Annotated in this window: 55 protein-coding genes, 5 tRNA genes and 1 riboswitch (2 of these 61 running past the window's edge); of the genes, 33 read left to right on the top strand and 27 right to left on the bottom strand. The window is 66.3% G+C overall.

The genetic code is table 11. The annotated features are described in order from the left end of the window. Positions 1–15: transfer RNA gene (locus ACIP90_RS13775), tRNA-Ser, on the bottom strand; it reaches 75 nt to the left of the window's first position. A 149-nt stretch (positions 16–164) separates the two neighbouring features. On the opposite strand from ACIP90_RS13775, the gene ACIP90_RS13780 reads away from it, so the two are divergent. Genes ACIP90_RS13780 through ACIP90_RS13795 form a run of 4 tightly spaced genes read left to right on the top strand, consistent with a single transcriptional unit; the run spans position 165 to position 3,979 of the window. Next, complete coding sequence (locus tag ACIP90_RS13780; RefSeq protein WP_400579930.1) at positions 165–1,190, top strand: zinc-binding alcohol dehydrogenase; 1,026 nt, start codon at positions 165–167, stop codon at positions 1,188–1,190. A gap of 3 nt (positions 1,191–1,193) precedes the next feature. Next, the gene (locus ACIP90_RS13785) at positions 1,194–1,586 is read left to right on the top strand and encodes a 6-pyruvoyl trahydropterin synthase family protein (RefSeq protein WP_400579932.1); all 393 of its coding nucleotides are present in this window, start codon (positions 1,194–1,196) and stop codon (positions 1,584–1,586) included. A 7-nt stretch (positions 1,587–1,593) separates the two neighbouring features. Further along, on the top strand, positions 1,594–2,691 hold the full coding sequence (locus tag ACIP90_RS13790) for a glycosyltransferase family 4 protein (protein ID WP_400579934.1): 1,098 nt from the start codon (positions 1,594–1,596) through the stop codon (positions 2,689–2,691). Between the two features lie 28 nt (positions 2,692–2,719). Continuing rightward, the gene (locus ACIP90_RS13795) at positions 2,720–3,979 is read left to right on the top strand and encodes a DNA glycosylase AlkZ-like family protein (protein WP_400579936.1); all 1,260 of its coding nucleotides are present in this window, start codon (positions 2,720–2,722) and stop codon (positions 3,977–3,979) included. A gap of 6 nt (positions 3,980–3,985) precedes the next feature. Here the strand turns inward: ACIP90_RS13795 and ACIP90_RS13800 are convergent, their stop codons facing one another. Next, on the bottom strand, positions 3,986–4,498 hold the full coding sequence (locus ACIP90_RS13800; protein WP_400579938.1) for a nucleoside deaminase: 513 nt from the start codon (positions 4,496–4,498) through the stop codon (positions 3,986–3,988). A 59-nt stretch (positions 4,499–4,557) separates the two neighbouring features. On the opposite strand from ACIP90_RS13800, the gene ACIP90_RS13805 reads away from it, so the two are divergent. Genes ACIP90_RS13805 through ACIP90_RS13820 form a run of 4 tightly spaced genes read left to right on the top strand, consistent with a single transcriptional unit; the run spans position 4,558 to position 7,203 of the window. After that, entirely contained in the window at positions 4,558–5,400 is an 843-nt protein-coding gene (locus tag ACIP90_RS13805) for a phosphatase PAP2 family protein (RefSeq protein WP_400579940.1), read from the top strand. A 12-nt stretch (positions 5,401–5,412) separates the two neighbouring features. Next, complete coding sequence (gene upp, locus ACIP90_RS13810) at positions 5,413–6,048, top strand: uracil phosphoribosyltransferase (RefSeq protein ID WP_400579941.1); 636 nt, start codon at positions 5,413–5,415, stop codon at positions 6,046–6,048. A 60-nt stretch (positions 6,049–6,108) separates the two neighbouring features. Then, complete coding sequence (locus ACIP90_RS13815; RefSeq protein WP_400579942.1) at positions 6,109–6,486, top strand: VOC family protein; 378 nt, start codon at positions 6,109–6,111, stop codon at positions 6,484–6,486. 36 nt (positions 6,487–6,522) lie between these two features. After that, on the top strand, positions 6,523–7,203 hold the full coding sequence (locus tag ACIP90_RS13820) for an HAD-IA family hydrolase (protein WP_400579944.1): 681 nt from the start codon (positions 6,523–6,525) through the stop codon (positions 7,201–7,203). Positions 7,204–7,338: 135 nt separating this feature from the next. On the opposite strand, the gene ACIP90_RS13825 is transcribed toward ACIP90_RS13820, so the two are convergent. Further along, on the bottom strand, positions 7,339–8,163 hold the full coding sequence (locus tag ACIP90_RS13825; protein ID WP_400579946.1) for a hypothetical protein: 825 nt from the start codon (positions 8,161–8,163) through the stop codon (positions 7,339–7,341). Positions 8,164–8,168: 5 nt separating this feature from the next. Next, positions 8,169–8,331: riboswitch (cyclic di-AMP (ydaO/yuaA leader) on the bottom strand. Between the two features lie 771 nt (positions 8,332–9,102). On the opposite strand from ACIP90_RS13825, the gene ACIP90_RS13830 reads away from it, so the two are divergent. The 4 genes from ACIP90_RS13830 (at position 9,103) to ACIP90_RS13845 (ending at position 12,458) form a co-directional block, all read left to right on the top strand. After that, positions 9,103–9,972: a winged helix-turn-helix domain-containing protein gene (locus ACIP90_RS13830; RefSeq protein ID WP_400579947.1), complete on the top strand. Its 870-nt coding sequence runs from the start codon at positions 9,103–9,105 to the stop codon at positions 9,970–9,972. 151 nt (positions 9,973–10,123) lie between these two features. Next, entirely contained in the window at positions 10,124–10,327 is a 204-nt protein-coding gene (locus ACIP90_RS13835; RefSeq protein WP_400579948.1) for a dodecin family protein, read from the top strand. A 47-nt stretch (positions 10,328–10,374) separates the two neighbouring features. Further along, positions 10,375–10,902 (top strand): SixA phosphatase family protein, encoded by a 528-nt coding sequence (locus tag ACIP90_RS13840; protein WP_400579950.1) that lies wholly within the window; start codon positions 10,375–10,377, stop codon positions 10,900–10,902. Positions 10,903–11,045: 143 nt separating this feature from the next. Further along, the gene (locus ACIP90_RS13845) at positions 11,046–12,458 is read left to right on the top strand and encodes a D-alanyl-D-alanine carboxypeptidase family protein (RefSeq protein WP_400579951.1); all 1,413 of its coding nucleotides are present in this window, start codon (positions 11,046–11,048) and stop codon (positions 12,456–12,458) included. An 83-nt stretch (positions 12,459–12,541) separates the two neighbouring features. Here ACIP90_RS13845 and ACIP90_RS13850 read toward each other — a convergent pair whose 3' ends face one another. After that, the gene (locus ACIP90_RS13850) at positions 12,542–13,117 is read right to left on the bottom strand and encodes a hypothetical protein (RefSeq protein WP_400579952.1); all 576 of its coding nucleotides are present in this window, start codon (positions 13,115–13,117) and stop codon (positions 12,542–12,544) included. A gap of 125 nt (positions 13,118–13,242) precedes the next feature. Then, complete coding sequence (locus tag ACIP90_RS13855; protein ID WP_400579953.1) at positions 13,243–14,703, bottom strand: dihydrolipoyl dehydrogenase family protein; 1,461 nt, start codon at positions 14,701–14,703, stop codon at positions 13,243–13,245. A gap of 207 nt (positions 14,704–14,910) precedes the next feature. On the opposite strand from ACIP90_RS13855, the gene ACIP90_RS13860 reads away from it, so the two are divergent. After that, positions 14,911–15,642, top strand: coding sequence for a FadR/GntR family transcriptional regulator (locus ACIP90_RS13860; RefSeq protein ID WP_400579955.1), 732 nt, complete (start codon positions 14,911–14,913; stop codon positions 15,640–15,642). A gap of 63 nt (positions 15,643–15,705) precedes the next feature. On the opposite strand, the gene ACIP90_RS13865 is transcribed toward ACIP90_RS13860, so the two are convergent. After that, a tRNA-Arg gene (locus tag ACIP90_RS13865) sits at positions 15,706–15,779 on the bottom strand. A 279-nt stretch (positions 15,780–16,058) separates the two neighbouring features. Here ACIP90_RS13865 and ACIP90_RS13870 point away from each other — a divergent pair. After that, entirely contained in the window at positions 16,059–17,885 is a 1,827-nt protein-coding gene (locus ACIP90_RS13870; protein WP_400579957.1) for a phosphoenolpyruvate carboxykinase (GTP), read from the top strand. A 144-nt stretch (positions 17,886–18,029) separates the two neighbouring features. Here the strand turns inward: ACIP90_RS13870 and ACIP90_RS13875 are convergent, their stop codons facing one another. From ACIP90_RS13875 to ACIP90_RS13885, 3 genes are read right to left on the bottom strand one after another with little or no spacing between them, the layout of a single operon-like run. Next, positions 18,030–18,479 (bottom strand): RrF2 family transcriptional regulator, encoded by a 450-nt coding sequence (locus ACIP90_RS13875; protein ID WP_400579958.1) that lies wholly within the window; start codon positions 18,477–18,479, stop codon positions 18,030–18,032. A 48-nt stretch (positions 18,480–18,527) separates the two neighbouring features. Further along, on the bottom strand, positions 18,528–19,007 hold the full coding sequence (locus ACIP90_RS13880; protein WP_400579959.1) for a hypothetical protein: 480 nt from the start codon (positions 19,005–19,007) through the stop codon (positions 18,528–18,530). Positions 19,008–19,015: 8 nt separating this feature from the next. Then, positions 19,016–20,434: a phosphomannomutase/phosphoglucomutase gene (locus ACIP90_RS13885; protein WP_400579960.1), complete on the bottom strand. Its 1,419-nt coding sequence runs from the start codon at positions 20,432–20,434 to the stop codon at positions 19,016–19,018. 160 nt (positions 20,435–20,594) lie between these two features. Here ACIP90_RS13885 and ACIP90_RS13890 point away from each other — a divergent pair, with 160 nt between their 5' ends. Continuing rightward, positions 20,595–22,808 carry a RecQ family ATP-dependent DNA helicase gene (locus ACIP90_RS13890; protein WP_400579962.1) on the top strand — a complete coding sequence of 738 codons (2,214 nt, stop codon included), beginning with the start codon at positions 20,595–20,597 and terminating at the stop codon, positions 22,806–22,808. Here the strand turns inward: ACIP90_RS13890 and ACIP90_RS13895 are convergent. The 4 genes from ACIP90_RS13895 to ACIP90_RS13910 form a co-directional block, all read right to left on the bottom strand. Beyond that, positions 22,753–24,156 carry an MFS transporter gene (locus ACIP90_RS13895; protein WP_400580047.1) on the bottom strand — a complete coding sequence of 468 codons (1,404 nt, stop codon included), beginning with the start codon at positions 24,154–24,156 and terminating at the stop codon, positions 22,753–22,755. The two genes, ACIP90_RS13890 and ACIP90_RS13895, sit on opposite strands and share 56 nt — an antisense overlap. 128 nt (positions 24,157–24,284) lie before the next feature. Beyond that, a complete protein-coding gene (locus ACIP90_RS13900; protein WP_400579964.1) occupies positions 24,285–25,907 on the bottom strand; it encodes a phytoene desaturase family protein in 1,623 nt (540 codons plus the stop codon). A 177-nt stretch (positions 25,908–26,084) separates the two neighbouring features. Continuing rightward, positions 26,085–26,172 (bottom strand) — tRNA-Ser (locus ACIP90_RS13905). A 100-nt stretch (positions 26,173–26,272) separates the two neighbouring features. Next, on the bottom strand, positions 26,273–28,507 hold the full coding sequence (locus ACIP90_RS13910; RefSeq protein WP_400579966.1) for a prolyl oligopeptidase family protein: 2,235 nt from the start codon (positions 28,505–28,507) through the stop codon (positions 26,273–26,275). 61 nt (positions 28,508–28,568) lie between these two features. Between ACIP90_RS13910 and ACIP90_RS13915 the strand changes: the two genes are divergently transcribed. Continuing rightward, positions 28,569–30,506: an FAD/NAD(P)-binding protein gene (locus ACIP90_RS13915; protein WP_400579967.1), complete on the top strand. Its 1,938-nt coding sequence runs from the start codon at positions 28,569–28,571 to the stop codon at positions 30,504–30,506. 47 nt (positions 30,507–30,553) lie between these two features. Here the strand turns inward: ACIP90_RS13915 and ACIP90_RS13920 are convergent, their stop codons facing one another. From ACIP90_RS13920 to ACIP90_RS13930, 3 genes are all read right to left on the bottom strand, one after another. After that, on the bottom strand, positions 30,554–31,345 hold the full coding sequence (locus ACIP90_RS13920; protein ID WP_400579969.1) for a VOC family protein: 792 nt from the start codon (positions 31,343–31,345) through the stop codon (positions 30,554–30,556). A gap of 108 nt (positions 31,346–31,453) precedes the next feature. Continuing rightward, positions 31,454–31,585, bottom strand: coding sequence for a hypothetical protein (locus ACIP90_RS13925; RefSeq protein ID WP_400579971.1), 132 nt, complete (start codon positions 31,583–31,585; stop codon positions 31,454–31,456). 271 nt (positions 31,586–31,856) lie between these two features. Then, positions 31,857–31,944 (bottom strand) — tRNA-Ser (locus tag ACIP90_RS13930). 113 nt (positions 31,945–32,057) lie between these two features. On the opposite strand from ACIP90_RS13930, the gene ACIP90_RS13935 reads away from it, so the two are divergent. From ACIP90_RS13935 to ACIP90_RS13970, 8 genes are all read left to right on the top strand, one after another. After that, entirely contained in the window at positions 32,058–33,041 is a 984-nt protein-coding gene (locus ACIP90_RS13935) for an NAD(P)H-quinone oxidoreductase (RefSeq protein ID WP_400579973.1), read from the top strand. Then, positions 33,041–33,589: a PadR family transcriptional regulator gene (locus tag ACIP90_RS13940; protein ID WP_400579975.1), complete on the top strand. Its 549-nt coding sequence runs from the start codon at positions 33,041–33,043 to the stop codon at positions 33,587–33,589. Before ACIP90_RS13935 ends, ACIP90_RS13940 begins: the two co-directional genes overlap by 1 nt. Positions 33,590–33,709: 120 nt before the next feature. Beyond that, a complete protein-coding gene (locus ACIP90_RS13945; protein ID WP_400579977.1) occupies positions 33,710–36,010 on the top strand; it encodes a carbon starvation CstA family protein in 2,301 nt (766 codons plus the stop codon). Positions 36,011–36,023: 13 nt separating this feature from the next. Beyond that, positions 36,024–36,215 carry a YbdD/YjiX family protein gene (locus ACIP90_RS13950; RefSeq protein WP_400579978.1) on the top strand — a complete coding sequence of 64 codons (192 nt, stop codon included), beginning with the start codon at positions 36,024–36,026 and terminating at the stop codon, positions 36,213–36,215. Positions 36,216–36,217: 2 nt separating this feature from the next. Continuing rightward, entirely contained in the window at positions 36,218–36,682 is a 465-nt protein-coding gene (locus ACIP90_RS13955; RefSeq protein WP_400579979.1) for a GNAT family N-acetyltransferase, read from the top strand. Positions 36,683–36,720: 38 nt separating this feature from the next. Further along, positions 36,721–37,398 (top strand): bacterial proteasome activator family protein, encoded by a 678-nt coding sequence (locus tag ACIP90_RS13960; RefSeq protein ID WP_400579981.1) that lies wholly within the window; start codon positions 36,721–36,723, stop codon positions 37,396–37,398. A 7-nt stretch (positions 37,399–37,405) separates the two neighbouring features. Next, on the top strand, positions 37,406–37,849 hold the full coding sequence (locus tag ACIP90_RS13965) for a hypothetical protein (RefSeq protein WP_400579982.1): 444 nt from the start codon (positions 37,406–37,408) through the stop codon (positions 37,847–37,849). A gap of 96 nt (positions 37,850–37,945) precedes the next feature. Next, on the top strand, positions 37,946–38,791 hold the full coding sequence (locus ACIP90_RS13970) for an aldo/keto reductase (RefSeq protein ID WP_400579984.1): 846 nt from the start codon (positions 37,946–37,948) through the stop codon (positions 38,789–38,791). A gap of 120 nt (positions 38,792–38,911) precedes the next feature. Here the strand turns inward: ACIP90_RS13970 and ACIP90_RS13975 are convergent, their stop codons facing one another. The 6 genes from ACIP90_RS13975 to ACIP90_RS14000 all read right to left on the bottom strand — a co-directional run bounded on the left by ACIP90_RS13975 (position 38,912) and on the right by ACIP90_RS14000 (position 44,264). Continuing rightward, positions 38,912–39,091, bottom strand: a complete 180-nt coding sequence (locus tag ACIP90_RS13975; protein WP_400579986.1) for a hypothetical protein — start codon at positions 39,089–39,091, stop codon at positions 38,912–38,914. Between the two features lie 39 nt (positions 39,092–39,130). Further along, complete coding sequence (locus ACIP90_RS13980) at positions 39,131–40,138, bottom strand: hypothetical protein (protein ID WP_400579988.1); 1,008 nt, start codon at positions 40,136–40,138, stop codon at positions 39,131–39,133. Between the two features lie 278 nt (positions 40,139–40,416). Then, positions 40,417–41,049, bottom strand: a complete 633-nt coding sequence (locus ACIP90_RS13985) for a DUF305 domain-containing protein (RefSeq protein WP_400579989.1) — start codon at positions 41,047–41,049, stop codon at positions 40,417–40,419. A gap of 138 nt (positions 41,050–41,187) precedes the next feature. Next, positions 41,188–41,673 carry a hypothetical protein gene (locus ACIP90_RS13990; RefSeq protein WP_400579990.1) on the bottom strand — a complete coding sequence of 162 codons (486 nt, stop codon included), beginning with the start codon at positions 41,671–41,673 and terminating at the stop codon, positions 41,188–41,190. Positions 41,674–41,750: 77 nt separating this feature from the next. Then, positions 41,751–43,892: a heavy metal translocating P-type ATPase gene (locus ACIP90_RS13995; protein ID WP_400579992.1), complete on the bottom strand. Its 2,142-nt coding sequence runs from the start codon at positions 43,890–43,892 to the stop codon at positions 41,751–41,753. Between the two features lie 63 nt (positions 43,893–43,955). Beyond that, positions 43,956–44,264, bottom strand: coding sequence for a heavy-metal-associated domain-containing protein (locus ACIP90_RS14000; RefSeq protein WP_400579993.1), 309 nt, complete (start codon positions 44,262–44,264; stop codon positions 43,956–43,958). A 135-nt stretch (positions 44,265–44,399) separates the two neighbouring features. Here ACIP90_RS14000 and ACIP90_RS14005 point away from each other — a divergent pair, with 135 nt between their 5' ends. Both ACIP90_RS14005 and ACIP90_RS14010 read left to right on the top strand, forming a co-directional pair. Further along, positions 44,400–44,576, top strand: a complete 177-nt coding sequence (locus tag ACIP90_RS14005; protein WP_400579995.1) for a hypothetical protein — start codon at positions 44,400–44,402, stop codon at positions 44,574–44,576. A gap of 65 nt (positions 44,577–44,641) precedes the next feature. Then, positions 44,642–45,091, top strand: coding sequence for a hypothetical protein (locus ACIP90_RS14010; protein ID WP_400579996.1), 450 nt, complete (start codon positions 44,642–44,644; stop codon positions 45,089–45,091). Positions 45,092–45,370: 279 nt separating this feature from the next. On the opposite strand, the gene ACIP90_RS14015 is transcribed toward ACIP90_RS14010, so the two are convergent. Further along, the gene (locus tag ACIP90_RS14015) at positions 45,371–46,024 is read right to left on the bottom strand and encodes a maleylpyruvate isomerase N-terminal domain-containing protein (protein ID WP_400579998.1); all 654 of its coding nucleotides are present in this window, start codon (positions 46,022–46,024) and stop codon (positions 45,371–45,373) included. A gap of 149 nt (positions 46,025–46,173) precedes the next feature. Here ACIP90_RS14015 and ACIP90_RS14020 point away from each other — a divergent pair, with 149 nt between their 5' ends. From ACIP90_RS14020 to ACIP90_RS14040, 5 genes are all read left to right on the top strand, one after another. Continuing rightward, positions 46,174–47,004 (top strand): ribose-phosphate pyrophosphokinase-like domain-containing protein, encoded by an 831-nt coding sequence (locus ACIP90_RS14020; RefSeq protein WP_400580000.1) that lies wholly within the window; start codon positions 46,174–46,176, stop codon positions 47,002–47,004. Positions 47,005–47,006: 2 nt separating this feature from the next. Continuing rightward, entirely contained in the window at positions 47,007–48,551 is a 1,545-nt protein-coding gene (locus tag ACIP90_RS14025; RefSeq protein ID WP_400580001.1) for a nicotinate phosphoribosyltransferase, read from the top strand. Positions 48,552–48,582: 31 nt separating this feature from the next. Next, positions 48,583–48,747, top strand: coding sequence for a hypothetical protein (locus ACIP90_RS14030; RefSeq protein WP_400580003.1), 165 nt, complete (start codon positions 48,583–48,585; stop codon positions 48,745–48,747). After that, positions 48,734–49,417: a hypothetical protein gene (locus ACIP90_RS14035; protein WP_400580004.1), complete on the top strand. Its 684-nt coding sequence runs from the start codon at positions 48,734–48,736 to the stop codon at positions 49,415–49,417. The genes ACIP90_RS14030 and ACIP90_RS14035 overlap by 14 nt, the downstream gene beginning before the upstream one ends. 203 nt (positions 49,418–49,620) lie before the next feature. Next, positions 49,621–50,676 carry a DNA polymerase IV gene (locus tag ACIP90_RS14040; RefSeq protein WP_400580048.1) on the top strand — a complete coding sequence of 352 codons (1,056 nt, stop codon included), beginning with the start codon at positions 49,621–49,623 and terminating at the stop codon, positions 50,674–50,676. Positions 50,677–50,879: 203 nt separating this feature from the next. On the opposite strand, the gene ACIP90_RS14045 is transcribed toward ACIP90_RS14040, so the two are convergent. The 4 genes from ACIP90_RS14045 to tmk all read right to left on the bottom strand — a co-directional run bounded on the left by ACIP90_RS14045 (position 50,880) and on the right by tmk (position 54,517). Then, positions 50,880–50,952, bottom strand: a tRNA-Thr gene (locus tag ACIP90_RS14045). Positions 50,953–51,083: 131 nt separating this feature from the next. After that, complete coding sequence (locus ACIP90_RS14050) at positions 51,084–52,658, bottom strand: alpha/beta hydrolase (RefSeq protein WP_400580049.1); 1,575 nt, start codon at positions 52,656–52,658, stop codon at positions 51,084–51,086. Between the two features lie 63 nt (positions 52,659–52,721). Then, the gene (locus tag ACIP90_RS14055; protein ID WP_400580005.1) at positions 52,722–53,864 is read right to left on the bottom strand and encodes a DNA polymerase III subunit delta'; all 1,143 of its coding nucleotides are present in this window, start codon (positions 53,862–53,864) and stop codon (positions 52,722–52,724) included. Then, the gene (gene tmk / locus ACIP90_RS14060; RefSeq protein ID WP_400580007.1) at positions 53,861–54,517 is read right to left on the bottom strand and encodes a dTMP kinase; all 657 of its coding nucleotides are present in this window, start codon (positions 54,515–54,517) and stop codon (positions 53,861–53,863) included. Before tmk ends, ACIP90_RS14055 begins: the two co-directional genes overlap by 4 nt. A gap of 90 nt (positions 54,518–54,607) precedes the next feature. Here tmk and ACIP90_RS14065 point away from each other — a divergent pair, with 90 nt between their 5' ends. After that, positions 54,608–55,792, top strand: coding sequence for a trans-sulfuration enzyme family protein (locus ACIP90_RS14065; RefSeq protein WP_400580008.1), 1,185 nt, complete (start codon positions 54,608–54,610; stop codon positions 55,790–55,792). 9 nt (positions 55,793–55,801) lie between these two features. Beyond that, positions 55,802–55,807 carry the start of a DUF2516 family protein gene (locus tag ACIP90_RS14070; protein ID WP_400580009.1) on the top strand. Its footprint extends 351 nt past the window's final position, so only the first 6 of its 357 coding nucleotides appear in the window; the start codon lies at positions 55,802–55,804; its stop codon lies off the right edge, out of view.

The raw sequence follows: 55,807 nt of genomic DNA on the forward strand, positions 1-55,807 counted from the left end.
CTCGGACACGTCACCAACCTGACTAGGGTACCGGAGCAAGGCCCCCAACCCCAAAACGGCCGCCGCGAACCTGCCGCCCGCGTATACGCGCGCGCAGCCAGAAGGGGCCACGCCGGACCTCCTCTTTCGCCTGAAGACGGCTTGGCACTAGATTCATAAGCAAGATGACTACCTCTCCACGGCACGCAGAAGCAACCGCATACTGGACCATCGGCCCTGAGCAGGGCGAACTCCGAACCGAGGAGCTCCGCCGTCCCGGACCGGACGAGGCGCTGGTCCGCGCGCTGTATTCGGGGATCAGCAAAGGCACCGAACTCGTGGTGCATCATGGCGCCGTTCCGCCGTGTATCGCGGAGCAGATGCGGGCCCCGCACCAGGAGGGCTCTTTTCCCTCGCCGGTGAAGTTCGGATACCTCTCCGTCGGAGTCGTGGAGGAGGGGCCGGAAGGCTGGCCCGGCCGGACGGTCTTCTGCCTCCATCCGCACCAGGACCGGTACGTTGTTCCGGTCTCCGCGCTGACCCGCGTTCCCGACGGCGTCCCTCCCCGCCGGGCGGTGCTCACCGGCACGGTGGAGACGGCCGTCAACGCGCTGTGGGAGGCAGGACCGAGGCTGGGCGACCGCATCGCGGTAATCGGCGCAGGACTGGTGGGCGGCATGGTGGCAACGCTGCTCCGCACCTTCCCGCTCGCGCGGCTCCAGCTGGTGGACATTGACCCCGGGCGCAAGGACCTCGCCGACGCCCTGGGCGTGGAGTTTGCCCACCCGGATGACGCCCTGACTGACTGCGACATCGTCTTCCACTGCTCCGCTTCGGAGGGCGGCCTGGAGCGCAGCCTGAAGCTCGTGGGCGACGAAGGCGAAATTATCGAGATGTCCTGGTATGCGGACCGGAAGGTTGCCCTGGCACTCGGTGAGGACTTCCACGCCCGCAGGCTGTCCCTCCGTGCAAGCCAGGTTGGTGCCGTTGCCCGGGCGCGCCGTCACCGCCGCACCAACGCCGACCGCCTCGAGACCGCGATATCCCTGCTGAAAGACCCCGTCTTCGACGCATTTCTCACGGGCACATCCGCGTTCAAGGAACTGCCCGACGTCGTCGAGCGGCTATCAGACGGCGCGCTGGCAGCGCTCTGCCATGTCATCGAATACCCCACAGCCATCGAATACCGCACAACAGAAACCACGAGGTAACCAGTGTTCAGCCTGACCGTCCGCCGCCACTTCATGATCGCCCACAGCCTGCCCCGGGAGGCGTTCGGGCCGGCGCAGGCCCTGCACGGGGCGACCTTCGTGGCAGAGGTGAGCTTCCGCCGTCGTGCGCTAAACGACGACGCGATCGTCCTGGACATCGGCGCCGCGGGCGGGATCATCGAAAAAGTGCTCGCCGATCTCAACTACCGGAACCTGGATGAACACCCTGACTTCGCGGGCAAACTGAGCACCACCGAAGCCCTGGCGCAGCACATCGCCGGGGCGGTGGCGGCGCAGTTGCGCGACGACGAGGACGGCCGCGAGCTGACCGGCCTGGACGTCACGCTGCGGGAAAATCCGGATGCCTGGGCCACCTACACCCTCGAATTCGAATAGCAGCATCATGCAGCCCCGCCCATCCGCCATCCGCCTGCTCGTTCCCGGCAACATCCGCCACAACTCCGGCGGCAACGTCTATAACGCGTCCCTCGTGCGCGGACTCGCCCAGCTGGGCGTCAGCACCACAGTGGAACGGGTGGACGGCGACTGGCCGGTAGGCAGCAGTGAAGACCGACGGCGGTTCGCCCGCCTCTTGGGGGAGGGTTCCACTGCCCCGGACCAGGGATCCGCGAGGGGCGGAACGGTCACGATAGTGGACGGACTCATCGCCTCCGGAGCCCCGGAGGCCATGGAAGCAGCAGCCGCGGGCGGGCAGCAGCCGTGGATCCTGCTGCACATGGTCCTGGCCGATCATCCGGAGCTGGAGATCCGCGCCCTCCGCGCGGCGGCCGGCGTGATCTGTACCAGCGGCTCCGTGGCCGCCGAGATCACCCGCCGCCACGGCACCGGAAACGTGCACGTGGCGCTCCCCGGAACGGAAATGGGGGAGCCCGCCAAGGGATCGCAGCCGCCGCATCTGGTCTCCGTGGCGGCCTTGCTGCCAAACAAGGACCAGCTGATCCTCCTGGGTGCCCTGGCACAGTTGCAGGACCTGCCGTGGACGGCGGCCCTGGTCGGTTCCGATGAGGCAGACCCTGACTACGCGGGTGAGGTCAGGGCGGCGCTGCAGGAGTCCGGCCTGGAGGGCCGGGTGCGCCTTCCCGGCGAGCTGAAGGGGCAGGCGCTGGAGAACGAATGGCGCGCGGCAGACCTGAGCCTGCTCGTCTCCAAAGTGGAGGCCTTCGGCATGGCGGTCACCGAGTCGTTGGCGCGTGGCGTCCCGGTGGTCGTCCGCGCCGGCACCGGCGCCGTGGAGGCCCTAAGCCTGGGTGCGCCGCGCGGGGCCACGCTGGACTCACTGCCAGGGGCCGTCGTCGTCCTTGACTCGGACCCGGCCCCGCTCGCGGCAGCGCTGCGGGGCTGGCTTACCTCGCCGGAGCGGCAGGCCGCGTGGCGCCATGCGGCGCTCGCGGGCAGGGAGCGGCTGCCGGGCTGGGATACGACCGCCCGGTGCGTGCTGGACGTCATCAGCGAAGCGACACCGCAGCCCGGGCATTCCTAGCCCCGGGATGCTGGTGGACAATGAGCCCATGACTACCCGCGTCTCGGTCCCTGACAGCGTCGGCGCCGACGGTCTCCGCGCTGAACGGCTCACACCCGCACTGCTTCGGGCATGGTCCTGGCACAGGCAGGGACTGGACGGCACACTCGCCGGTGCCACGCCAGAAGAGGTTTTCGCCCGCGCCGGCTGGGCACGGTCGCTGGGCGGGGCCAATCCCTACCTCACGCTCTTTGCGCGGGCCGGGATCCGCCGCGAACAAGTCGACCAGGACGTCCTGGACCTGAAAATCCAGGAGCTTCCCACGGCGCGGGGCTGCACCTACGTCCTGGGGCGGGCGGACTTCGCATGGGCCCTGAGCCTGGGCAAGAACTTCGAAGAGGCCTTCAGGGTCCTGGCCCGGCTGGGCGTGGACCGCGGCGAGATCACCCTGCTCGAAGAACAGGTCCTGCACGTGCTCTCTGAAGCCGAAGGTCCCCTGGACCCCAAACAGCTCAAGGAGGAACTGGGCGAATCCGTCCGAAGCCTCGGCGACGAGGGCAAGAAAAAGGGTGTGTCCACCACCCTGCCGACGGCACTGGGGCTGCTGCAGGCGGACGGCCGGATCCGCCGGATTCCCATCAACGGGCGGCTCGACCAGCAGCGCTACGCCTACACCCTCTGGGGGTTGCCGCGCACCACCCTCGGCCCCGAGGAGGCCCGCGCCGAGCTGATCCGCCGCTACCTGGGCTGGACCGGCGGCGCCACCCTCAGGCAGTCCCAGTGGTTCACCGGGTTCACCGTCACCCAGAGCAAAGCGGCGCTGGCCGCCGCCGGCGCGGTCGAGGTTCCCACCGCCGAGATTCCTACCGCCGGAGGCGGGGCTTTGTGGATGATGCCTGACGACGTCGACCGCCTCAGCGCGTTTACGGCACCAGGGAAGGAACAGATCCAGCTGCTGGCAGGAACTGACTCGCTGGTGCTGCAGCGGCGCAACTCTGCTGACCTGTTCGCCGAGGCGGACAAGGGAAGGAAGCTGCTGAATTCCACCCTGGCCCTGCAGGCGGACCTCCCGGACCACCCCATCCTGGACCGCGGACGCATCATCGGACTCTGGCAGTACGACCCCGGCAAGGCGCGGATCGCGCACTGGGTCTTCGATGGTGCCACCCCTGCCGTTACACGACGCATCGCCGAGGTGGAAGCCTGGATCCAGGAGGACCTCGGCGATTTCCGGTCCTACAGCCTGGATTCGCCGGTGTCCCGGCAGGAGCGGATCGACGCACTGAATGCTGCCGGGAGCCAGGGGTAGGGAGCCCTACAAGCGCGGGGCCCCCCGGTGCGCGGCGAAGAATTCCCGCAGCACGGCACCGCACTCCTCCTCCTGGACGCCCGCATAAACCTCCACCCAGTGGTTGAGGCGGCGCTCGCGGAGGATGTCGAAGACAGACCCGGCCGCTCCGGCCTTCTCATCCCAGGCGCCGAACACCACACGGTGGATTCTCGCCAGCACGATGGCCCCGGCGCACATCGCGCATGGTTCCAGTGTCACCACGAGGGTGCAGTCCTCGAGCCGCCAGCCGTCTCCACGGCCGCCCTGACGCACAGACTGTTCGCGGAGCCGGGCAGCCGCTTCCCGGATGGCGACGACTTCGGCGTGGGCGGTGGGGTCGCCCAGTGCCTCGCGTTCGTTCCGTCCGGATCCCAGCACAGTGCCGTCGGGCCCGATGACGACGGCGCCGATGGGCACGTCCTCGGTGGCCAGCGCCCGCCGGGCTTCTTCGAGGGCAAGGCCCATCCATTCGAGGTGTTGCGGATCTGCCGGTGCCATGGCTCAATGATAGTTTCGAAGGGTACTTAGCTTCGGACAGCGCGTGACCGGGAGAGATGATGAAATCCCTGAATGATCGGTTCGGCCGGTGGCTCGGCCCGTACGCGGCGCTGTGGATCACACTCATATTGGGCGGCTTCCTGGTCATCTCCCTGGCGCTGCTTGGGGCCGAGGTCTACCAGAGTGTTGTGGCCAAGGACGGCGTTGCCGGCCTGGACCAGCCGGCCCTTGAGATGGCCAAGCAGTACCGAAATCCTGGGCTGGATGCTGCCGTGACGGCGTTCACCAACATCGGCGGCGGCATCGGCATGCCCATTCTGGCGAGCATCCTCGTTGCCTGGCTGACCTATGTCAGCCGCAGCTGGCGGCCGCTCATCCTTGTGGGCGGGGCGGCGGCAGTATCAATCACCGCCACCACTGTGAGCAAGACGCTCATGGGCCGGGTCCGCCCGGAGCATATCGATGCCGTTCCGCCGTTCGAGTTTTCGCCCTCGTTCCCCAGCGGACACACCCTCAACACCACGGTGGTGATCGGGGTGGTTGTGTACCTGATGTGCCTGCAGACGTACAGGAACCTGGTCCGGGTGGCCGTCATCACGGTGGGTCTGTTGTTCATCATCGCCATGGGCCTGAGCCGGGTCTTCCTGGGGCACCACTGGTTGACCGATGTGATGGCGGCGTGGCTGCTCGGCTTCGCGTGGGTCGGCATGGTGATCCTGGCACACCGGCTGTTCCACGTCATCCGGCGCCGTGAGCATGCAGGTCCCGCCCCGACCTTCGAGCACCCGGCCCGCATGCCGGATAAGGAGTCCTCCGACCTAGGGGGATCCCAAGCGGAGAAAGGCTCCGGCGGCACTGCCGCAGGCGGCGGAAGCCGCGGCGGGAGGCCACCTTCCGGGTGATAGTTTTGACCCATGCGAACTCTCGTCGTGGACCACCCGCTGGTCGCCCACAAACTCACCGTCCTGCGGGATAAGAACACATCGTCCCCAGTTTTCCGCCAGCTGACCGAGGAGCTCGTCACCCTCCTCGCCTATGAGGCAACCCGAGACGTCCGCACCGAGCCTGTCACCATCGAGACCCCGATTGCCACCACCGTCGGCACCGCATTCACCAAGCCCACGCCGCTGGTTGTACCGATTCTCCGGGCGGGCCTGGGCATGCTCGAAGGGATGACCAAACTGGTCCCCACGGCCGAGGTCGGTTTCCTCGGCATGGCCCGCGACGAGGAAACCCTCGATATCATCACCTACGCCGAACGGCTGCCGGAAAACCTCACGGACCGGCAGATCTTCGTTCTGGACCCGATGCTCGCCACCGGGGGCACGCTGCGCGAGGCCATCAAGTTCCTCTTCAAGCGCGGAGCCTCCGACGTGACGTGCATCTGCCTGCTGGCCGCCCCTGAGGGCCTGGCCAAACTCGAGGAAGAGCTCTCCGACGCCAACGTCACCATCGTGCTGGCTTCGATTGATGAGAAACTCAACGAGAAGTCCTACATCGTGCCCGGGCTGGGCGACGCCGGTGACCGCCTGTACGGCATCGCCCACTGACTTCGGCTACCCTGCCCGCACCCTTCCGGATGGTTCTGCCTCCGGGATAGCCTGTGCACCATGGACTGGAAACTTGAACTCGTCTTTGTCCCGGTGTCCGATGTAGACCGCGCAAAGGACTTCTACGTCAACAAGGTCGGCTTCAACGCCGACTACGACGAGAGGCCAATGGACGGTCTCCGTTTCGTGCAGCTGACCCCTCCGGGCTCCGGCTGCTCGATTGCCATCGGCGAGGGCCTCAACGACGCTCCTCCCGGTACAGCACCCGGCCTCCAGCTTGTGGTCAGCGACATCCACAAAGCCCACGAGCAGTTGAAGGCCAACGGCGTGGACGTCAGTGACGTCGACGTCCAGGACTGGGGCCACTTTGTCTACTTTGCCGATCCCGACGGCAACAAGTGGGCGGTGCAGTACATGGCCCACCGGCCGAACGGCTAGACGTCCGCCCTGCCCTCCATGAGGCAGGATGGATCCATGAACCTTCCTGCCGAATCCGTCTCCACCGCCCTGGTTGCCCGTGCCGTTCTCTTTGACATGGACGGCACACTGGTTGATTCCACGGCGGTGGTGGAACAGGTGTGGGGTGAGTTCGCCGCGCGCTATGGTCTGGACATCACAGAGATCCTGAGGACGTCCCACGGCGTGCAGGCACGGGACACCGTACGGCGGTTTGCCCCCGCCGGTGCAGATGTTGCTGCACTCACCGCTGAACTCGGTGCGATGGAGCGCGTCCGGACCGAAGGCATTGTCGCCTTGCCGGGGGCTGCTGAACTCCTGCGCGCCTTGCCAGCCGATGCGGTGGCATTGGTGACGTCAGCCGACCGCGTGCTGGCGGACGTCCGCATGGGCGCAGCGGGTCTGGCCATGCCGGGCACGGCCGTCACGGCGGACCTTGTCACCCACGGCAAACCGCATCCCGAGGGGTACCTGCGCGCCGCGGAGCTGCTGGGCGTGGAGCCTGCGGATGCCGTGGTCTTCGAGGACGCGCCGGCCGGCATAGCTGCAGGCCTGGCGGCCGGAATCCGGACGGTGGCGGTGGGCCCGAACACCGGCGTCGTGCCCGACGGTGTGCCGCACATCCCGGACTACTCCGCTGTCACAGCCTCGGTGGGAGCCGACGAGGATGGACGCCGGGTCATTTCCTTCCTGCTCTGACGCATTTCTGCACCACTTTCCCGCCCGCAGCATGCTGCACCGACGCCGAGGGGCCCCGGATCACGTGGATCCCGGGCCCCTCGGACGCTCAAACCGGTGCAGAAATGCCTGGCACGTTCTCAGACTGGTGCCGGTTTAGTACCAGTTGTTGGCGTAGTGGAAGTTCAGCGCAGCGCACGGGGAGCCGTAGCGCTCCTTGATGTAGCCCAGGCCCCAGTTGATCTGGGTGCGGTAGTTGGTGCGGTAGTCGGCCCCGGAGCTAGCCATCTTCTCGGCGGGCAGGGACTGCACAATACCGTAGGCCCCGCTGCTGGGGTTCGTCGCAGTGGTGCGCCATTCGGACTCTTTGGTCCAAAGCTTCTTCAGGCACTGCATCTGGTCCGCTGCCCAGCCGTGCGAGGACAGCTTGCTGGCGGCATAGGCCTGCGCGCCGGCGGGGTCGTTCACTGCCGCAGGAGCCGCCGGCTTGGGCGCCGGGGCGACCTTGGCCGGGGCGGCCTTTACGGCCGGTGCGACGGCCTTGGGTTTGGCGGCAGCAGCCTTGGCGGGCGCCGGTTTGGCGGCGGCCTTGGGTGCGGCCTTCACAGCAGGTGCAGCCTTGGGCGCCGCCGGCTTGGCAACGGACTGGGGTGCCACTGGGGCAGCTGTGGGGCTGGGCAGGGCGGAGATCAGCGTCTTGTCGAAGTTGAGCGTCGGCGGGGCTTCAGTTGTTGCCGCTGCTGCCTCAGGCGCTGCCGCGGGGGTGGCCTGCTCGGCCGCTTGGCCGGCCGCACCGACGCCGATCAGGACGGCGCAGGCTGTGGTCACAACGGCTGCGCGGCGGCCGAACGACGGGATGTTGGCGGTGAGACGGCCCCAGGCTGATACGGGGCGGGCGGGCTCGGCGCGGTGGCGTGAAATCTGCTGCCGGGACTGTTTTGGATCGCGATCAGGGCGCGTTGGTACCTTGAATTCAGACATGGTGGATTGCCTCTCAACACCTGCGGAGTTAGCTGTCGGGTTCGGATGAGGTCATCCGGCCGCACGGAAACACACGTGTCGGCTTCACCCCAAGGGCTGATGCGGATTGCCCGGGACTCTGGTTCCCCCGCCTCTGCCTGGTCAAGCGGAATCCGGGAAGCGGCAGAGCTGGGCGTCCATCCGGATATGCGGCCCAGATGATGGCCGCACCTTATCGACCGTACAGGAGGCTCACGCTTAAGTCACATTTAGGTAACGGCCATCACGACATCGGCGCGTCACCTTGCGCGAAGTGCTGCGCGGGCAGGCTGACGGTGAACTCGGTCCGGCCTCCGGCTGTGAATCCCAGCCCAAGGGCGTCGTTGGTCCGCGTAGGCCGAGCGGCGCGGTACCCCCGGCCCGCTTGACCCGACCGGGGAAAGAATGCCCTACCCAAAATTTTCCGTTCGGCCCGCGTCATAGCTGGACAATTGGCGATTCGTTGCCGCCTAATTCCGGCAGAATTGAGCTGGTCGAATAATCGTCGGCAAACAGGGAGTTTCGTGCAGATAATTCGGAAAAATGGTCTTTCTGAACGTTCGTTCTGGAAAAACGTCGACAAAGTCTGAAGTCTTCAAAGTTGTGATTTGGCCCACAATCGTGCGTTTCGTCTCACGATGCGGACCGAGCGACCCATTGTTACTTGCAAGTTCTCATTGTTACGTTGCACACTTCCAATGTGAACAAGAACTCAACAGCACCTGCAGCCGCAGATTATTGGCCCAGCACACCCGCTGCTGTCGACATGCGCTGTTGTCGAATGCACGCCTAACTTTCCACCCCACAAAGTTTTTAGGCATTCGCCCCCAGAGCCCAGCGTCGGGCGCCCTCCCCAGAACTCATTGCGGGAACCAAGCATTCGAGCCGCGATGACGGCCATTCACATTGAGGTAAGCATTCATGTCAGTTGCATCTGGATACGTCCACATCTCCGTCCGTAACGCCAACAAGCCTGGCCAGGCGTCAGGCCACCGCCAAGGTTTTGGCGCCCGCCCGGCGTTCCCCGCCGGCCAGGGCTCCGCCGTTCCCGCGCCGGGCTACGCCCCCCAGGGGTACAACCCCAACTCCTACGGCCAGCTCCGCGCTGTCCAGACTGAAGAAGCCGCACCGATGACCGCCCCCACGCCCGTCGTGGCTCCGGCGCCGGGCGCCACCGTCCGGCCGGTGCAGAACGACAACGTGGCGCGCGGATTTGTTCTGTACATGGGGATCGACGAGGAAACCGCCGCAGCTGCCGGCACCTCCATTGCCAAGTTGGCGCAGGAAATCCGGGCTTACGCCCAGTCGCTGGTTTCCGGCGCTGAGAGCTACGCTGCCGTTGCAGTGGCGCCGGCCAGCGCGCCCGGTTCCGCGCTCGACGTCGTCCGTTCCACCTTTGGCGACCCGACGGTGAACTCCCGGCAGCGCACGGAAACCACCCGGCTGCAGCCGGCCCAGGATCCCCGCCCGTCCGGTGTCCTGATCGACCTCGCCCGCCGCGAAGTGCACCTTGACGGCGAATCCCTGAACCTGACGTTCAAGGAGTTCGAGCTCCTCAACTACCTCGTCGAGAACGGCACACGCACGGTGGGCCGCGACGAGCTTCTCGAAGGCCTGTGGCGCAACGCGGAAGAGGTGCCCAACGAGCGCACCATCGACGTCCACATCCGCCGCCTCCGCTCGAAGCTGGGCCGCCTCGCCAACACCGTCCGCACCGTCCGCGGCCAGGGCTACCGCTTCTACGAGCACCCCGAGGTTATCGTTTGGGCAGCTCCGGAATACTCGATCTAATTTCCCCTTCGCGGATCCTCGCAGCGCCCGTTCCTCGATCGAGGGGCGGGCGCTTTTGCATGTGCCGCCGGGGGCGGCTGCTTGGACCCTGTTGACTTTTCCTGGTCCGGCGTAGGCTCAGATCGTCCGTCCGGCCACCAGGAGGAAGACCATGTCTGTCGCACGCATCACCACCTTGAGCGCAAACTCCAAAACCTCTTTTGACGACGCCATCAAGGAAGGCATCGCCCGCGCCAACAAGACACTTCGCGGTGTCTCCGGCGCCTGGGTCAAGGAGCAGAAAGTCGAAATCACCGACGGCCAGGTGGTCGCCTGGCATGTGGTGCTGGAAGTGACGTTCGTCCTGGACGACTGAGCGGGCACTGCCCGGCCTGCCGCCGGCCCGGGTAGTAGGGTGAGTCCATGAGTGGGCACCACAAGAAGCGGCTGGTCATCATGCGCCATGCCAAAGCCGACTGGCCCGGCGGCGTAGCGGACCATGACCGGCCGTTGGAAGAGCGCGGCCATCGCGAGGCTCCGTTGGCGGGCAAGTGGCTGGTCAAGCACAACATCGTCCCGGACTTCATCCTGTGCTCAAGCGCCCTGCGGACCAGGCAAACCTGCACCTGGGTATGCAGCGAGCTGGGCGACAAGGCTCCGACGCCGAAACTGGAGGACGGGCTTTACGGCGCGTCCGCGCTCGGCATGCTGTCGGTGATAAACCACGTCCCGGACACTGTCACCACGCTGATGGTGATCTCCCATATGCCCGGGGTCCAGGACCTTGCCATGCACCTGGCCTCCCGCGATTCAAACCATGACGCGTACATGGACGCCGCCACCCGCTTTCCCACCAGCGGACTGACCGTCCTCGAAACCGAAAAGTCGTGGGCCGAGCTGGACGGGCAGGACGCCCGAATCACGCACTTTAAGGTTCCGCGCAAACATTAGCGGCCTGGGCGGGCCGGCCAAGTGCCAGCTCTGATCCTCTAAATTCCAGACCCCCGGTGCGTCGAACGCCGGCGGGGACGCGGGTACGCTTAACCCCAGCGTCGTCTAGTGGGGAAGGGCCCGCCATGCTTTATTCTGGTTGGATGCAGTGGCGGGCGCATGCCCGGCGGTGCGCGGCCGCCGTCGTAGTTCTTGCTCTGTTCCTGACCGGCGCGCCGGCTGCCCAGGCAGCACCGTCCGGCGAGCAGTTGTCGACGAGCGTCGTGACGACTCCGAGCCACCCCTGGGTCCTGGTGAACAAGTCCCGGCCGCTGAACCCGCTGCAGTACGTTCCGCCGGACCTGGTGTCGTGGAACGGCGCCGGTCACGTGCTGCGGCGCGGCGTCTCCACTGCCGCAAACCAGATGTTCACCGGAGCGCGCGCTGCGGGGCACTCACTTGAGGTCGTCAGCGGTTACAGGTCCTATGCCACCCAGCGTGACCTGTACAACTACTACGTCCAGACCTATGGCCAGGCGTACGCGGACCAGATCTCCGCCCGGCCCGGTCACAGCGAGCACCAGACCGGCCTCGCCATGGACGTGGGAAACGTCGGCGGCGGCTGCGGGCTGGCCGCCTGCTTCGGAGACACCCCGGGCGGACGCTGGGTGGCGGCCAACGCGTACCGCTACGGGTTTATTGTGCGGTACCCACAGGGCTACACCCACATCACCGGATACACATACGAGCCGTGGCACCTTCGCTACGTGGGGGTTGCGCTGGCCATCGACATGAAGAGCCGCGCCATTCCGACGATGGAGCAGTACTTCTCGCTCAGGCCCACCATCAGGAGCGCTGCCGATGTGCTCGCCGCCGACTCCGGCGGGGCCCTCTGGAACTATCCAGCCAATGGCCGCGGCGGTTTCGGCACACGCATCAAGATCGGCAGTTCCGGATGGACGGGCCTCAAATCAGGCTTCGTCGCGGACTGGAACTCTGACGGCATCAACGACATCGTGGCCCAGTGGAACACCGGCAGGCTCACGGTGTACCGCGGCAAAGGATCCGGAGGATTCCTCAGCCCCATCATCGTGGGAACCAGCGGCTGGCAGCCCATGAACATCACGGTGGGCAAGTGGCATAACGGCCACCGCTACCCAGGAGTGGTGGGAACAGGAGCCGACGGCACCATGCTCTACTACCCGAACCCAGGCGGCGGCGCACTGGGCGCCCCCCAGCGCATCGGGTTCGGCTTTCAAGGACTGAGGCTGACCATGGCGGACTTCGACAATGACCGCAGGCAGGACCTGCTGGTCACGAGGCCAACGGGTGAGCTCCTGCTGTACAGGTCGGACGGCGCGGCCAGGTTCGTCCAGGAGCCGCGCAGGAAGCTGGGGAGCGGCTGGAATGCCATTGCCCAGTCCCATGCCTCGTTCGGGTTCCTGGGATCGGGAACCCGGGGGCTTAGTGCCAAGGCCACCGACGGGCGCCTGTTCTACTACAGCCTCGGGACCAACCAGTTCACCGGCGGCCGGCAGGTGGGCAGCGGATGGGGCCCGTACAGCATATTCCGGTGACCGTATTCTCCTGACCCCGGGATTCCCTGCCTGCTGACAGCCGCATTCCGTGCGGTGTCGCCGGCGGTACGCGTGCGGCCGGGTCAGCGGCGGGGCCGCCCGGCGGCGGACCTGGCCGCCCCGGTCTTGCCGGTCTGCCGCTGCGCCGGTTGGGCTTGCGCAGCTTGGCGCTGGGCCGGTTGGCGTTGCGACGCCGGGCGGCCGGCTGAAGCGCGCGACGGCGCCGGGCGACGTCTCCGGACGGGAGCACCGGAGCGGCGCCACGAGTGGCCGCGTGACGGCCAGACCGCGGCGGCGAACAGCACCAGAAGCGTGAGCGTTCCGGATGCGACAGCCAAGTAAAAGTAGATGTCCGAATCCGTCGTGGCCACCCCCGCATCAAGGGCGGCCGGATCCTGATTGAACGCCAGCCCCCACATTCGCAGGAACGCGATGGTGCACCCGATGAACAGGCTCGTGCCCGCGGCACCCGCCAGCAGGGCGAGGTGGCGTCGCCGGGAAAAGGCCTCCGCCACCGAAGCCACGTAGCCCACTGCAACGAGTCCGAGGAATGTCAGCAGCACAGCTGCCTCAAGGGTGATGGCCGTCAGCACCAGCATGCCGAGGGCAGCGAGGAACGCCCCGGCGGCGACCTTCCCGCTGTTACCCATGTGGCTCATGGGACTAATCATCCCTGAGGATCCGGCTACGTCAGGACGTAGCCGCGCAGGATTGATAAAGACTTTGGTCAAGGGCCCGCCCGGGGTTGCACGCCTGACGGTCCACCCGTCAGTTCACACGGACGTCAGAGACCGTACTTTTCCAGGAGCCGCAGCCAGACTTCGCTGATCGTGGGGTAGGAGGGGACGGCGTGCCACAGCCGCTCGAGCGGGACTTCGCCGACTACCGCTATGGTCGCCGCGTGCAGCAACTCGGCGACGTCCGGTCCGGCAAACGTGGCGCCGAGCAGGACCCTCCGGTCCTCGTCGATCACGAGCTGCGCCCAGCCCTGGTAATTCTCAGCATGAAGGGATGAGCCGGCAACGGAGATGGGCAGCTCCACGGAAGAGACGTTGTAGCCGTCCTTCCTCGCCTGCTCCACTGAGCGGCCAACATTCGCGACTTCGGGGTCGGTGAACACCACACTGGGAATGGCATGCTCGTCGGCGGTCTGTGCGTAGCGGCTCCAGGCATCGGGCGTGCCCTGCAGTTCGCCCTTGGCCCGGGCTGCGATGGCGGCACCGGTGGCCCGGGCCTCATACTTGCCCTGATGCGTGAGGAGCGCCTTGCCGGCCGCGTCGCCGATGGCGTACAGCCAGGGTCCGTCGTCAGTTCCGGCAGCGGCCTTGACCAGTCCGGTCGAGTCGGTGCTGAGCGTCAGGGGCTTTCCGTCGAGGGCCGCAAGCCCCACGCTTTCCAGGCCAAGTCCGTCCAGGGCAGGATGCCGTCCGGTAGAGACGAGCAGCCGGTCCACGGAGCGGGAGTCGCCGTCGTCGAACGTCAGGGTGAGCGAGCCGTCGTCGTTCTGGCTGACGCTTCGCGTATTGGTGTTCAGGTGGAGTTCCACGCCGTCGGCACGCAGTCCTGCCTCCACCAGCCGGCTGGCCTCTTCAGGGAAAGTGCCCAGCAGGCCCCTGCGGGTCACGAGGATGACGGCCGATCCGAGTCGGGAAAAGGCCTGTGCCAGTTCCGTGCCGGTCACGCCTCCTCCCAGGACGGCAAGGCGCTCCGGCACCTCGTTAGCCGAGGTTGCCTCGCGCGTTCCCCAGTACTGGACCCCGGACAGCCCATCAATAGGCGGGATGTTCGGCGTCGAACCGTTGGCCAGTACGACGGCGTGACGCGCCGTGAGTTTGTAGGGGTTGCCGTCGCGGCCGGCCACGTCAACGGTCCGCGGGCCGGTGATCCGGCCGGTGCCGCGGAGCAGCTCGATGCCGGCCCCGTCCACCCATTCCACCTGGCTGTCATCCTGCCAGTGCGACGTGAAGGAGTCGCGGCGCTCGAGGACGGCTGCGGCATCCAGGGTGCGGGTGACTGCCTCGCTGGCGCCCGGGACTGTCTGTGCGCCATGCAGGGCAGTGCCGGGCCGAAGCAGGGCCTTGGACGGCATGCAGGCCCAGTAGGAGCATTCACCGCCCACCAGTTCGGCCTCCACGAGTACAGCGGTCAGGCCGCCCTGCACCACACGGTCGGCAACGTTCTCCCCGGCGGCGCCGGCGCCGATCACAACGACATCGACTTCGCGTTCAACAGCATCTGGCGTCATGGCAACAGCCTACGCCCGCCTCGGGCACGCACAGGCGGGGCCGGCATGTTGCCGGCTGCACCCGGGTCTGCGCGGCTTCTCCGGTGGTGCCGTCAGGTTTCGGGGAGTTCGCGGGCGCACTCTGCCAGTGTAATAATGCAAGGCACCCCCGGCCGGAGGACATGGGACATCCGATACCGTGGAAAACAGCCTCGCAAAGGAGTTCCAATGCCGCCGCCTGTCAACAGCGTTCCGCCCGCACGGTTCAGCGCCCAGGCCCGCCTCCGCGCCCTTCAGTCGGACATTATGGAACTCATCCTCGATCGCGACCTCGAACCCGGGGATGCCCTGCCTACCGAGAATGAGTTGTGCGTCGCCCTGGGCGTAGGGCGGAACACGCTCAGGGAATCGCTCAAGGTGCTGCAGGCCCTCGGAGTCATTGAGATCCGCCATGGGTTCGGCATGTTCGTGGCGCCCAGCAACTTCGAGGCGCTCGCGGACGGGCTCATGTTCCGGGCAAGGTTGTCGCTGCGGCACCACGGTCTCGAAGCGCTGCAGCTCGTGGACGTGCGCCAGGCCCTGGAATCGGGGCTCATCAGCAGCGCGATGGACGTCATGAGCGCAGCGGACCTTGCCTCCGTCGAGGCGTCCGTCGTCCGGATGGAAGAACTGGCGGCAGCCGGCGAGACCTTCGTGGAGGCTGACTCCGATTTTCACGGCAGGCTCTTTGCGCCGCTGAACAATGAGTTGCTGCTCAATCTGCTGGGCGTTTTCTGGAGGGTGTACCGCAAGATCCACACGGAGATCGGACCCGGCAGCGAAGACCGGGTTGCTTTGGCCGCCCTGCACCGCAGCATTTACACTGCCGTCGCTGCCGGAGACAAAGCCAAGGCTTCTGAACTGCTGACCCGCCACTTCGACGGCATCCGCCGGCGCATTAAGGAAGCAGTGGGCGAGTAGCCGCTCAATCTCGGTTTAAAGCAGAAGATCCGCACCGGTTTCCCGGTGCGGATCTTCATTCTGTGCGCCCAAAGGGATTCGAACCCCTGACCTTCTGTTCCGTAGACAGACGCTCTATCCAGCTGAGCTATGGGCGCATCTTCCGGTCCCTGGCGAACTTTCCGCTCGCCCCGAACCTCGAATAACTTTACGCGAGGACGGCCGTACTTCCAAATCGAGCGCCATGTAATATACGCTACTAGACCGGTCTATGTGACCTTCGTCACCAATTTAGGAAAATCTCAATCCCTGATTCTTGAGTTTCCGCGGTTTTTGTCGCCGAAGGTGGTGGATATCAGATGTCTGACCACGAAATGGGCCAGACCATTGGAAATAACATTTAGGACACACCACTGAACCCGAAGAAGGGAACCGAAATGGGCCATCTGGCGCGACTGCCGCTGCTTGAAGAAGCACCCACCACACATGCCGGTCTATTGGCATGGGTTGAAGAGGTCGCTGGGCTGACCCAGCCGGACCGGATTCACTGGGTGGACGGCTCTGAGGAAGAAAACACCCGGCTGACCGACGAACTCGTCGCTGCGGGCACCCTGAAGCGGCTGAACCAGGAGCTGTTCCCCAACTCCTTCGCTGCGTTCTCCGACCCTGCCGACGTGGCCCGGGTTGAAGAGCAGACCTTCATCTGCTCCGAAAAGGAGCACGACGCCGGCTTCACCAACAACTGGATGGCCCCTGCTGAAATGAAGGAGAAGCTGCGCGGCCTGTTCGCAGGCTCCATGCGCGGCCGCACCATGTACGTCATCCCGTTCGTCATGGGACACCTCGACGCCGAGGACCCCAAGTTCGGCGTGGAGATCACGGACAGCGCATACGTTGTCGCCTCGATGCGCATCATGGCCCGCATCGGCACAGACGTGCTGAACCGGATCACCGAGACCAACGCGTTCTTCGTTCCGGCCCTGCACTCCCTCGGTGCTCCGCTGGAGGCCGGCCAGGCCGACGTTCCCTGGCCCTGCAACCCCGACAAGTGGATCGTGCACTTCCCCGAGGAGCGCTCCATCTGGTCGTTCGGTTCGGGCTACGGCGGAAACGCCCTGCTGGGCAAGAAGTGCTACGCGCTGCGCATCGCCTCCGTCATGGCTCATGACGAGGGCTGGCTGGCCGAGCACATGCTGATCCTCAAGCTGACTTCGCCGGAGAAGAAGACGTACTACGTCTCTGCGGCCTTCCCGTCCGCCTGCGGCAAGACCAACCTGGCGCTGCTGGATCCGACCATCGATGGCTGGAAGGTGGAGACCCTCGGGGACGACATCACTTGGATGCGCTTCGGCAAGGAGGGCGAACTCCGCGCCGTCAACCCGGAGGCTGGCCTGTTCGGCGTCGCTCCCGGCACGGGCTGGGGCACCAACCCCAACGCCATGCGTGCCATCGCCAAGGGCAACAGCATTTTCACCAACGTCGCACTGACCGACGACGGCGGCGTGTGGTGGGAAGGCATGACCGAGGAAGTACCCGCCCACCTCACCGACTGGCAGGGCAACTCCTGGACGCCTGACTCCGACAAGCCGGCTGCACACCCCAACTCGCGTTTCTGCACGCCGATCGACCAGATCGACATGCTTGCCGAGGAATACCACAACCCCGACGGTGTGGAGCTCTCCGCCATCCTCTTTGGCGGACGCCGCAAGACCACCATCCCGCTGGTCACCGAGGCCCGCGACTGGTCCAACGGCATCTTCATGGGAGCCACGCTCTCCTCGGAGACCACGGCTGCAGCCGCCGGCGCCGTTGGCGTTGTGCGCCGCGACCCGATGGCCATGCTCCCGTTCATCGGCTACGACGCAGGGGATTACCTGAACCACTGGGTGAACCTCTCCGCCAAGGCCAACCCGGAGCGTCTGCCCAAGATCTTCCTGGTGAACTGGTTCCGCCGCACGGCCGAGGGCGGCTTCGCCTGGCCCGGCTTCGGCGACAACGCCCGTGTCCTCAAGTGGGCCATCGAACGCCTTGAGGGCAAGGCTGACGCGGTCGAGACCCCGATCGGTTTCGTGCCGACCGGCGACTCCATCGACCTCACCGGACTGGACATGACCCCGGAGCAAGTCGAGGAGGCCGTGCACGTGGACCCCGCCGAGTGGCAGACCGAGCTGGCATCCATCGAGGAATGGTTCGCCAACTTCGGCAGCTCGCTGCCGGTGGCCCTCCAGCAGGAGCTTGAGGGTCTGAAGGCCCGACTGGCCTAGTCCCCACTGCCTCCCCGATCTCGCAAGCTCGGTTGGGCCCCTCGGCAGCGTGGGCCCATAAGTACGACGGCGGCTCCGCACCTTTCGCACGAAAGGTGCGGAGCCGCCGTCGTACGCGTTTCTCCGGAAGAGGCAGGAAGCCTGCTACAGGCCGGGGCGCATGCCGATGGCCTCGAAGACCGGCCCCATTTGGTGAGAAGCCGGCAGGGAGGCGACCACGACGTCATCAAGCTCGCGGTAGAACGCCTCTCGGGCGCGGGCAAGGGCGCCCCGCAGGCGGCAGCCGTGAATCAGTGGGCATTGGCCTCCCGGTCCAATGCAGTCCGCAGGGTCCTCGCGGGTATCGAGCTGCCTGAGGACCTGCCCCACCGTGACATTGCGCCCCGCAGCGCTCAGCCGTGAGCCGCCGTTGCGCCCGCGCTCAACATCAATCAGTCCCAGCATGCGCAGCTTGGCCATGGCCTTGCTGACGTGGTTGTAGGGCGTGCCCACAGCGTCGGCCACGGCCTGGGTAGTGAGGAGGTCGGCCTCGGGAGCGGCTGCGAGCACCATGAGGGCGCGCAGGCTGACGTCCGCGAAGGCATTGATCTTCATGGCCTAAGCCTAATAATGCCGTCCAACTGACCTCCGCACATGCTTGGGCTAGTCCACCCAGATGACTGGTTCATTCGTGTCCGCGCTGAGTTCGCCGAATTCCCATTCCCGGGTGGACTCTTTCGCAGCGTAGGGCAGGACGGCGGCGAAGACGGCACCGTCGCGGTGTTCCGTTGCCACGTGGATGGCATCAGAACCTTCTTCTACCAGCGTGATGTCGCAGACGATCGCGGCAGCCCGGAAATCTTCGCGGTTCTGGCGCAGGAGTTCGGTGATGTCACGGATCATGCCGTCGGCATCGAACTCGTCACTGGAGCCGCTGGCGGAATCCGCCGGCGAGACCGCCACCAGACGGACTTCGCCGTCGTTCTCCACAACCAGCGCGAACGGCAGGAAACCGCCGTTGCGCTCCAGCTGCTCCTGAGCGGCCCCCATGCCGGTGCCCAGCAGGTTTTCCAGATCGGTGGCGGTAGCCTCCGGAACTGATGTCCGCCAGGATTGCCCCGGCTGCGGTGCTGTTTCTGCCACTGCTGGTCCTAGCTGCGAACCAGGGCGAGCACGCGGTCGCGGACGCGCTCCATGGTGGCGTGGTCGGTGGCTTCTGCGTTGAGGCGCAGGTACGGCTCGGTGTTGGACGGGCGAAGGTTGAACCAGTAGCTGCCGTCCACTGCCGTGAACGTGCTGCCGTCCATCGTGTCCACGGTGACGTCCTCGCCGGCGAAATCAGCGCGGACGCGCTCCACGGCGCCGGCCTTGTCTTCGATCACAGAGTTGATCTCGCCGGAGGAAACGTATGGCTCATACTCGCGGCCGAGCTCGGAAAGCGGGCCGTCCTGCTCGCCGAGGGCGGCCAGCACGTGCATCGCGGCGAGCATGCCGGTGTCTGCGTTCCAGAAGTCGCGGAAGTAGAAGTGGGCAGAGTGCTCGCCTCCGAACACCGCGCCTTCCGTGGCCATGACGGCTTTGATGAAGGAGTGGCCCACGCGGGTGCGGACGGCACGGCCGCCGTCCTGCGCCACGAGTTCCGGCACCGCACGGGAGGTCAGCAGGTTGTGGATGATGGTGGGCGTTTCCTCACCCTGGGCCTTGGCGCGCGCGATCTCACGGCGGGCCACCATTCCGGTAATGGCCGACGGCGAGACGGGCTGGCCCTTTTCGTCGATGACGAAGCAGCGGTCGGCATCGCCGTCGAACGCCAGTCCGATATCCGCGCCGTGCTCGACGACGGCGGCCTGAAGGTCGCGCAGGTTTTCCGGCTCCAGGGGATTGGCCGGGTGGTTCGGGAAGGAGCCGTCCAGCTCGAAGTACAGCGGGATGATCTCAAAGGGCAGCTTCGGCAGCAGTGCGTCGCCGAGGACTGCGGGGGTGGTGAGCCCGGCCATGCCGTTGCCGGCATCCACCACGACCTTCAGCGGGCGGGACCCGGAGAGGTCCACGAGCGTGCGCAGGTATTCGGCATAGCCCTTGAGGACGTCCTGGACGCCGATCTGCCCGCGGTTCGAGGCGGCGGGGATGGAGCCTGCGTTGAGGTACTGCTCCGCCAGGGCCTGGATCTCCTTAAGACCTGATTCCGAGGAAATGGGCACGGCGCCTGCCTTGGCCATCTTGATGCCGTTGTATTCGGCCGGATTGTGGCTTGCAGTGAACGTCGCACCGGCTGCGTTGAGGGCGCCGCACGCGTAGTAGAGCTCATCCGTGGAGATGAGGTCCAGCAGCTGGACGTTCGCCCCGCGGGTGGCGGCGCCGCTGGCAAAGGCCTTGCTGAACTCGGGGGAGGAGGGGCGCATGTCACCGCCGACCAGGACCGTCTGGCCTTCCAGTTCCAGCACGTCAACGAAGGCGGCCCCCACGGCTTCGACGATTTCAGCGGTGATGGAGTCGCCCACGATGCCGCGGACGTCATACGCCTTGAACGAGGCTGAAAGGTCATAAGTATTGGTCTGGTTGCTAGTCACGGGATTTATCTTACGTTGCAGCGCCCAGTGGGCCAGAGAGGAGGAGTCACGGAAATGCGCAGCGGCCGGCGGCTGACGTCCCGGCCGGGTCGGCGCGTGGGTTGTCCACATGGCCGGAAGCGCGCTTTGGGGTGTCTGAGGGGACTGGGATACTGAATCAATGGCCAATAACCAGCACGCCGCAGTTCTTCCGTCCGAATCCAGCACACCGTCCAGCACACCCTCCAGGACCGGAACACCGGTTCCGGGATCCCGGGGCCAGGCGCTGGAGGTGCTGCGGGACCTCGTAGGGAACCCCGGCGCCGACTTCCATGACGGACAGTTTGAGGCGATCGAGGCCCTGGTCGACGGCGGCCGGCGGGCACTGGTGGTGCAGCGGACGGGCTGGGGGAAATCGGCCGTGTACTTCGTGGCGTCGCTGTTGCTCCGGCGGCGCGGGGCTGGCCCCACGCTCATTGTTTCGCCGCTGCTGGCGCTGATGCGGGACCAGGTTGCTGCCGCAGCCCGGGCCGGGGTCAGGGCCGTCGCCATCAACTCGGCCAACCAGCTTGAGTGGGACACTGTGCGCGAGCAGCTCGCGGCGGACCAGGTGGACGTCCTGCTCGTTTCGCCCGAGCGGCTCACCAACCCTTCCTTCCGGGAACATCAGTTGCCCGAGTTGGTCCGGCGCACCGGCCTGCTGGTCATCGACGAAGCCCACTGTATTTCGGACTGGGGACACGACTTCCGCCCCGACTACCGGCGCATCGCGGACCTCATCACCCAGCTTCCGGACACGGTTCCCGTGCTGGCCACCACAGCCACGGCCAACTCCCGCGTGGTCCACGACATTGAAGAGCAGCTGGGCGACGGCGTGCTCACCATCCGGGGCTCCCTGGGCAGGGAGTCCCTGCGGCTCGGAGTGCTCACCCTGCCGGATTCCCGCGAACGGCTCGGCTGGCTGCTGACCCATCTGGCGGATCTGCCGGGAAGCGGCATTATCTACACTCTGACCGTCTCGGCGGCCGAGGATACCGCCCGGCTGCTGGCCGAGGCCGGCCACCAGGTGCTGGCCTACACCGGCCGCACCGACCCCGCTGACCGCGAACGTGCAGAACAGCTCCTGAAGGACAACGAGGTCAAGGCACTCGTGGCCACGTCAGCGCTGGGCATGGGCTTCGACAAACCCGATCTCGGCTTCGTGGTCCACCTCGGCGCGCCGTCATCCCCGGTGGCGTACTACCAGCAGGTGGGCCGTGCCGGCCGCGGCGCCGCCAATGCGGATGTGCTTCTCCTGCCCGGGTCCGAGGACAGGGACATCTGGCGGTATTTCGCCACGGCCTCCATGCCTTCAGAGGAGAAAGCCACTGCGGTGCTGACGGCGCTGGCCGAAGCCGGGACGGCAGTGTCCACGGTGGCGCTGGAAGCGCGCGTGGACCTGCGGCGGACACCGCTTGAACTGCTGCTGAAGGTGCTGGCGGTCGACGGCGCCGTCGAACGCGTGGGCGGTGGGTGGCGTTCCACCGGACAGCCCTGGATCTATGACGCGGAACGCTACAGCCGGATCGCGGAAGCCCGGGTGGACGAGCAGGATTCCATGGTTATCTACCAGGACACCGCCGGATGCCGCATGGAGTACATCACGTCGGTGCTGGACGACGAAACTGCCGCGGCGTGCGGCCGGTGCGACAACTGCGCCGGCCGCTGGTTCCCTGCCGATATCGCGTCGTCGGCGACCGAGGCCGCCGGGCAGACCCTCAGCCGTGCCGGCATTGTGCTGGAGCCCCGGCTGCAGTGGCCCAGCGGCATGGACCGGCTGGGTGTGCCCGTCAAGGGAAAGATCAAGCCCGACGAAAGCCTGTCAGAAGGCCGTGTGCTGGCCAGGCTGACGGACCTGGGCTGGGGCGGGGCGCTCCGGGAGCTCTTCGCAGCGGGCGCCCCGGACCGCACCGTGGACCCGGGCATGCTGCAGGCCTGCGTCCAGGTGCTGCGCGAATGGTCCGCCGGTGACTCACGCGGTCAGGGCTGGAGCGGGGCTGGGCGGCCGGCGGCCATCGTCAGCCTGCCGTCGCGCGGAAAGCCGGCGCTCGTGGAATCTCTGGCGCGGGGCATCTCGGAGATCGGCCGCATTCCGTACCTGGGCCAGCTGGACATGGAGCACGGCGGACCGACGGGAGGCCGCGGCGGCAACAGCGCCTACCGGCTGGCAGGGGTATGGGACCGGCTTGTTGTAGGCCCCGGCCTGGAGCCTGCCCTGGCAGGGATCGCAGGCCAGAGCGTGATGCTCATCGACGACCTCGTGGACAGCCGCTGGACCGTCACCGTGGCTGGCCGCGCCCTCAGGCGGGCCGGCGCCGGGGCCGTTCTGCCGCTGGTGCTCGCCCAGGCCGGCTGACCTCTGCCCCGGCATGGCGGGGCAGCATGAGGCTGTCTGCCGTGCTGAGGAGCATCAGCAGGGCGATGGAAAGGAACGCGCCGCGGTACGGGGCAACCCCGGTATCCGGCGAGGCACCCAGCACCCCGCCTAGGCCGCTGGCAAGTAATGGAGCCGAGCCGAACACTCGAAGGAGGAGGGCGCCCACCGCGATGCCTGCCCCGGTGGAGAGCTGAACGAGTGTAGCCGAGACCGCGTTGGCCGAGGTCAGCTGCGCGGGCCCGATGTCCGCGTACTGGACCGAGGCGTAGGCGGAAAACCCGATCGAGCGGAACGCGCCGCTGCACACGAGGAGCGCGAAGATCAGCGGCTCCGGCGTGCGCTCAGTGAGCAGGGCACAGAGCGCGAAGGTTACCGCCGATGCCAGCGAGGCAAAGACGAGCACGGGCTTGAACCCGAAACGCCGGATCAGCGGCGTGGTGGCCGGTTTGATGCCGATGTTTCCGATGAAAACTGCCGCCACCATGATGCCTGCGTGCAGGGGACTCCAGCCGAAGCCTTCCTGGAACATCAGCGGCAAGAGGAAGGGCACGGCGCTGATGGTCAGCCGGTAGATGAAGCCGCCGCTGTTCGTTGCCCGGAACGTCCTGGTGGAAAATACTGTGAGGTCGAACAGCGGATTCGCGGCCCGGAGCATCCACAGCACCGCGGACGCCAGGGCTGCCGTCCCGAACACCACACTCAGCAGGGTCCACGGCCCTTCCAGATGGCTGCTGGCCAGCTCCAGGCCCACCACGAGGGCACCCACGCCGAACGTGGTGAGGGCCAGCCCCAGCCAGTCGAGCCTGCGCTTCCGGTCACCGGCGGCCCTGGGCACGAGGCGGAGGGCGGCCAGGAAGGCTGCAACGCCCAGCGGCAGGTTGACGAGGAATATCCAGTGCCAGGACAGGTACGTGGTCAGCGCCCCGCCCACGAGCGGTGCCAGGACCGGGGCCAGGAGGCCGGGCCACACAAGGTAGGCGGTGGCCCGCAGCAGCTCGGACTTGGGCGTCCCGCGGAGCACCACGAGCGTTCCAACAGGGACCATCATTGCCCCGCCGGCCCCTTGCAGGATGCGGCTCAGTGTCAGCATGGTCAGGTCCTGGCTCAGGGCGCAGAGCAGGGATGCAACGGTGAAGAGGGCAATGGCCGCGCAAAAGATGCTGCGAGCTCCGAACCGTTCGGCGAGCCAGCCGCTAAGCGGTATGCCCATCGCCACGGTCATCAAGTAGGCCGTCATGGTGATGTTTACGCTGGCAGCCGCCACACCGAAGTCGTCGGCGATGCTGGGGATGGCGGTGACCAGCACCGTGCCATCGAGGAACTCCATGAAGAACGTCGCCGCCACGAGCAGGGCCAGCCGCGGGGTCCACGCGTGCGGAGCGGCTGGCGGGGACCCCGCGGGTATGCTCCCGGATGCGTTGACTGGGGGTTTACCACGGCCGTTGACGCCGCCGCTCATGAACCGCGGGCCATTTCCAGGACAGCCATGGCGGCGTTATGTCCTCCGATGGCGCTGACAGCCCCGCCCCGGCGGGCACCGGAGCCGCACAGCAGGATGCGCTCATCGCGGGTGGCCACGCCCCAGCGGCGGGCAGGGGTGTCCAGCGGGCTGCCGTCCTCGACGAACGGCCAGTCGAGGCCGCCGTGGAAAATGTTGCCCCGCGGCATCCCGAGCGCCTGCTGGATGTCCCGTGTTGTTTTGGTTTCGATGCACGGGCTGCCGTCCGGTGCAGTCATGATGAGGGGCTCGATGGGCTCGGCAAGTACGGAATTCAGGGACCTGAGCGCGGCGGCCTGCAGCTCCGCCCGCCGGGCGTCGTTGTTCTCCCCGGTGATGAGGCGGTCCGGGACGTGCAGCCCGAACACCGTGAGAGTGTGAGCGCCGGCGTCCTGAAGCTCCTGGGACAGAATGCTGGGATCCGTCAGCGAGTGGCAGTAAATTTCGCAGGGCAACGGCTCGGGAACGGATCCTGACTCCGCCGTCAGATACGCCCGCTCGAGCTGCTCCCATGACTCGTTGATGTGGAAGGTCCCGCCGAACGCGGCCTCGGGGCCAACAGCGTTGTCAAGGAGGCGCGGGAGCCGGGCGAGCAGCAGGTTCACTTTGACCTGGGCGCCTTCCCGTATGTGATTCGGATGTGGGGGCCTTCCGTCCCGTGCGCCCCCGGATCCGTTCCGGGGCGTCCGCAGCCGGTCCAGGACGGCAGGGGCTACGTTGGCGAGCACCCAGCCGGCGGTGGCCTCGTGGGGCAGGCCCGCGCGCCGGTAGCCCACGCGTCCGCCGGCATCGATCGCCGTCACGTCAGCGCCGGTGAGCACGGTGGCACCTGCTTCACGGGCAGCCCGCTCCAGCTCCGCGGAAACCGACCCCATGCCCCCGATCGGCACGTTCCAGTCGCCGGTGCCGCCGCCGATCAGGTGGTACAGGAAGCAGATATTCTGCTGGAGGTCCGTGTCCCATGCCCGGGCGAACGTGCCGATCAGGGCATCGGTCAGGACGGTGCCGCGCACAAGGTCATGCTGCAGGGCACCGGCGATGGCTTTGCCGATGGGCCGCTCCATCACGGCGTCCCAGGCCTCCGCGGCGCCGGCAGCCGCGGCCAGCGCCCGTGCCTCCGAGCGCGTTAACAGCGGGGCCATCATGGTCGGCCAGAGCGCCGTGGTGAGCTTGCGGCAACTGGCGTAGAAGCTGTCGAATGCCTCCGCTTCGCCCTCCGGAGCGCCGATGGCGGCGAACGATGCCGCTGTGGATGCGGCATCGCCATTGTCGATCAGGAGGCCCCGCCCCGGACGCGACGGGTCCGGCGTGTAGGACGAAATCCGCCGACGGGCCAGCCGGATCCTCAGCCCGAGGTCATCGATGAGCTGCTGCGGCAGGAGACTGACCAGATACGAGTAGCGCGAAAGGCGGGCCGGCACGCCGTCGAACGCCTGGGCCGAGACGGCGGCCCCGCCGGACTGCCCGAGTTTTTCCAGCACCAGCACGCGCTGACCGGCTTTCGCCAGGTACGCGGCGGCCGCCAGTCCGTTGTGTCCGCCGCCCACCACGATGGAGTCGAATTCCTCGTTGCCGGTCATGCGAACATCCTGCCACCCAGGACATGACGACGGCGCCACGCGTCCGCTGCCCGGACGGAGCCCGCCGTCGATAGTCCCGGCGTCGAAAGTCTCAGCGTCGAAACCCCGCCCGGGGCCGGGAGGACACAAAGTGTCCGGGTACGCAAAAGGCCCCGGTCCGGGGACCGGGGCCAAACGCGGAGACGGGGGGATTTGAACCCCCGGTGGAGTTGTGCCCCACACTTCATTAGCAGTGAAGCCCATTCGGCCGCTCTGGCACGTCTCCATTCGCTAATACTAGCCAACCAAGGATACGCAGAACCGGCCATCCAGTGCAAAACGGCGCACCACGCGGCCTTGTGGGCTCGGGTGTGCGCCGCTGGCGGTCAGGCGGTCCCGCCGGCCAGCGACTTCCAGAGAAAGTGCTGGCTCCGGGTCTGCAGCGCCGCGGCCTGCCTGTTGTCAGAAGCGCCGGCGTGCCCGCCCTCGAGTGCCTCGTGAAACCAGACGTTGGGGATGCCCATGGCCTGCATGCGGGCGGCCATCTTGCGGGCCTGCACCGGGCCCACCCGGTCATCGGAGGTGGCCGTCCAGATGAAGGTTTCCGGGTAGTCCACGCCGTCCTTCAGCAGATGGTAGGGCGAGAAGGTCCGGATGAAGTCCCAGTGCTCCGGGAGTTCGGGGTCACCGTACTCGGCGATCCACGAATGCCCCGCGGACAGCTTGGTGTACCGCCTCATGTCCAGAAGGGGAACGCCGCAGGACACCGCGCCGAACAGGTCCGGGTACCTGGTCAGCATGTTTCCCACGAGAAGGCCGCCGTTTGAGCCGCCCACGCAGCCCAGGCGTTCCCGGCTGGTGACGCCCCGCGAGATCAGGTGTTTCGCCACCGCGGCGAAGTCCTCGAAGGCTCGGTGCCGGTTTTCCTGCAGCGCCGCCCGGTGCCAGGAAGGCCCGTATTCGCCGCCGCCGCGAATGTTGGCCACGACATAGACGCCGCCGCGGCTGTGGGGTGCCACGCCGTCGGATGGGGCGGTCCGGCGCTCCAGCCAAGCCCGTCCCACGGCGCCGCTGTAGGCCGGGGTGCGGGATACCTCAAAACCTCCGTAGCCGGACAGCTGGGTGGGGTTCTGACCGTCCAGCACCAGGTTGCGCGCCGCAATCTGGAAGTACGGCACCCGCGTACCGTCGTCGGAAACGGCGAAATGCTGCTGGACCTCGTACGCCGCGTCGTTGAAGAACGACGGCGAGGCCTTGACCACCGTGTGGCTGCTCACCACGCTCGCGTCCCCGGCAGGGTTTCCGCGCCTAAGGGTTCCGCGGGTCAGAGTGGTGGGAGTAGTGAAGCCGGTGGCCACCAGCCAGAAATCATCCCCTGCCCCTCGCGGGCCGGGGGAGCGGTGGTCACCCTCGGAGCCGCCCTCGGCGTCGTCTTCGTCGTCCACGGCGAAGGCATTGACGTCGTGGAGCGGAGGGCAGGCGTCCAGCACCGAGGACGACCACCCAGCAGACGGGTCGAGCACGCGGATTTCCGAGGAGACGTCACGCAGCAGGTTGAGCAGCAGGAAGTTCCGTGTCCAGCTCCAGGACTGCAGGGACGTGTGGGCATCCGGGGTGAAGAGGACGGTGAGCGAGCGCTCGCCGGCAATATAGCGGTCAAGGTCCGCCGCGAGCAGCGACCCGGCCGGATAGCTGGCTCCGCCCACCGTCCACTCGCGCCGCGGCCGGAAGAACAGCCAGTCCCGGTGGGCGCTGAGATTGACGTCCGTGGGCACATCGATGGCCGTCCAGGACCCGTCCTGCAGCAGTGACGTCGTCCTGTTGAAGAAATCGACCCAGTCCACCGCGAAGGTGCGCTCGAAACCGGGAGTGGAGTCGTGGGTCACGATCGCCATCATGTGGTCCTCGGGGATATCGAAGATGCGGGCGGCGTCGGCCAGGGACTGGCCGCGGTGCAGCCTCACGGCGGTGCGCGCATAGGATGACGCGGTCCGCGGCAGGCCATCGGCGGTGCTGGCGACCAGCAGGGTGTCCGCATCCAGCCACGAGACGTTCCCCTTCGCCGTCGGCAGGTCAAACCCGCCGGCCGCGGGGTCAACGAAGCTGCGGGTCTCGACGTCGAACTCGCGGTAGCGGTCGGCGTCACCGCCGTCGGGGGACAGGGCCAGCAGCGCCAGCCGGTAAGGCTGTCCGGGCTCCGGCCGGAGGAAGTTCGCCCCGTGGAAAACCCATTCCTCCCCTTCCTCGGCCGCGAGCGCATCCACATCCAGCAGCACATCCCATTCCGGGGCGTCGGTGCAGTAGCTCTCCCACGTGGTCCGGCGCCACAGGCCCTTCGGGTTCTCCCGGTCCTTCCAGAAGTTGTAGTACCAGTCGCCGCGCTTGGTCACCATGGCGATCTTGTCCGTGGAGTCCAGCACTTCGAGGATCCCGCCCTCAAGGCGCGCGTACTCCGCGTCCTCCAGCAGGTCCTCTGTTCGGGCGTTCTGCTCGCGGACCCATGCCAGCTGTTCCTCGCCGTAAATGTCCTCCAGCCAAATGTTTTCGTCGGTGGGCTCGGGCGCGGTTCCCTCGGGAACGCCGCCGGAAGCGAAGGCAGAATCAGCTGCGGTGGTGGTCATCGCCCCATCCAAACAACATCCCGGCTCAGCTAGCAAGTCACATGCCGATACTCTGGATGCCGTGGTCACATCGCAAAGTATCCGGACGGCACTGATAGGCGCCGGCCCGAGGGGTACCAGCGTGCTGGAGCGGCTGCTGGCCAACTGGGCCGCCGGCGGGGCCGCCCAGGCCGGATCCCGCCTGCACATCGATGTGATCGATCCCCACCCGGCCGGTCCAGGGCATGTGTGGCAGCCGGGGCAGTCGCGCCTGTACCTGATGAATACGCAGTCGTTCTACCCCACCCTCATCCCGGAGGACCCGCAGCTGGCCGCGCCCGTGGCCGGCACGACCTTCGACCGCTGGCGGCAGCGTCAGCAGCAGGACCCCCTGCCCGCCCTGACGGAGGACGATCGTGCCGAACTCGCCGTCCTCGGATCCCGCGACTTCCCCAGTCGCGCGCTGTACGGCCGGTACCTCCGCTGCACGCTCGAGGAACTGCTCGCGGTAATGCCCGACGGCGTCACGGTGGATTTCCACGAAACGGCGGCAACCGCCGTGCGGCGCGTCGGTGACGGAACGTTCGACGTCGAACTGGCCGGCCACGGCACGCTCACCGCAGACTCGGTGGTTTTCGCCCTGGGCCACCTGGACTCCCGTCTCAGCCCGGAGCAGCGGCAGCTGCAGGCAGCCGCCGCCCAGCTGGGGCTGCGGTACTTTCCGCCCGCAATCCCCGCAGACGTCGACTGGTCCGCAGTCCCGGCCCGGGAACCCGTGCTGGTCCGCGGCATGGGACTGAACTTTTTCGATGTGATGGGCCAGCTCACCGAGGGGAGGGGCGGCAAATTCGTTGACGCCGGCGACACCCTCGAGTACCTGCCGTCGGGCCAGGAACCGCTGATCATCGCGGCATCCCGGCGTGGTACCCCGTACCGGGCCAAAGCCAGGCTGGAGGGCTACTACCCCGCGTCGGTGACCTTGCGGTACTGCACTGGGCCAGCGCTGCAGCGCTTCGAGTCGACAGGCATCACCCCGGCTTTCGACCATGACCTCTGGCCCCTCCTGCACCGCGATGCCCTGTGGGCCTACTACTCCACGCTGATGCGTTCGGACCCCGGCGCGGTGCCTGATCCCGCAGCGTTCCTTGACGAACTGGACGAGGCGCTGCACCCGCATGCGCACACCACGGCGAAGTGGGAGGAGACGGTCAGGGCCGTCGTGGAGAGCCATGTCCGGCCTGAACACAGGCTGGACCTGCTGAGCCTCGCCGCGCCGCTGGCGGAACGGACGTTCGAATCGCGTGCCGATCTGGATGCCGCCGTCGTCGACTACCTGCTGGACGACGCCCGCCGCTCGGCCCTTGGTGAGAGCGACCCCGTGAAAATGACCATCGGCGCGCTGCATCACGGCAGGGCGGTGCTGAAGTCTGTGGTGGCCGACGGCGGCATCACCGACGAGTCCTGGATCGCCGGGCTGCGTGGCTGGTTCGAGTCCTTCGTGGAGGGCCTCGCGAGCGGTCCGCCGGCGCTCCGGGCCGAGCAGCTGGCCGCGCTGGCACGGGCGGGGGTGGTCAGCTTCGTCGGGCCGGACCCCAAATTCGGCCTCGACCGGAAGGCCGGGCTCTTCACGGCCGCCTCACCGTGGGTGGCCGGCGGTGCCGCGGCGGCGCGCACGATGGTGGAGGCCCTGGCGCCGGCCAACCGCGTGACCGTTAACGAGTCGCCACTGCTGCAGCAGCTCCTCGCTGACGGCCTGGTGCGGCCGCGGACCATGATGACGGTGGAAGGGACTCCCGTGCAGGCCACGGGACTGGATGTCAGGCCGCACCCGTACCGCCCGGTGGCCGCCAACGGGAAAGTCTCCGGGCGGCTCTTCGTGCTGGGTCTGCAGCTTTCATCAAACCAATGGGGGACGGCCATCGCCGCAGAGGCCGTGCCGCAGGCCGGACCGGTCTACCCCAGCGGCCAGCGCACCCTGCGCGACGCCGACGAGATAGCCCGCGCCATCCTCGCCCTCTGAGGTTCCCAGCCCCTGAGGCTGAGGGACCCGGTGGAATCGAAAGGAACTCAGCCCTGCCCTGACTGGCCGGTGTCCGCCACGATTTTGAACATGGCACCGGTGGGGTCGGTCAGCGTGGCCAGCCGTCCAAAGGGAGTGTCATCGGGTCCGTCAACGACTGTTCCGCCCATGCTGACGGCTTTTTCGATGGACGCGTCGGCATCCCCCACGGCGAAGTAGACCTGCCAGCTGGACGGGACCTCGGCCGGGAGGTAGCCGGAGGCGTCCATGATGCCGGCCTTGGCGTCCGCGCCGGCCCCCAGCGTGGTGTACCGGAACTCCGGGGTATCGCTCATGACATCCGTGTCCCAGCCAAAGACCTCCCGGTAGAACTTCACCGCGGCGTCGTAGTCCTTGGTGTGCAGCTCGTGCCAGGCGGGCGCGCCCTCCTCGGCCACCAGCTCATATCCCTGCATTTCCCTCGGCTGCCACACTCCGACGGCGGCGCCGGAGACGTCGCCGAAGAATGCCATGTGGCCCTGCTCCGGGACGTCCATGGGCTCCACGTAGATTTCCCCGCCGTTTGCTGTGACAGCCGCGGCCGTGGCCACGGCATCGTCCGTGCGCAGGTACGTGGACCACATATCGGGCATGGCACCCTGGTCCGCAGGCTTCTGCATGATGCCCGCGACCATCTTGCCGTTCTTGTTTGCGGTGATGTAACCGCCGTATTTTTCCTCGTCACCGGTCTGGAATTCCCAGCCGAACAGATCGCCGTAGAACTGCTTTGCGGTGTCGGGGTTGGAAGTCATCAGGTCAATCCAGCAGGGCGCACCGGGCGTGATCTCAGGCGTGGGCATAGTCGGCTCCTGTTTGTGTGCCGCGGAAATGCATGTCCGCGGAGCAAGGGATGTTGAGACAGGACCGACACTATGTCGGGGCTATGACAGTTTCAATGGTTTCCGCCGTCAGGGGCGGTCGGAAAACGACGTTCCGGGCTCGTTGTCGTCGTCGGCCTCGACCCACTCGATGAAGTCCTTGAGGGACATGCACCAGTAGTAGTCCGAGTACCTCAGGCTCTGCTTCTCGGCCTTGCTCACGACGACTACCTTCCCCCAAAAACGGCGGCGGGTGTGGAACGGTGCCCTTATCTCGGAACCGGGGGCAGGAGCACCGTTGGTTCCTTCAAGTGAACGCCCTCAGGGGCGGTCCGCGCATGAGTGGTGCGTACTCGATTTTTCCGGGCACCGGTACTCGCCGGTACTTGTTTTCCGGTTCCGGGTACACGCTCTACCTGCACACGCAAAAGGCCGGTGGGACCAACCCTGCGGTCGGCCCCACCGGCCCTCATGGTGCGCACAGTGCGCCGCGCGGAAGGTAAGAGATTCGAACTCTTGGTACGGGGTTACCGCACACTGGTTTTCAAGACCAGCTCCTTCGGCCGCTCGGACAACCTTCCCTGACTAGTAGTGTTTCATAGGCAGTTGGCTGCAACAAAAACCGAAATGTGGCGGTTGCTGCCGCTGCGCACTATTTTTGGGGCAGGAATCAGCTAGAAATCGGGAGTTCTCCATGAAAGCCGTCTACATCTCCGAGCCGGGCGGGCCGGAAATGCTGGAAATCCGGGAGGTCCCGGCTCCCGTTCCCGGGCACGGCGAGGTCCTGATCGACGTGGTGGCGGCAGGCCTGAACCGCGCGGACGTGCATCAGCGGAAGGGCTTCTATCCGCCGCCGCCGGGCGCCTCGGAAGTTCCGGGGCTGGAAGTTTCCGGCCGCATCGCCGGTTTCGGTCCGGGTGTCACCAAACCCTTCTCCATCGGAGACAAGGTCGTGGCGTTGTTGGCCGGGGGCGGATATGCGCAGCAGGTCGCGGTCCGCTCGGAGCAGGTAGTCAGAATTCCCGACGGCGTTGACCTGGTCACCGCTGCGGCCCTCCCGGAGGTGGCCGCGACCGTCTACTCCAACCTCATCATGACCGCCCAGCTGCAGGCAGGTGAAACGGTCCTGGTCCACGGTGCCACCGGCGGGATCGGCACCATGGCCATCCAGTTTGCCAAGGCGATCGGGGCAACCGTAGCCACCACGGCCGGCACCGACGAGAAAGTCGGCACGGCCAAGGCTTTCCTGGGGGCCGACATCGCCATCAACTATGCGGAGGAGAATTTCGCCGAGAGCCTCCGTGCCCAGAACGGCGGCAAGGGCGCGGACGTGATCCTGGATGTCGTGGGTGCCAAGTATCTGCAGCAGAACGTCGACGCCCTGGCTGACTACGGCCGGCTCATCGTCATCGGACTCCAAGGCGGCACGAAGGGCGAACTGGACCTCGGACAGCTGCTGCGGAAACGCGCGGCCGTCGTCGCCACGGCGCTCCGGCCCCGGCCCGTGGAAGAGAAGGGCGCCATCATGACGGCCGTCCGGGACGCCGTGTGGCCTCTGATCGCCGACGGGCGGGTTCATCCCCTCGTGGACAAGACATTTCCTTTGGACCAGGTCAGGGCTGCCCACGAATACTTCGACGCGGGGGAACACGTAGGCAAGATCCTGCTGGTGGTTTAGTGTCCGTCCGGCACAGTCTCCTGGCCCTGCTGCACGACCGGCCGCGGTACGGCTACCAGCTCAGGAGCGAGTTCCACGACCGCACAGGCTCCGCCTGGCCGCTGAACATCGGACAGGTCTACACCACGCTTGACCGGCTGGAGCGTGACGGTCTGGTCCGGAAGGAAGGCGGCGACGGCGGCAACCAGGTGGTCTACGGCATCACCGATGATGGGGCCGGCCAGGTGCGGGCCTGGTTCTCCTCGCCCGTGGAGCGCAGCACGCCGCCCCGCAACGAACTGGCCATCAAGCTCTCCCTTGCCCTGACGCTGCCCGGAGTGGACGTGACCGCCATGATCCGGGTCCAGCGCGCAGCCTCACTGGCCGTGCTGCAGGAATACACCAAGTCCAGGCGGGACATGGCCGCCAGCCCGCGCAGCGCCGACCTCGCTGGGTTGCTGGTGCTGGATTCCCTGATCTTCCAGGCAGAGGCGGAGGTCCGCTGGCTGGACCTCTGCGAGGCGCGCATGGCGCAGTTGGCGCCAGCCTCGGTGACCGCTGAGCGCTGACCCATGACCGCTTGCCGCTTTGTCCGGCGGCACCCGGCGAGCGAGCGTATCGATTCGGGGCACCCGTTGGTAATGTGCGCTTGAGAGGGTTGTCACATTTTTTGATCTCAAGGAGGAGACATGAGCAGCATGCCTGGCGGCAGGGCTCGGACCGCGGACGATGATCTGGAACTGACACCGGACCCGTCACTCCCGCCGACCGCCGTGGATGACGCGGTCCGCGAAGCGGAAGAGAAGAAGTGGACTCCCACGAAGATTGCCGTCTGGGTGGCGATCGCGCTGCTGGGCGGCGTGGCCTGGTTCATGCTGGCGATCATTCGCGGAGAAACGGTCAACGCGATCTGGTTCGTGTTCGCCTCCGTCTGCACGTACCTGATCGGCTACCGCTTTTACTCGAAGGTGATCGAACGCTACATCACCCGGCCGAACGACCGCCGCGCCACTCCGGCCGAATACAAGGCGGACGGCAAGGACTATGTCCGTACGGACCGCAACGTCCTGTTCGGCCACCACTTCGCCGCCATCGCGGGCGCCGGTCCGCTCGTTGGACCCGTCATCGCCGCCCAGATGGGCTACCTCCCAGGCACCATCTGGATCATCATCGGCGTCGTGCTGGCCGGAGCCGTCCAGGACTACCTCGTCCTGTTCTTCTCGATGAGGCGCGGCGGCCGCTCCCTTGGCCAGATGGCCCGCGAGGAACTGGGCGTGATCGGCGGAACAGCCGCCCTCGTCGCGACGCTGCTGATCATGGTGATCATCGTCGCCATCCTCGCGCTTGTCGTCGTGAATGCGCTCGGCGAGAGCCCGTGGGGAGTCTTCTCGGTGGGAATGACCATCCCCATTGCCCTCTTCATGGGCGTCTACCTGCGCTTCATCAGGCCCGGCAAAGTCATGGAAGTTTCGCTGATCGGCTTCGTCCTGCTCATGGCAGCCATCATCGGGGGCGGCATGGTTGCCGAGACTGAGTGGGGCGCCGCGTTCTTCCACCTGGACAAGGTCACCATCGCGTGGGGCCTCATCGTTTACGGCTTTATCGCCGCGATCCTGCCCGTGTGGCTGCTCCTCGCTCCCCGCGACTACCTCTCCACGTTCATGAAGATCGGTGTCATCGTCATGCTGGCGCTGGCCATCATCGTGGTCCGCCCCGAAATCACGGTGCCGGCCTTCAGCGAGTTCGCCAGCCGCGAGAACGGTCCGGTGTTCCCCGGGGCGCTGTTCCCGTTCCTCTTCGTCACGATTGCCTGCGGCGCGCTGTCCGGCTTCCACGCACTGATCTCCTCCGGCACCACGCCGAAACTGATCGAAAAGGAACGCCAGACCCGCCTCATCGGCTACGGCGGCATGCTGATGGAATCCTTCGTGGCCATCATGGCCCTCGTGGCAGCGATCTCCATCGACCGCGGACTGTACTTCGCCATGAACTCGCCCGCCGCCCTGACCGGTGGAACCGTGGAAACCGCGGCCACCTGGGCGAACAGCCTCGGGCTCTCGGGCGTGAACCTGACACCGGACCTCCTGTCGCAGACGGCGGCCAACGTCGGTGAGGAAAGCATTGTCTCCCGCACCGGCGGCGCACCCACACTGGCCGTGGGGCTGGCCCACATCATGCAGCAGTTCATCGGCGGCACCGCCATGATGGCGTTTTGGTACCACTTCGCCATCATGTTCGAGGCTCTGTTCATCCTGACCGCAGTGGACGCCGGAACCCGCGTTGCCCGCTTCATGCTGCAGGACTCCATCGGCAACTTCGTCCCTAAGTTCAAGGAGCACTCGTGGCGGCCGGGAGCCTGGCTCTGCACGGCGATCATGGTCGGTGCATGGGGCGCGGTGCTGCTGATGGGCGTCACCGACCCGCTGGGCGGCATCAACACCCTGTTCCCGCTGTTCGGCATCGCGAACCAGCTGCTTGCCGCCATCGCCCTTTCGGTATGCATGGCCATCGCGGCCAAACGCGGCTCCTTCAAGTACCTGTGGATTGTTGCCCTGCCGCTGGCCTTCGCGGCCGTGGTCACCATCACCGCCAGCTTCCACAAGATCTTCTCCCCAGTGCCGGCCGTCGGCTACTTCGCCAACAACGCGGCCTTCTCCCGGGCACTGGCGGACGGCAAGACGGAATTCGGCACCGCGAAGACCGTTGCCGCCATGGAAGCCGTGGTCCGCAACACCATGATCCAAGGGTGGCTGTCGGTGATCTTCGTACTGCTGAGCATCATCGTCATCATCACGGCCATCATCGCCACCGTGAAGGCCTTCCGCCATGAGGCCGCCGGCCTGGATCACGCGGACCATGAAGACCCGGCGGTGGCGTCAAGGGGCTACGCGCCCGCAGGGCTGATTCCGACTCCCGCCGAGCGTGAACTGATGGCCGAGTGGAACAAACTTCCGGCGGATCTGCGGCTTGAGAAGTCTGCCCACCACTGATGCGGAGCCGGTCATGAACGCGATAGCAGAAGGGCTCCGGGGCTTCGCCCGGTACCTCGGCGGAGTGATGGGGGCCGACGCCTACCAGAAATACCTGGAGCACCACTTCGCCTCCGGGCACCTGGCCCAGCCGATGACGGAGCGTGAATTCTGGCGGGACAGGACGGACCGCCAGGACAGCAACCCGCAAGGACGGTGCTGCTGACCATGGCTGATCCCTCCGCCGCGCTGTCGATCCGCAGGATCGGGCCGGAGGATGGTGCATCGCTCAATGCCCTGGCGGAGACGGACAACCTGTTCGATGAAGATCCCGCCGTGGCGCCGTCGGGCGCGTTAACGCCCGACGGCGCGTGGGACTTCCTGGCGGATCCCACCGTCCTGTTCTGGCTGGCTCAGGCGGAAAACCGGACGGTGGGCTTCCTGCATTGCTGCGTGCAACGCCGTCGTACTGCCGGCCCATGGGCCGAACTGCTCCTCATGGAGATGGGCACCCACGCCGACTACCGCAGGCAGGGCATCGGGCGCGCCCTGATCGGCGCCATGGAGGACTGGATGCGTGCCAACGGGGTGCGCGACGTTTGGGTTCCCGCCAACACCTCTGCCGTCGGCTTCTACCGGAAATGCGGTTTCGCTACGGACGAAGGCGAAATCCTGGTCAAGGAGCTTCATTGACTGGACTCCGCGTTCCGGGCTCATGAGAGTATGAACGCATGACCGATCCGAACGACACTCAAACCAGCCCTGCGGATGCCTCCGGCGACGGCCTCCAGGCAGCGCGGCCAGGTGACGATGTCCCCGTGGAGGGCACCCCCGTGGAGGTTGAGGCAATCCCTGCCAATGGCGACAGTCCCGCGGATCCGGCCAAGCCGAGGGGAAGCAGCCTCCAGGACCTCGTGGACGAGCCGGCCAAGGTGATGCGCATCGGCACCATGATCCGCCAGCTGCTCGAGGAGGTGAAGTCTGCACCGCTTGACGACGCCGCGCGGGGCAGGCTTGCCGAGATCCACGAGCGCTCCATCAAAGAGCTTGAGGACGGCCTGGCCCCCGAGCTCGTGGACGAACTGGAACGGATCAGCCTGCCTTTCCCGGACGACGGGACGCCATCCGATGCCGAACTCCGCATTGCCCAGGCCCAGCTCGTCGGCTGGCTGGAAGGACTGTTCCACGGCATCCAGACAGCGATAGCAGCCCAGCACGCGGCACGGGAACACGCCATGGCGCAGATGCAGCTGAAGCAGCTTCCTCCCGGGACGGTCATCGCGCCCGGGGTAGTCATCGGCGAGAACGGCGAACCGCAGCGGGCCAAGGCCCCGCAGCAGCCAGGCCCGGATCCGCTAAAGCCGGGCCGGCAGGAAGAACCTGACCACGGCCCGGGCCAGTACCTGTAGGTCCGGCTTGGGGTTCTTCACTGCTGCCCGGCAAGGGCGGAAAGACGACGCCGAACTCGGTAAGGGGCTATGGCGCCGTGCCAACGACCGCTTCCACAGGGGTCTGGACCGCTACCACCAGGTCCTTGAGGGCGTGGAGGATGAGCAGCTGTATGCCGAGCTGGTCGACATAGCCAACCAGCTGGCGGAATTGTCCGGCCGTGTCCGGAGAGTCTGCGTCGAGGCCCAGCTGCGTTCCCCAAGCGACGGGCTGGACATCCCGCACTCACTGTCCGGTGTCCACCGCGCGCTGTCGAAGGCGGGAAATTCCCTGGCCGCAACGGCAGAGGCGGCAGCGATGCTGCGGCTTGCGGTCGGCCCGGTTCCCGTGGGGGCAGCCTCCGTGTGGAGGCGGGCAGAGACCGTCTTCGAACAGGTGGCGGATGCTGAGCGGCTGCTTGCCGAATCCTGAGTCCCTCAAAAAAATTCCCGCCACCGGGCATTAAGCGCCTAGCTTAGCTGCCGGGCATTGGCTGCATCCCGGCGGGAGTGTTGGCAGGATGGATGAATGACTCCTTCACCGACACTGACATTCAATGACGGAAACACGATTCCCCAGCTCGGCTACGGGGTGTGGCAGGTGGAAGACGACGTTGCCGAAAAGGTCGTCTTCCAGGCATTCCAGGCGGGGTTCCGCCACATCGACACCGCCAGGATTTACGGCAATGAGTCCGGGGTGGGCCGTGCCATCGCCGGTTCCGGGCTGTCGCCGGAGGAACTCTTCATCACCACCAAGCTGTGGAACTCCGACCAGGGCTACGAATCAACGCTTGCGGCGTTCGAGGAATCCATGGAGCGCCTGGGACTCGAGACGCTGGACCTGTACCTGATCCACTGGCTCCAGCCGAAACAGGACAAGTACGTGGACACCTGGAAGGCCCTGATTGAGCTGCAGCAGCGCGGCCGGGTGAAGTCCATTGGCGTTTCCAACTTCACGGTCGAGGGACTGCAGCGCATCATCGACGAAACCGGAGTGGTGCCCGCCATCAACCAGGTGGAACTGCACCCCTTCTTCAACCAGGCCGAGCTCCGCGAGTTCAATGCCTCGCAGGGCATTCTGACCCAAGCCTGGTCGCCGCTGGGTCAGGGCGGCGAGCTGCTGGAGGATGCCACCATCACCGCCATCGCGGAGAAGCACGGCGCCACGCCCGCCCAGGTGGTTATCGCCTGGCACCTGGCCATCGGCAACGTGGTGATCCCCAAGTCCGTCACCGAGTCGCGGATCCGCGAGAACTATGCGGCTCTGAACATCACCCTGGACGCCGGGGACGTAGAAGCCATCAACGGCCTGGACCGCACGGCCGCCGGAACGGGACGCATCGGACCTGATCCGGCCGTCTCTGACTTCGCCTGATCTCAGTCACGACTCCCGCCGCGCGGGCCCTGCACCGCTGAAACTGCCCTTGCGGCAGCACCATTCAACGGGGCGGGGCCCGCGTGAGCCACGGCGTGCGCGGCCCGGGCGCACGTCCCGTCAGGCGGCCGCTTGCTGCTGACGGATGGTCACGGCGTCAATTGTGGCCCAGTCGTCCTCACAGGACAGGCAACGGCTCATGAACCGCTCGGCGGCGGCAGAGGTATCAAAAACCTCAGTCCGAATCCGGCCGCTGTCGGCTTCGAAGAATGTGACGTGGAATTCCTGATTCATTTCCATGACTCCATGGTGCAACCGGGGTCTGACATTTTTTGTTCTTCAGTCCGGTGTGTTGCGCAGCCGAAGCACCCGCTGCTTCGCAAGCTCCGCCGTCCGCTGGCTCCGTTCAGCGGCCCGGGCGGCTTGCTTTGCCTCTGCTGCTGCCGCCTCGCGGTCCTTTCGGACGGCCTCCAGCGAGGTCTCCAATCCCTTTAGCCGTTGCCTGGCCTCCCGGACCTCCGCCGTCAGCCGGGTGAACTCCGCGGACGCCTCCTGGAAGGTTTCCTCCCGGCTTTCAGCCTCCGTCGCGGCTGCCGTCGCCGCCGTCTCGGCCTCCGCGAGGGCGGCAAGGGCTTTATCCAGGATGGAGGGCGACGGCGGACGGGGCGTCCGTCCCACCGCCTGGAGGCGCGGCTTCTGCGGCTCGTCCGCAGGCTGTCGCCTTGGTTTCGTCGGCTGCCTCGGCCGCCCGCCGGCCGCGCGCGGAGTTTCCGGTTCCGGTCCTGCTGGCATCGGCTGCGGCGGGGCGGGCGGCTCGGGCAATTGCCCGAGCCCGGAAGGAACGGCGACCGCGCCTTCGAGATCAACCCGGTCCACGCCGTCGGCCGTAAGAACCCGGAGAAGCATGCCGCTCTGGACGGCAGCGGCCGCAGCAGCGTCGGCTGTGGCCGCCCGCAGCGTCTCTTCCACTTCAGAGGCCACCGCGCCGCTGATGGCCCGGCCCTGCTGCTCTGCAGCGAGCCGGGCGGCGCTGACGGCTTCGGCGAGGAGCTTGCGCCGCTCCCGGGACAGCTCCCGCAGGGCCGCGGCATCGAGCGCGGCCTGCGCGCCCTGCATCGTCTCCCCAAGGTTCCGCAGCTGCCGCACGGCCTCCGGCATGTGGTGCGCCAGCATGTTAACCGCCCAAGCCGCGGCTGAGGGTTTGGGTAGGGCTTTGATGGCCTGGGAGAGGGGCCGGTTGGATTCGGCCGCGGCGGCTTTCGCAGCGGCGGTGCGGGCTGTCACGAATTCGTCGAAGGGCAGGGCGTACAGGCGCCCGGCGACGTCGGCAAGCTCCTGCTCTTCCATGAAGGCCATCTTAGGACGGCGGCGATCGCCGCATCGCACCACGCGGTGAACGGATTTCGTGTAAGGATTCCGCGCCCCAAAGGGCCGACGACGGCTGGGGGGACACCGCCCTGGTCTCAGACAGGCGGCACCGCCGCCGGCCCAGCCCCGGTGATCCACTTCCTATTATCCTCCCTGTTGAGGCGGTGAAACAGCTTGGCGGCCAACATCATTCATGGCCGCGGGTCCCTAGCCGCGGGTGGTTGGCGATCAGGTCGCTGGTACCGCCGGACGTGCTTCTATAGGGCGGCCAGCAGTTTCCGCATTTCCTGGATTTCGGCTTCCTGTGCGCTCACAATGTCCTTGCTGAGTTTGACCGCATCCATGTTCTTACCGGCAGTGTTCTCGGTCTTGGCCATAACGATCGCGCCTTCATGGTGGGCGATCATCTGCTGCAGGAAGAGCCGGGCAGCCTCCCTTCCCTGGGCGGCGTCGAGCTTCTTGAGGTCCTCATCGCCCACCATGCCGCCCATACTGTGGCTGCTGTGACCGGAGGGCATCTGTGTGGGTTCGTTCCAGCTCTGGAGCCAACCGGTCATCAGATCAATTTCCGGGTCCTGGGCCGCCCGGATCTTGGTGGCCAGGGCCGCCACCTCGGCAGGAATGTCCTGCTTCCTCAGCATCATGTCGCTCATGTCCACGGCTTGGGCATGGTGCGGGATCATCATCTGGGCGAACGCGACGTCCGCAGCGTTGTGATCGGTGGCGGAGTCCGGGGCGCCGGTGGAAGGTGCGCTGGAGGAAGTGCCGCCGTGGTCCATGCCGGGCATGGACGTGCCCGAGGATCCGGTGCCGGATCCGTTGGCGCAGCCGGCCAGGGCAAGGGCTGCGGCGATGGCTGTGACGGAAAGGGGGAGAAGCTTCTTATTCATGGCAAATCAGGTCCTTCAAATCATCATGGGCGCATGGTGCGCCGGGAGGTGCGCATCAGGGGCTGTGGGCTGATGGCCCGGACGGGCCGCAGCAAGGGATTGCGCGGGAACGGTCATTTCCGGCGCAAACATCCTGCTTTACGTCCTGCTGATGGACAGCTCACCCGGCGACGGACTGCCGGGTAGATAGGGATAGGACCCGGGGAGGGCCGCGTGCACGCCTGCGTTGGAGACGGCGCCGAAAACGGCCGTGCCCGGCACCGGGACGGTCAGCGACCCGGTCTTCCCTGACGGGGTACAGGACACCGTCATCGAGTGCATGCCCGCGCAGTTGCCGGAGCAGGCGCACTCCTCGGCGGATACGCCGTCAGCATTGTGCCCGCCCGAAGAATGGTGGCCAGAAGACGTGCCGGGGGTGCCATGCGCCGCATGAGCACCAACCGCTGTGGATCCTGCATGGTCCGTCGCAGCGTGCGCAGCTGTGAGGGCGGCAGGGGAATGCATGCCGTGGCTCCCCGTGATCACGTGCATGCCCAGGATTCCGGCGAGGACGGCAAGGATTCCGACCAGCAGCCCCGTGCGGCAGAAGAACGCAAACGCGGCGTGCCAGCGGGATGCGGCCATGATGCTCCTCCTTCCGTTCGGGCTGGTGCTTAGGCTACCGGCCTTGACCGAGTGGCCGGTGCTTTAGCGCCGGTGGGTCAACGAACTGCGGCGGGGTTGAGTTTCACCCGCCGCAGCAGCTGGGCATTGAGCGCAACCACGATGGTGGAGGCGGACATCAGCACCGCGCCCGCGGCAGGGGAGAGGACGACGCCGGCAAAGGCCAGCAGTCCGGCGGCCAGCGGGACGGAAATGATGTTGTAGCCGGTGGCCCAGACCAGGTTTTGCCACATCTTCCGGTAGCTGGCGCGGGACAGATCGACCATCGACAGGACCGCCCGGGGGTCGTTGCCTGCCAGCACCACCCCGGCTGATTCCATCGCCACATCAGTACCGGCACCAATGGCGATGCCGACCTCCGCCCTGGCCAGTGCCGGGGAGTCGTTCACGCCGTCACCAACCATGGCTACCCTCATCCCGCGTGCCTGCAGCTCCGCGACCTTCTTGTCCTTGTCGGCGGGCAGGACCTCGGCGAAGACCTCGTCGATGTTTAGCTCGGCGGCGACGGCGGCGGCGACCTGGTGGGCGTCGCCCGTGATCATGGCGACCTTGATGCCCCGTCTTTGTAGGGCCGCGACAGCCTGGCGTGATTCTTCCCGGACCGCGTCTTCCAAGCTCACAGCGCCCAGAATCCGGTTTCCGTCCACGATGTGCAGCACGGCTGCACCTCGGTCCATCCACGTTCGGGTGGCCGCTGACAGGGCTTCGGGTTCCGTGCTGCGCAGTTCCTTCAGCAGCGACGGGCCGCCGACTTGGACTGTCCGGCCCCCGACGGTGGCGCGGACGCCCCGGCCTGTCATGGACGTGAAGCCTGTCGCCCGCGGGAGGTCCAGGCCCTGCTGGCGGGCCGCCCGCACGATGGCGCGCGCCACAGGGTGTTCGCTGTCGGACTCGACGGCAGCGGCCAGGGCCAGCAGTTCCCCACGGCTGATGCTGTCCGCAGCGGCAACGTCTTTGAGCTCCGGTGCGCCCTTGGTCAGGGTGCCGGTTTTGTCGAAGAGGACGACGTCGACGGTGCGCATGCGCTCCAGGGCCATCCGGTTCTTGATCAGTACGCCTGCGCGGGCCGCCTGCTCGGTGGAGATGGCGATAACCAAGGGGATGGCCAGGCCCAGGGCGTGGGGGCATGCGATGACCAGTACGGTCACGGTCCGCGTGACGGCATCCGGAACACTGCCCAGCAGCGTCCAGCCGATGAAGGTGATGGCACCGGCAGCCGTTGCGAAGTAGAAGAGGAAGGCCGCGGCCCGGTCGGCCAGCGCCTGGGCTTTGGAGGATGAGGCCTGCGCCTCGGCAACCAGGCGCTGGATGCCGGCCAGCGCGGTGTCATCTCCCACGGCGGTAACGCGGACCCTGACCGTGTTGTCAGTGGCGATCGTTCCGGCGACCACGGAATCACCGGCGGACCGGAGCACGGTCTTGGATTCGCCGGTGATCATTGACTCGTCGAATTCGGCCTGGCCGTCGATGATGGTGCCGTCTGCGGGCATGCGGGCGCCGGAACGAACCAGCACCGTATCCCCGGGCTGAAGGTCTGTGACGCTGACCGTTTCCGGGCCCGTGGAGGTAATGCGTTCGGCCTCATCGGGCAGCAGGGCGGCCAGTGCGTCGAGGGCGCCCCGGGCGGAGCCGAGGGCGCGCATTTCGATCCAGTGGCCCAGCAGCATGATGGCCACCAGCAGGGCCAGCTCCCACCAGAAGTCCAGATCGAAGCCGCCGATCCCGAGGCTTGTCACCCAGGAAGCAACGAAGGCAACCGTAATGGCCATGCCGATCAGCAGCATCATGCCTGGCTTCCGGGTCCTCATCTCGTTCAGGCCGCCTTTGAGGAATGGCTGGCCTCCGTAGAGGAAAATCACCGTCCCCAGGACGGGAGGGATCCAGGTCGAGCCCGGGAATTCGGGCGGCATGTAGCCGAGCAGATGTCCGAACATCGGGCTGAAGTACACCACCGGCACAGACAGGACGAGTGTCAGCCAGAACCTGTCCTTGAACATGGCCGTGCTGTGCCCTGCGTGCTGGCCGTGGCTGTGCACCACATGGTCATCCTGAGGGCCGTGGCCTGCGTGGCTGTGGCGTCCGGGCGCGGTTGCCAGCGCCGCCGGCGGGGACGCCGCGCCGCTGCCGGCGTCGTATGCAGTGGGGTCGTGGTGGTTATGGTGCTGAGTGTGGTCTTCCATGGTTCCTCCCTCTGAGGATGCGGGCTGTCCTGCAGACAGGATCTCCCAGGACAGCGGACCGGATTAGCGGGGGACCAGGCTGTACCCGGTGGAGGCGACGGCGTCACGGACCGCCTCGCGGGGAGCAGATCCGGAGATGACCAGGCGGGAGCGGCCGCCGGGGACGAGGTCTACAGATGCGGCTTCCACGCCCTTCACCGAGGCGATGGCCCGCTGAACTGTCACGACGCAGTGACTGCACGTCAGCCCTTCAAGGGCGTATTCGGTACCTCGGGTGGCAGCCAGGGATTCTGTCGGCTCATGTGAGCAGCAGCTGCAGCCCGAGCCGGCGGACACCAGTTGGAGTTCTTTACGGGATTCATTTCCGCGCATGTCAGTTCCATATCCTTGAGAAGAAGTTATGGTCGCTGGGGTTGAACGGCTGTGACGGCGATGCGATGCACCGGCCTGGACATACCACTTCACTGACAACACCTCTAATATACCCCCAGGGGGTATCAGTGGCAAGTGTCTGGCGCCCTGAACCTGTTCCGCACCGCCCAGTTGCTCGCCCTGGGTTTCACCTCAAAACCGGCGGTTCTCAACAGCGTGGCCCTGGCCATCGGCGTGAACGCCGGCCTGTGCCGCGCCGCGGCGCTGGCTGTAGCGCTTTCCTCCGCGAACCAGCCCCAACGAAAGCTGTGAACTCCATCGCACCGCCGCCCGCCGACAACGACGGTGCCAAGCTGGCAGGCGGCTAGGCTCGACCTGTGATGAGTTCGCAGAACGACGACGAACGCTACGTCGTCCGCCGGTGGTGGAGGGGGAGATCACTGCCTTGGGCGGCCCTGGTTGTTGTCTCCATAGTCCTGACAGGCATCGCCCTGGAGCGGACTGCATTCTTTTTATACGAACCTGTCCCGGCGTTTATTGAGCGGCTGCGCGTGGGCAGGCTGTTCATGCTGGCGGGGTCTGCCGCGTCCATTGCAGCAGCGGTCTGGTCACAGATCCGGAGCTACCCGCTTTGGGTAACGATCTGCGTGGCCGCGCCCGCAGTGCTGACCGGCATGGCAACGATGATCACGACGCCCCCGTCTCTGACTCCACAGCTCGCCGGTCTCGTCGCCCTGCCGGCGGCCCTGGCAGGGCTGGTCGGAGGGCTGCTTTTTCGGCGCCAAGGGAAGATCCAGCCTGGTCATGCGTCAGGCACATGCCAGTGAACACACCTACTGATTTCATCGGCGGCAGCCTGATCAGTCGTCCGCGCCCGGGACCGGCCAGTGTGCGGCGATGGCTCAAATGATCAGACAGAATCACGAATTGCCGGTGAACTGCGGCTGAATACCAGCCTCGAATGCGACTACGCATGTTTCCTGGTGTGGGGGCGGGGAGTGCTTTGTCCGAATCCCCGCACGTGGACTGATGCGTCCACCCGTTCCCGAAAGAAAACTAGACCATGATTGAGGCTCTCGGCCTGACCAAGAGGCGCTGGCCGCAGTTCAGAGGGCGCGAATGGCGTCTGGGTGACGCTCTCTCCGTGCCAGCCCTCGGACTACAGCCAGTCCACCGTGTCGACGCACCGCAAGCTGCGCCAAGACCGTTGCGACTTCCTCGTAGGCCTTCTGCGGCAGATCCGGCCCGCTTTTGTCTCCCACGCTGACGGCAAGGTCATCGAGGTGAACGACCAATTCCACCAGGCGCGTCCTCAGATACTCCTCCACCGTCACGACGACGCCGTTAAGGACTTCGATACGCTGGTCCATCACCGCTTCATTGAGACGCGTGGACAACCGTTGACGCGCTTCCCCGACTTGCCGGGCCAGGGACTCCGGTCCGACTGAAGCAGCCTCCCGGGAGCGGGCGCGCACAGCTCGGTGGAAGTCGCTGTCGACAGGGTCGTGTACACCCAGCACAGCAACCATGTATCCAGCGGCGTCGGTGACCTTAGTGTTGTCGGCGGCGGGTGCGTTGAGGTACTTCTCAACTGTCAGCACGCCACGCGCCAGGTGCCCAGTCAGGCCGGCGACGGTGTACCCCTCAAGGGCACTGGAGTCCTCCCAGTGCCTGGCTACAGCCTCAGTGCAGAGTGCCACCTCAACGCGTTCAGCCGCAGCCAAGAATGTACTGAGGACGCTGGGCGATGAACTAGTCACACCAACTCCGATTCCGCTGTCCCATGACTCCTACTCCGGAGGGTCGATGCCGCTGCCATTGCTCGCGGACCTCCCCAGAGGAACTTATCAGCCAGGCTTTGCTGCGCCTATTAATCGTCAAATGACGATTAATCTGTTAGAGTTGCAACATGATCACGACATTCGCGAAGTTTCCGCAGGGCTGGACATCCTTCTCCCGGGCCACAGAGATGCGTTTCCCTGCCGGGGAATGCCACATCCAGACCGACAGGGTCATGGACGGCGAAACCCCGCTCTACCTGTACCTGACCGGCACGGACGCGAACGATTACGTCACCGCCGGCATGTGGATCGACTATGCACACCAGGCCGGCCACAAGGTCACCGCCCTCATCCCGTACCTCCCCGGCGCCCGGCAGGACCGCGGCAACCCGTTCGGAGCCAAGGTGTACGCCAACCTGATCAACGCCATGGAAGCCGACGAGGTCGTCTGCTTCGACCCGCACTCCGAGACGATGCCCGCCCTGGTGAACAACCTGCGCGTGGTCCACTCCGACGCCGTGATCAAGAAGGTCCTCCGCAAGCACCTGGCCGGATACGCCGGCATCATCTGCCCCGACGCCGGGGCCAGGGAGCGGACCGAAAATACTGCGGCAACCCTCGGGCTGCCCGTCTACTACGCCACCAAGCACCGCGACTTCACCACCGGCCGGCTCTCCCGCTTCGAGTGCGAAGAACTTCCCGCCGACGGCAGGTTCCTGGTCGTTGATGACATTTGCGACGGCGGAGGCACCTTCCGCGGCCTCGCCGAGGCGACCGGCCTGCCCAAGGAACGCCTCGACCTTTGGGTCAGCCACGGGGTGTTCTCCGGCAACGCCGCCGCCCTGAACGAGCACTTCGGCAACATCTTTACCACCGACTCCCACCCCGGCGCCGTCAACCCCTCAGTCGGGGCCAACGTCTCACCTCTGATTCACCACCTCCTCGAAGGGACCAAGTAACCATGAGCACCGCCCTCAGCACCCGAATCACCGCCCCGTCCGTCACCGCCGCCCTGTTTGAGACGGATGCTTACAAGCTGGGCCACCGCGCGCTCTATCCCGAGGGGACCACCGGTATCCTCAGCAACTACACGAGCCGCGGTTCCCGTATCGAAGGCGTCACCAGGGCCGTCCACTTCGGCCTCCAGGCCTTCCTGCAGTCCTACTGCGTCGAAGCGTTCGCACCCTTCTTCGCAGCAGACGAGGACGAGGCCGTCGCCGAATACGAAGCCGTCCTCGAATCGATCCTCGGTCCGAACGACATCGAGACGGACCACGTCCGCGCCCTGCACCGCCGCGGCTACCTGCCCCTGATCTTCCGTGCCGTCCCCGAGGGCACCAAGGTGCCGCTGCGCGTTCCCTCCTTCACCATCGAGAACACCGAGCCGGAATTCTTCTGGCTCGTCAACTACATCGAGACGGTCCTTTCCGCCGCTGTCTGGCATCCCTCCACCACAGCGACCATCGCCGACCACTACCGCGGGATCCTGGACGAGGCCGCGGAAGTCACGGGCGTGGACCGGGCGAGCGTGAACTGGCAGCTGCACGACTTCTCCTACCGGGGCATGACCGGCACGGCGGCCGCAGCCGCCAGCGGTGCCGGACACCTGCTGTCCTTTACGGGCAGCGATTCCCTTGCCACCCTCGACTGGGTCAACCGCTACTACCCGTCTGAAGCCGGGAAGGACAACGGACTGGTTCTCGGATCGGTCCCGGCCACTGAACACTCCGTGATGTGCGCAGGCATCAGCGAATCCAGTGAACTTGAAACCTTTAAACGGATCCTGGACAAGCACAAGTCCGGCATCGTGTCCGTGGTTTCCGACACCGATGACTTCTTCAAGGTCCTCACCCAGATCCTGCCGGCGCTGAAAGACCGAATCCTGGAGCGTGACGGCAAGCTTGTCATCCGCCCCGACTCCGGTGAGCCCGCAGACATCATCTGCGGCACGATGTCCCGCCCCGGGGCCGTCGTCGCCGACCAGGTCCGCACCATGGACGAGTCCCCGGAGTTCTACGGCGCGGTCCAGCTGCTCTGGAACGTCTTCAGCGGCACCACCAACGCCAAGGGCTACAAGGTCCTCGACAGGCACATCGGCCTCATCTACGGCGACTCCATCACCATCGACCGTGCCAAGGACATCTGGACCCGTCTGGAAGCCATGGGCTTCGCCTCTGAAAACATCGTCTTCGGGGTCGGATCCTTCTCCTACCAGTACGTCACCCGCGACAGCCTCGCCTCGGCCATCAAGGCCACCTGGGCCAAGATCAACGACGTCGAGCACAACCTGCTCAAGGACCCGGCCACCGACAACGGAACCAAGAAGTCCGCCACCGGGCGCCTGGCCGTGTTCCGCAATGACGACGGCGAGCTGTACCTCGTGGAGAAGGCCACCCCGGAGCAGGAAGCGGCGTCGCTGCTCCAGCCGGTCTGGGCCAACGGCCAGTTCATCCGCCGCCAGTCCTTCGCCGACGTCCGCGCAGTCCTCGGCAACATCGCGTCCTAGGCATCCCATGGCTCCGACAAAAGGACCCGAAATGGAACCGCATACGGTCGCCGCACGCCTGGCCAACGCCGAGCGGGAGCTGGATGCATTCGAACGCCAGCCCCCGCTCGGTGCCCGCGCCTACCTGCACGGCCGAAACTCGCGCCGCGCAATCATCCTCGAACTTAGAGAAGAATTGACGCATGACCAAGAGTGACCTTCCACAGCAGCCGCTCGTCTCCATCGACACGGTGCCCCTGATTCTGCGCGAAGGCCAGTGGCGCGTTGTGCTCGGGATCCGCGAGTTCGAGCCGTACGCCGGCCAGGCTGCCCTGCCAGGCGTGCTCCTGCGTCCGATGGAGAGGCTGGGGGAGGCAGCGCTCCGCGCGCTCGAAACGAAGGTCAACATTCCGGAAGAGCATGTCCTGTTCCTGATGAACACGGGTGCTTTCGACAACCCCGACCGCGACCCCCGCGGACCCACGCTCTCAATCGCCCATCTTGCCGTGATCGACCCGGAGGACAAGCCCGAGGGCGTCGTCTACCAGCGGCTGGCCGTTACCGCCGATCTGCCCTTCGACCACACCGCCATCATTATGGCCGCCGCCAAGGCAGCGCTGGACGCGCTCTGGGTGAACGAAATGCTCACCCGCGCCCTGCTGGGGGAGAAGTTCAGCACTGCCGACGTCGCCCGACTCATGCGCGACTTCTCGGCGGCCGCCTCGGAGAACGAACCCGACACCTCCAACCTGGGCCGGGAACTGGCCCGCAACCCACGGCTGGTCAAGGCAGCCACACCTGCCGCGCCGGTCGGAAAAGGACGTCCCGCAGCGGCGTGGGCATGGGCAGAATCTTTGCCCAGGCCGACCCGCAAGGCGGCCCCCTAAGTGCTGCCGCAGCCGGTGGGAAAAGGGGCTCGGCTCGGAGGCCGAACTCAGCCCCGTGCGGGTGCTGGCCGGCGATCCTCCAATAAGGGATCCCGGTAGGCGTACAGGAGCAGGTTTTGGTGCTCAGCGGCCAGGCTCGATGGAGAGCCGATGCTTGGCAGGGATGTTTAGGGCAGACTGGTGACGTGAGCGGAATCCCGTGGGTGCTGCATGTCGATCTCGACCAGTTCATTGCAGCGGTCGAAGTGCTCCGGCGGCCGGAGCTTGCGGGCAAGCCGATCATTGTCGGCGGTCGGGGCGACCCCACGGAACGGGCTGTGGTGTCCACCGCATCCTACGAGGCCAGGGTGTTCGGCGTGGGTTCGGGAATGCCCTTGCGCATTGCGGCCCGGAAAGTGCCCGACGCGGTGATTTTGCCCGTCGACCAGGAGGCTTACCTCGCGGCGTCTGAAACGGTGATGGCCACCCTGCGCGCGCAGCCCGGCGCCACAGTACAGGTGCTGGGCTGGGATGAAGCCTTTCTAGGCACTGAGACAGAGAACCCGGAAGCCTACGCCCGGCAGGTGCAGGCCGCTGTCCTCGAGCGAACGCAGCTGCATTGCAGCGTGGGCATCGGCGACACCTTGGTCCGAGCCAAGGTCGCCACCGGTTTCGGCAAGCCGGCGGGCGTCTTCCGTCTCACCGCCGGGAACTGGCTCGACGTCATGGGCAGCCGGCCCACCAAGGATCTGTGGGGCGTCGGAACCAAAGTGTCGGGCCGGCTGGCCAAACTCGGCATCAACACAGTCGCCGAGCTCGCAGCGTCAGACCCCCAAGACCTGGTTCCGGAGTTCGGCCCCAAGATGGGTCCCTGGTACGCGGAGCTTGGACGCGGGGACGGCGCCAGCGTTGTGGATGACACACCCTGGGTTGCGCGCGGGCACAGTCGGGAGACCACCTTCCAGCAGGACCTGACCGAGCCCGCCCAGGTGGACGACGCCGTGAGGGAGCTGACAGCGCGTGTTCTTGAGGATGTGGTGGGCGAAGGGCGGCCCGTGATTGGGCTGACTCTTAAAGTTCGGTACGCGCCGTTCTTCACCAAGACCCACGCGAAGAAGATTCCCGAGACATTCGACCGCAACGAGATCCTCGCGCGGGCTTTGGACCTCGCCGCCGGAATCGAAGCGGGCCGTCCGATCCGACTCCTGGGCCTGCGGGCTGAAATGGCAATGCCCGATGATGCCCGAAAGGGACATACGCCGACGCGTGGCGGCTGGTGAGGGTCTCGCTCCCTGCCTTACGAGCGCGGATGTGTCGCCCGGGACGGGAAGATCATTGGTCGTGGGCACTGCCAGTGTCCGCCGCTATTCGGCGATGACGCCACCCGGTCTCTGCAGCAACGTTCTCTGCCCACTAACCGGTTTTAACCAGCAAAAAACCCCGCATCATCGTCGAGATCAACGACAATACGGGGTTCTTCCCGAGCTTCCTATCAGAATCGAACTGATGACCTTTTCATTACGAGTGAAACGCTCTACCGACTGAGCTAAGGAAGCACCGCACCAATCAACCGGGAAAACCCGGCCGGTTCATGCAAGAGTCAACTGTAATAGAGTCCCTGCGTCCGGGTCAAAATGAGGCCCGAACGGCGCGCGAATGCAGGTCATGGGCAGCGACCGGGAGGCCGTCAGCAGACGGTGTTGTCCGCCGGCTCCTTGCCGTCCACGAGGTATGAATCCACGGCATCCCTGATGCAGCGGTTGGCCCGGCCGTAGGCGGTGTGGCCCTGGCCCTTCCAGGTCAGCAGGGAAGAGTTGCCCAATTGCTTGCTCAGGGCGCCCGCCCACTCCACGGGCGTCGCCGGATCTCCCGTGGTACCGACCACCACGATCGGAGATGAGCCCGTGTATTCTGCGGGGGCGGGAGCGGTCCGGACGTTCTTGTACGGCCAGTTGGCGCAGTTCGTGCCGCCGTAGGCGAAGAAGTACCCGAGCGTCGGTGACGCCTCACGGAGCCGCTGCTCCTCGGCCCGCATGGCCGCAGGATCGCTGGTCATGGGGTAGTCAAGGCAGTTGATTGCAGAGAATGCGAAAGTCGTGTTCGAGGTGTATTTTCCGTTCGAACTGCGGTTGGCTCCCAGATCCGCCAGGCGGAGCATGAGGCTGACGTCGCCCTGCATGGCTGCCTCAAGAGCCTGGGTCAGGGCGGGCCAGTTTTCATTGGCATACAGGGGCACGATGAGGCCGCTGACAAACGTGTTCCCGCCCACAACCCGGCCATCCTGCGCCGCACGCGGTGCGGCGGTGACCGACTGGATGACGTCGCTGATCTGCTGCACGCCGTCGTCAACGGTCCCGCTCAGCGGGCATCTTTCCTGCTGCATGCAGTGCTCGACGTAGGCGCGGAGCGCCTTACCGAAGGCCTTGGCCTGGCCCAGGGTGAGCTCCTCAGCGCCGAGGGAAGGGTCGATCGCTCCGTCGAGCAGCATCCGCCCAACGTTGTCCGGGAACAATGAGGCGTAGGTGGAACCGAGGAAGGTTCCATAGGAGAACCCCGCATAGTTGAGCTTTGCGTCGTTGACGACGGCCCGGAGGACATCGAGGTCTTTGGCTGCGCTGACGGTGTCGATATGACCCAGCACCGGGCCCGTCTTCTGGGCGCACTTCTGCGCAATCGCCTTGTTGTCGGCCAGCAGTGTGGCGAGACCGGCGTCCGTCTCGGGAGCGTAGATCTTCTCCCGCGCCTCGTCCCTTTCCTTGTCGGTCAGGCACGTCACGGGCGCCGACCGTTTGACCCCGCGGGGATCGAAACCGATGAGGTCGTAGTTGGCCCGCACCTTGTCAGAGAAGTTGCTGAAGCCGGCGTCCTTCACGAAGTCATAGCCGGAGGCTCCCGGTCCGCCAGGGTTGACCAGCAGGCTGCCCTGCTTCTTGCCGCCCGTGCTCGGCATCTTCAGAGCGGCGATTTCAATGGTTGCGCCGTCCGGCTTGGCATAATCCAGCGGCACCTTGACCTTGGCGCACTGCATCTTGTCCTCGCAGGGCTCCCACACCACTTTCTGGGAGTAGAAATCCTCCAGCCCCTCCGGAGCCGCAGCAGCGATGGAGGGATCGGCCTGACCTGTGGCATTTCCCTGGTTGCCGTCCCTGGAAAGCCCGAGGAAGCTGCACGACGTCAGCAACAGGACCGCAGCCATCGCTCCGGCAGCCCGCACCACGGCCGCGAGCGAGCGCGGCCGCGGGGTCAGGGGAGGGGTGGACATCATGCGGTTCTCCTTGGGGCAGAGCGTTTGGCGGCGTCAGGCAAGACAGGACTGGACGTTGGCCTAGATCAGGCCGGCGGCCATTGCCTCGATGGTCAAAAGCGGTGCGACATTGGTGGTAGTGATGCGTTTCCTCGCCTTATTGATGGCGTCCATCCGGGCGAGGGTGACCTCCGGTCCCGAGCGCCCGGCGAAATCCTCCAGTTCACTCCTCAACTCAACGTTGACGAGCTCTACGGAATTCCCCATCTGGATGATCAGCACATCCCGGTAAAAGGAGAGGAGGTCGGTCAGTGTCCGGTCCAGGGAGTCCGTGATGGACCGCTTGGCGCGCCGTTTCTGATCATCCTCAAGCTGTTTTACCTGGCTGCGCATGGCGGGCGGGAGAGTGCCGGTCTCGGGGGCGCCCAGCGTGGCCAACAGTGCGGCCTTCTCGGCGGCGTCCCGCTCCTCATTGGAGCTGTTGGCCTCCTCGGTGGCGATCTTGACCAGCTTATCAGCCATCATTATGGCGGCCGTAATGCCCCGGAGGCCCAGCGGGAAACGGACAGTCTCCAGGCGGCGCTCCCTGGCTTCGGCGTCGCGCGCCAGCCGGCGTGCAATCCCCACATGGCTTTGCGCTGCGCGTGCCGCGCGTTCCGCCACGCCGGGATCGACGCCGTCGCGCTTCACCAGCAGCGCCGCGACGTCGGCGGCCGGGGGAAGCCGCAGGGCTACGGCCCGGCACCGCGACCGGATGGTGACCAGGACGTCCGCCGGGGACGGTGCGCACAGCATCCACACGGTCCGCGGCGTTGGTTCCTCGATGGCCTTCAGCAGAACGTTCGTGGTGCGTTCCGCCATGCGGTCCGCGTCCTCCACCACGATGATCCGCCACCGCCCCGACGAGGGCCGGTTGCCTGCCGTGGAGACCAGTTCCCGGGCCTCCTCGATGGTGATGGTCACCTTTTCGGTCCGGACAAAAACGACGTCGGCATGGGTTTCGCCGAGGATGGTCCTGCAGGCGTGGCACTCGCCGCAGCCGCGCCGGGAGACGTCGTCCTGATCGCAGTTGAGGGCCGCGGCAAAGGCTTTGGCCGCATTCGACCTGCCGGAGCCCGGCGGGCCGGTGAACAGCCAGGCATGGGTGAGCCCGTCACCCGTTGCCGCCTGCTGCAGCTGTGCGACGACGGCAGACTGGCCTTGGAGATCGTCCCATACCGTCATCGGGTGCTCCTGCCGGAGGCTGCCAACAGCCGCTCCACGCGTTCCAGGATGCGGGCGGCAATCTCATCGACGGACAGCTGCGCACCAAGCACCAGGTAGCTGTCCGGACGGGCCGCGGCAAGATCCAGAAAGGCCTGCCGGATCCGGGCATGAAATTCGTCCGCTTCCGATTCCAGCCGGTCCTCTGCGGCGTCACCGGCCGTGCGGCGGCTGCGGCCGTCCGCGGGGTGCACATCCAGCAGCACGGTGAGATCAGGAATCAGTCCGGAGGTGGCCCACTCATTGACGCTCCGGACGGCATCCGTGCCGAGATTACGCCCCGCCCCCTGGTAGGCAACGGAAGAATCGATGTACCGGTCGGTCAGCACCACATCGCCGCGCTCCAGCGCGGGCCGGATGACCTGGCTGGCGTGGGCAGCCCGGGATGCCGCGAAAATCAGCGCTTCTGTATGGGCATCGATGTGGCCGTGGCCGTGGTCCAGCACGAGGGACCGCAGTTTTTCGCCGATCGGCGTTCCGCCGGGTTCCCTGGTCCGCAGCACCGTCAGGCCGCGGGATTCGAGAGCCCCGGCCAGCAGCGCAGCCTGCGTGGACTTGCCTGCGCCGTCACCGCCTTCGAAAGCGATGAAAAGTCCGGGACTCTGATTATTCACTCATCCAGCCTACCTACAATCACCGACAGGAAGCCGCCCGCGCCCGGAACCGCTTTTCCCCGCGGCAGGAGCCCAAAGTACCCTTTGTTCATGAGCCTTTCCCAGCACCATGCCGCATCCCTTTCGGCTGAGACGGTGGTTGTGGCCGCCGGCCGCCCCCCGCGCGAACGGGACGAGCCGGTCAATCCGCCGATCGTGATGTCCTCCACCTACTTCGGCACCGGCGCTCTGGACGACGGCGACCGCGGCTACGGCCGCTACTCCAACCCCACCTGGGACCCGTTCGAGGAAGCGCTGGGGCAGCTTGAAGGTGCCGCGCTGCCGGGCCTCCTCTACGCCTCCGGCCTGGCCGCCGTCAGCTCGGCCCTCTCGCTCCTTCCTGCCGGGGGAGCGTTGGTGATGCCGACCCACAGCTACTCCGGCTCGCTGGTGATGGCCTCAGAACTGGCGGAAAAGGGCTTCCTCGAGCTCCGCTTGGTGGACATTGCCGATACCGACGCCGTCATCGCCCAGCTGGCCCCCGCGGACGGCGACCCGGCGGCCATGCTGTGGCTGGAAAGTCCGACGAATCCCATGCTCGGCATCGCGGACATCCGGGCGCTGACCCAGGCGGCGCACGACGCCGGAGCGATCGTTGTCACGGACAACACCTTCTCCACGCCTCTGGTGCAGCAGCCGCTGACCCTCGGGTCCGACGTCGTCCTTCACTCGGTGACCAAATATCTGGCCGGGCATTCCGACGTCGTTCTGGGCGCCCTGGTGACCTCCAACCAGGAACTGCGGGATACGCTGCTCCACCACCGCACCATCCACGGCGCCATCGCCGGCCCGTTCGAAGCCTGGCTTGCCCTCCGCGGGCTCCGGACTCTCGCCCTGCGGATCGAACGCTCGCAGGCGTCCGCGGCAGTCCTGGCTGAACGGCTGGCCTCGCACCCGCAGGTCGAAAGTATCCGGTATCCAGGCCTCGCCACGGACCCGGGCCATGACCGCGCCAAGTCCCAGATGTCCGGCTTCGGCTCCATACTGTGCATCCAGGTTGCGCCGGCAGGGGACCTGACCGGCCCCGACGCCGCTGACAAGCTGGTCCGGGCCCTGCAGCTGTGGCTGCCCGCCACTTCGCTCGGCGGTGTGGAATCGCTCATTGAACGACGACGCCGGCACGTGGCCGAGCCGGTCAGCGTCCCCGAGAATCTGGTCAGGTTGAGTGTCGGAATCGAAAACGTTGAAGACCTTTGGTCCGATTTGCAGCAGGCTTTAGCGGCCTTGGCCAGTTAGGCTGGACAGGTGGAC

This window comes from Arthrobacter sp. NPDC093139 (assembly GCF_044754165.1).
GTDB lineage: Bacteria > Actinomycetota > Actinomycetes > Actinomycetales > Micrococcaceae > Arthrobacter.

Coding starts and splice junctions, on each gene's coding strand:
- ACIP90_RS13780 (WP_400579930.1), top strand. CDS start 165: ATGACTACCTCTCCACGGCACGCAGAAGCAACCGCATACTGGACCATC.
- ACIP90_RS13960 (WP_400579981.1), top strand. CDS start 36,721: ATGACCGATCCGAACGACACTCAAACCAGCCCTGCGGATGCCTCCGGC.
- ACIP90_RS13990 (WP_400579990.1), bottom strand. CDS start 41,673: ATGGCCGCATCCCGCTGGCACGCCGCGTTTGCGTTCTTCTGCCGCACG.
- ACIP90_RS14055 (WP_400580005.1), bottom strand. CDS start 53,864: ATGACGGTATGGGACGATCTCCAAGGCCAGTCTGCCGTCGTCGCACAG.
- ACIP90_RS13835 (WP_400579948.1), top strand. CDS start 10,124: ATGTCTGTCGCACGCATCACCACCTTGAGCGCAAACTCCAAAACCTCT.
- ACIP90_RS13795 (WP_400579936.1), top strand. CDS start 2,720: ATGACTACCCGCGTCTCGGTCCCTGACAGCGTCGGCGCCGACGGTCTC.
- upp (WP_400579941.1), top strand. CDS start 5,413: ATGCGAACTCTCGTCGTGGACCACCCGCTGGTCGCCCACAAACTCACC.
- ACIP90_RS13935 (WP_400579973.1), top strand. CDS start 32,058: ATGAAAGCCGTCTACATCTCCGAGCCGGGCGGGCCGGAAATGCTGGAA.
- ACIP90_RS13895 (WP_400580047.1), bottom strand. CDS start 24,156: ATGGAGTTCCTCGATGGCACGGTGCTGGTCACCGCCATCCCCAGCATC.
- ACIP90_RS13900 (WP_400579964.1), bottom strand. CDS start 25,907: ATGACCGGCAACGAGGAATTCGACTCCATCGTGGTGGGCGGCGGACAC.
- ACIP90_RS13790 (WP_400579934.1), top strand. CDS start 1,594: ATGCAGCCCCGCCCATCCGCCATCCGCCTGCTCGTTCCCGGCAACATC.
- ACIP90_RS13985 (WP_400579989.1), bottom strand. CDS start 41,049: ATGAATAAGAAGCTTCTCCCCCTTTCCGTCACAGCCATCGCCGCAGCC.
- ACIP90_RS13825 (WP_400579946.1), bottom strand. CDS start 8,163: ATGTCTGAATTCAAGGTACCAACGCGCCCTGATCGCGATCCAAAACAG.
- ACIP90_RS14065 (WP_400580008.1), top strand. CDS start 54,608: ATGAGCCTTTCCCAGCACCATGCCGCATCCCTTTCGGCTGAGACGGTG.
- ACIP90_RS13970 (WP_400579984.1), top strand. CDS start 37,946: ATGACTCCTTCACCGACACTGACATTCAATGACGGAAACACGATTCCC.
- ACIP90_RS14000 (WP_400579993.1), bottom strand. CDS start 44,264: ATGCGCGGAAATGAATCCCGTAAAGAACTCCAACTGGTGTCCGCCGGC.
- ACIP90_RS13870 (WP_400579957.1), top strand. CDS start 16,059: ATGGGCCATCTGGCGCGACTGCCGCTGCTTGAAGAAGCACCCACCACA.
- ACIP90_RS14030 (WP_400580003.1), top strand. CDS start 48,583: ATGGAACCGCATACGGTCGCCGCACGCCTGGCCAACGCCGAGCGGGAG.
- ACIP90_RS13860 (WP_400579955.1), top strand. CDS start 14,911: ATGCCGCCGCCTGTCAACAGCGTTCCGCCCGCACGGTTCAGCGCCCAG.
- ACIP90_RS13855 (WP_400579953.1), bottom strand. CDS start 14,703: ATGACGCCAGATGCTGTTGAACGCGAAGTCGATGTCGTTGTGATCGGC.
- ACIP90_RS13805 (WP_400579940.1), top strand. CDS start 4,558: ATGAAATCCCTGAATGATCGGTTCGGCCGGTGGCTCGGCCCGTACGCG.
- ACIP90_RS13980 (WP_400579988.1), bottom strand. CDS start 40,138: ATGGAAGAGCAGGAGCTTGCCGACGTCGCCGGGCGCCTGTACGCCCTG.
- ACIP90_RS13920 (WP_400579969.1), bottom strand. CDS start 31,345: ATGCCCACGCCTGAGATCACGCCCGGTGCGCCCTGCTGGATTGACCTG.
- ACIP90_RS13910 (WP_400579966.1), bottom strand. CDS start 28,507: ATGACCACCACCGCAGCTGATTCTGCCTTCGCTTCCGGCGGCGTTCCC.
- ACIP90_RS13850 (WP_400579952.1), bottom strand. CDS start 13,117: ATGAGCCACATGGGTAACAGCGGGAAGGTCGCCGCCGGGGCGTTCCTC.
- ACIP90_RS13975 (WP_400579986.1), bottom strand. CDS start 39,091: ATGGAAATGAATCAGGAATTCCACGTCACATTCTTCGAAGCCGACAGC.
- ACIP90_RS13950 (WP_400579978.1), top strand. CDS start 36,024: ATGAACGCGATAGCAGAAGGGCTCCGGGGCTTCGCCCGGTACCTCGGC.
- ACIP90_RS13845 (WP_400579951.1), top strand. CDS start 11,046: ATGCAGTGGCGGGCGCATGCCCGGCGGTGCGCGGCCGCCGTCGTAGTT.
- ACIP90_RS13945 (WP_400579977.1), top strand. CDS start 33,710: ATGAGCAGCATGCCTGGCGGCAGGGCTCGGACCGCGGACGATGATCTG.
- ACIP90_RS14020 (WP_400580000.1), top strand. CDS start 46,174: ATGATCACGACATTCGCGAAGTTTCCGCAGGGCTGGACATCCTTCTCC.
- ACIP90_RS13820 (WP_400579944.1), top strand. CDS start 6,523: ATGAACCTTCCTGCCGAATCCGTCTCCACCGCCCTGGTTGCCCGTGCC.
- ACIP90_RS13875 (WP_400579958.1), bottom strand. CDS start 18,479: ATGAAGATCAATGCCTTCGCGGACGTCAGCCTGCGCGCCCTCATGGTG.
- ACIP90_RS13800 (WP_400579938.1), bottom strand. CDS start 4,498: ATGGCACCGGCAGATCCGCAACACCTCGAATGGATGGGCCTTGCCCTC.
- ACIP90_RS13890 (WP_400579962.1), top strand. CDS start 20,595: ATGGCCAATAACCAGCACGCCGCAGTTCTTCCGTCCGAATCCAGCACA.
- ACIP90_RS13815 (WP_400579942.1), top strand. CDS start 6,109: ATGGACTGGAAACTTGAACTCGTCTTTGTCCCGGTGTCCGATGTAGAC.
- ACIP90_RS13955 (WP_400579979.1), top strand. CDS start 36,218: ATGGCTGATCCCTCCGCCGCGCTGTCGATCCGCAGGATCGGGCCGGAG.
- ACIP90_RS14035 (WP_400580004.1), top strand. CDS start 48,734: ATGACCAAGAGTGACCTTCCACAGCAGCCGCTCGTCTCCATCGACACG.
- ACIP90_RS13840 (WP_400579950.1), top strand. CDS start 10,375: ATGAGTGGGCACCACAAGAAGCGGCTGGTCATCATGCGCCATGCCAAA.
- ACIP90_RS14025 (WP_400580001.1), top strand. CDS start 47,007: ATGAGCACCGCCCTCAGCACCCGAATCACCGCCCCGTCCGTCACCGCC.
- ACIP90_RS14050 (WP_400580049.1), bottom strand. CDS start 52,658: ATGTCCACCCCTCCCCTGACCCCGCGGCCGCGCTCGCTCGCGGCCGTG.
- ACIP90_RS13995 (WP_400579992.1), bottom strand. CDS start 43,892: ATGGAAGACCACACTCAGCACCATAACCACCACGACCCCACTGCATAC.
- ACIP90_RS13830 (WP_400579947.1), top strand. CDS start 9,103: ATGTCAGTTGCATCTGGATACGTCCACATCTCCGTCCGTAACGCCAAC.